Consider the following 57,671-nt stretch of genomic DNA (forward strand, 5'->3'; position numbering starts at 1 on the left):
GCAACTTGCCATTTATGTTGCGACGCAAGATTGCAATCGATTGTATTACAGCGTATCACTGCGCTCGCACTGCAGGCCACATGGCCACTCCCTGGGAGGGGACGATGCAGGCGTCGGCACACCACCATCTGTGAGAGAGAGAATCGCAATGTCCACCTTGCACACCATGCGCCTGCATGCCCTGGCCTGCGCGGTCGTCTCCTGCCTGTGCGCGCCCGCCGCGCTGGCCCAGGACACAGCCGCCGCTGCGCCGGCCACGCCGCCGGCTGCCGACAGCGCCGCGGTCAATCTGGATTCGGTGTTCGTCACCGGCACCTCCACCGCCACCACCAAACTGAAATCCAGCGTCTCGGTCAGTACCGTCGGCGCCGAGGCGATCGAACAATCGGCGCCGCGCAGTACGGCAGAAATCTTCCGCAATATCCCCGGCATCCGCTCAGAATCCAGCGGTGGCGAAGGCAATGCCAATATCGCCGTGCGCGGTTTGCCAGTGGCCTCCGGCGGTGCGAAATTCCTGCAACTGCAGGAAGATGGCCTGCCGGTGATGGAGTTCGGCGATATCGCCTTCGGCAACTCGGACATCTTCCTGCGTTCGGATTTCACCCTGGACCGCATCGAAGCCATCCGCGGCGGTTCGGCGTCCACCTTCACCAGCAACGCGCCCGGCGGCATCATCAACTTCATCAGCAAGACCGGTGACACCGCAGGCGGCAGCGTCGGCGTCAGCCGCGGCCTGGACTACGACAACACCCGCATCGACTTCAATTACGGCGCACCGTTCGCCGAGCAATGGCAGTTCAACATCGGCGGCTTCTTCCGCCAGGGCGATGGCGTGCGCGATGCCGGCTACACCACCGACAAGGGCGGCCAGCTCAAGGCCAACCTCACCCGCCTGTTCGACAACGGCTACGTGCGCCTGTACGGCAAATACCTCAACGACCGCGCCGCCGGCTACCTGCCGGTGCCCACCTCGGTGCGCGGCCGCGATGGCTCGCCAGACCTGGGCGGCTTTCCCGGTTTCGATCCCGGCAACGACACCTTGTACAGCCGCAACTTTCGCACCGACGTGGGCCTGGACGGCAACAACCAGCCGCGCCGCACCGAACTGGGCGACGGCATGCACCCCATCTCGCGCACCATCGGTGCCGAGGCCTGGTTCGACCTGGGCAATGGCTGGAACCTGAGCGAGAAGTTCCGCGTCGCCGACAACAGCGGCCGCTTCGTCAGCCCGTTCCCGGCCGAAGTCACCGACGCCGCGTCGCTGGCCGCTTCCATCGGCGGTGCCGGTGCGCAACTGGTGGAAGCCGGCGGACCCAATGCTGGCCAGGCCTACACCGGCAACGCGATTCGCACCCACCTGTTCAACGTGGCCATCAACGACCTGGGCAACGTCACTAACGACCTCAGCGTCTCGCGCGAGTTCGGCGGCGACGGGCGCACGCTGAACCTGCGCATGGGCTATTACAGCTCACGCCAGACCATCGACATGGACTGGACCTGGAACTCGTACGTGCAGAGCCTGGGCCGCAATTCGCGCTTGCTCAACGTGGTGGACGCGGCCGGCGTCTCACGCTCGCAGAACGGCCTATACGCCTACGGCACGCCGTTCTGGGGCGACTGCTGCGTCACCCGCAGCTACGACGTGCGCTACGACGTCAACGCGCCCTACGTTGCGCTGACCTTCGACAGCGGCAAGTTCAGCGTCGACGGCAGCCTGCGCTACGACATGGGCGATGCGCGCGGCAGCTATAACGGCACTGCCATCGCACAGAACCTGGATGTCAACGGCGATGGCGTGATCCAGCCGGTGGAACAGCGCGTGGCCACGGTGGACACCGCCAATTCGCGCCCGGTGGACTACGACTGGAATTACCTGTCGTACTCGCTGGGCGGCAACTATCTGATCACCGACGACCTGGGCGCGTTTGCGCGCATCAGCCGCGGCGCACGCGCCAACGCAGACCGGTTGTTGTTCGGCGTGGTGCGCGACGACGGTTCGGTGTCTTCCGAGGAAGGCGTCAACGTGGTGCGCCAGGCCGAAGCCGGCCTGAAGTGGCGCCGCGACGGGCTGAGCCTGTTCGCCACCGCGTTCTCTGCACGGACCCAGGAGCAGAATTTCGAAATCACCAGCCAGCGGTTCTTCAATCGCAGCTATGAAGCGCACGGCGTGGAACTGGAAGCCAGCTATCGCTACCAAGGTTTCACCCTCAATGGCGGCCTGACCTGGACCGATGCAGAAATCTCGCGCGATCAGATCACCCCGGAAAACACCGGCAACGTGCCGCGTCGCCAGGCCGATGTGGTGTGGCAGCTCACGCCCAGCTACCGCGGCGACAGCTACCAGTTCGGCGTGAACCTGATCGGCACCACCGACGCCTACACGCAAGACGCCAATCAGTTGAAGATGCCCGGCTATACGCAGGTGAACCTGTTCGGCGACTACCGCGTCACCGACGCGCTCACCGTGGCGCTCAACGTCAACAACCTGTTCAACACCTTTGGCCTGACCGAAGCCGAAGAGGCGACCATTCCGGCCAATGGCATCATCCGCGCGCGCTCGATTGCCGGCCGTACCACCAGCATTAGCCTGCGTTACGACTTTTAAGGACCCCGCGCCGGGCCCTGCCCGGCGGCCTCTGATGAGCACCTCCCCGATCGATTCCACCGCACTGCGCGCGGCCTTCGCCGCGCCGCTGGACCCGCAACGCGCCGACGTGCTGTTGTCGCGCTACGACCAGCACGCGTCGCGTTTGCTGGATGCCTTGCACGCGCTCTACGGCCAGCGTGCCGACTATGCATCGTGGCTGGCGCAGTGGCTGGGCGAGGTAGGCACGATCGCCCGGCAACGCCCGCAAGCCTTGCAAGCGCTCGACAGCACCCGGCACGCCGGTTGGTTCGGCGAACAGCACATGCTCGGCTACAGCGCCTACGCAGACCGCTTTGCCGGCACGCTGCAGGGCGTGGCCGAGCGCGTGCCGTATCTGCAGGAACTGGGCGTGCGCTACCTGCATCTGCTGCCGTTCCTGCGCGCACGCGCTGGCGACAACGACGGCGGCTTTGCGGTCAGCGACTACGGCCAGGTGGAACCCAGCCTGGGCACCAACGACGACTTGATCGCACTCACCACCCGCCTGCGCGAAGCGGGCATCAGCCTGTGCGCGGACTTCGTGCTCAATCACACCGCCGACGATCACGCCTGGGCACAGGCGGCCCGCGCCGGCGATGCACGTTATCTGGATTACTACCACCACTTTGCCGACCGCAGCCTGCCCGACCGGTACGAAGCCACGCTGGGGCAGGTGTTTCCGCACACAGCGCCTGGCAACTTCACCTGGGTGGACGACACCGCGCAGTGGATGTGGACCACATTCTATCCGTATCAATGGGATTTGAACTGGAGCAACCCGGCCGTATTCGGCGACATGGCCCTGGCGATGCTGCGGCTGGCCAACCTGGGCGTGGAAGCATTCCGCCTGGATTCCACGGCCTATCTGTGGAAGCGTATCGGCACCGATTGCATGAACCAGCCCGAAGCGCACACCTTGCTGGTGGCTCTGCGCGCGGTGACCGATATCGTCGCGCCGGCGGTGGTGATGAAGGCCGAAGCCATCGTGCCGATGGCCGAACTGCCTCCCTACTTCGGCAGCGGCACGGACCAGGGCCACGAATGCCATCTGGCCTATCACAGCAGCTTGATGGCAGCCGGCTGGTCGGCACTGGCGTTACAACGCGGCGACATCCTGCACAACGTGATCGCGCACAGCCCACCGCTGCCGCGCCACTGTGCATGGTTGAGTTATGTGCGTTGCCATGACGATATCGGCTGGAATGTGCTGCAGCACGAAGCCAGCGGCAATGCAGCGCAGCCGCCGTTTTCGCTACGCGATGTGGCGCGCTTCTATGCCAACGCGGTGCCTGGCAGTTACGCGCGCGGCGAGAGTTTCCAGAGCAGCGGCGACGGCGTGCATGGAACCAATGGCATGGCTGCTGCACTTACGGGCATCCAGGCCGCGCAGGAGGCAGGCGATGCGGCGGCGTTGGCGGTTGCAGTGGACCGGCTGGTGTTGCTGTATGCCATTGCGCTTGCCATGCCGGGTGTCCCACTGATCTACATGGGCGACGAATTGGCGATGGTCAATGACCCCGGCTATCGCGACGATCCGCTCCGCCAGCATGAAGGCCGTTGGCTGCATCGGCCGGCGATGGATTGGCAGCTTGCCGCGCAGCGTCACGATGCCAACAGCCTGAGTGGCAAGGTGTACCGACGTTTGCGTGGATTGATCCGGCAACGTACCGCACTCACCGCGTTGGCGGCGGATCGGGCACTGGGCAGCATCGCGTTGAACGATGCTCGCGTGTTCGCGTTGACGCGTGGCGAGAGCTTTATCGCCTTGCATAACTTCAGTGACCAGCCGCTCGACGTGGAGCTTGCGGCGGTCGGCGTCGATGGATGGATGCTGCTGGCCATCGACGACGCGGTTGATGCCGCGGCCATGAGCGACGATGTATCGATCGTGCTTCCGCCTTACGGCGTGCGTTGGTTGCAGCGTAAGGGCTGAACATGCACCCGATAAGCGTAAGCGGTGATTGGCCGCGCGTTTAGTGAGCCGCATCTTCGCGTAAGCTCGCTCCGCGCAATCACCTACTAATGCAAGCGCAGCATGGCCCGCGCACCAGGAGCGCGCGGGCCATGCCTTGAGCTCCGACGGGAACGGGGCTTTTTCAAGACCCGTCAATTGCCAGGAATCAGCGCTTTGCCAGCGCCAGCAGCGTTTCTGCGGTTTTCTCCGAAGACGCCGGGTTCTGACCGGTGACCAGGGTGCCGTCGGTGACCACGTACACGCCCCAGTCGGCGCCCTTTTCGTACTTGCCGCCGAGTTCGGTCAGCACGTCTTCGACCAGGAACGGCACGATCTTGGTCAGGCCCACGCCCTCTTCTTCGCTGTTGGTGAAACCTGTGACGCGGCGACCATTGACCAGCGGCTTGCCGTCGCTGCCCCTGACCCGACGCAGCGCGCCTGGTGCGTGGCACACCAGACCATGCGGCTTGTTGGCCTTGGCGAACGTCTCGATCAGCGCGATGGAATCGGCGTCTTCGGCCAGATCCCACAGCGGGCCGTGGCCGCCCGGGTAGAACAGCACATCGAAGTCCTCGGCCTTGATGTCGGCCAGACGGTGCGTGCTAGCAAGGGCCTTCTGCGCATCCTGGTCCTGCTTGAAGCGCTTGGTGGCGTCGGTTTGTGCGTCGGGCTCGTCGCTCTTGGGATCCAGCGGCGGCTGGCCACCCTTGGGCGAGACCAGGGTAATGTCCGCGCCTGCATCCTTGAACACGTAATACGGCGCGGCAAATTCTTCCAGCCAAAACCCGGTCTTCTTGCCGGTGTCACCAAGCTGGTCGTGGGACGTCAGCACCATCAAAACTTTCATCGCATTGCCTCGTGTCATGGCCCAACTGGGCAAGGCGGCCAGTGTGCAGTTCAGCCCGTTGCAGCCTCGTGTAGAGCGCGTGGTGCCCGCTGCATGTGTTCATGAATGTTGCGATCGCGTCCAACAAGCCAATGCAGTTGACAGGCGCGCCGCCGGTGCTCCGGGCGCCGCACGTGTCTTTTTACATGCCGGCTTTTGCGCGCCATTCGCGCCCACCCAACAATGTCTCGCCAGCTGTGTCAGCAACTGTCGGGCGCTGCGATGCGCCGCAACGGCAGCAAACGCCTCGCCTCACACATTCATTGCCGGCGGCTGCAGCTGATCCATGCGGATGCGGTTGGCGAACAACGAAAACGCCAGCATGCCGGCCAGCCCGCTGACACGGCTCACCCACGGCGGCAGCCAGCGTGGCGCGACCAGCACGCCGCTGTCGAACAACGGCGCAAAGCGCGCCACATCGCCCAATGCCATCTTGCCGGCGAACAGGTAACGGCACAGCTGCAGCTGGTCGCGCTGCAAGGAATGGCGGAAGAAGGTGTGCACCGCGACCAAACCACGCAGATACACGGTGTCCTTGGTGAACGCACCGCCGCCACTGGTCGGCACGCCGCGGAACACGCGCTGCGCCGACGAAAAACTTTCTGCAGCGCTCTGCCCGCCTGCGGTGAAATAGCGAAATACCTCGATGAAATCCGCACCCGAGCGTGCCATCGCAATCGCTTCGATGCGCAGGCTGATGCGCTTCATGCGCTCGATATCGATGCTGCCGGTGATCTGCTCGGCAAACGTGGCCAGGCCCTCCTGCGTTGCGGTCGTGCGCGGGGACGAAATGCCCAGGCTGGGCAGATGCACCTGCGCGCGCCCGTTGAGCGCGGTCAGCGAATGCACCAGCGCTTCGTGATGGAACAGCTGCGCGCGGTCGTAATCGCTGAACGTGGCACCGGTGCGCAAGCGGATGCGATGCGCGCCGGCCGCCGCCTTGGCGAGCAGATCCGGATCGAGCGTGACAGTGATGACGCGCCCCTCGAAAAACCCGTCCAGATCGTTCTGCAACTGCATGCGCAAGGCGGTGGCCGAGACCGGCACCTGCTCTTCCGGCGCCATCAGTTCGCGATCCAGCTCTTGGGCGATCTGGATGAAATGCTGCGCCGCTTCGCGTGTGCTCGGCCCGTTGCCCGGCATCGGGTCCTCCGGCACGCCGAACAATTGCGCCGAGTACTCGCTCACCGCCGGGGTGCCCAACGACTCCAGCAAACCTGCTGCAAGACTCCAGCTCTGCGCCGAATCGATGAGGTATTCACCCAGCGGATGATGCGGGTCGGCGTCCTTGGCGATGGCGGCCAATTCGCGCCGGGTGTCGCCGAAATCCAGCGACGGATACTCGACCTGCGGCAATTCCGGCTGCCCGCGCGCCACGCTGTTGAGAAACGGCTCCTGCAGCGAGCGCGGCCAGCTGGCCAGGGCGAGCAGGCGCACACCGCGCACGGCCTTGACCAGCCGCGCATCCAGCGCCGCGTGGTGGACGATGTCCGGCGGCCCCTTGCGCGCTGGCATCAGCGCCGTCCGGGACGATCGACGCTGGCCGGCCGCTTGCCCGAGCCCTTGCCGCGATTGTTCTGCGCAACGCGGGTGGCGAGCTTCTCGGCGGCGCTGGCCACTTCCACCCGCAGCTTCATGTAGTTGGCAACACGCTCCGGGTCCAGCTCGCCTGCGTCGATCGCCGCACGCACCGCACAGCCCGGCTCGGCGATATGCGCGCAATCGTTGAAGCGGCACTGCGCCGCCAGGGCCTCCACGTCCGAAAAACCGCCTTCGGCCAGATCCTCTTCGCCGGTCGGCTTGAGCTCGCGCATGCCAGGCGTGTCGATCAGGCACGCCCCGGACGGCAATGGAATCAACGCGCGATGCGTGGTGGTGTGACGGCCGCGCGAATCGTTCTCGCGCACCGCATTGGTCTTCATCTTCTGCGTGCCGAGCAGCGTATTGGTCAGGGTCGATTTACCCGCACCGGACGAGCCCACCAGCACCGCCGTGCGGCCATCGCCCAGCCACGGCCGCAACGCGGCCACGCTGTCCGGATCCTTGGCATTGACCGCGCGTAACGGAATGTTCTGCGCCTCCAGCTCTTCCAGCACCGCCAACGCATCCTCGGCGTATTCGGTCTGATCGGCCTTGGTCAGCACCACCACCGGCTGCGCACCGCCGCCGCCCACCAGCAACAGATAGCGCTCGATGCGGCGTGGATTGAAGTCCGCATCCAGCCCGCACACGATGAACACCGTATCGATATTGGCCGCGATCACCTGCTGGTGGTAATGCTCGCCGGCCGCCCCCCGCTTGATCGAGGTGCGCCGCGGCAGCAACGCCACGATGCGCTTGCCCTCCATCAACACCCAATCGCCCACCGCCGCCCGCTCATGGCTCGGGAACCGCGGCCGCTGCCACTCCGGCAATGACTCGGCCTTGAGGCTGGCCTCCGGGGTATCGGCCACCACATAGCCGGTACGATGCTGCTCCACCACCCGCGCCGGCAACGCCTGCGGATGCGCAGCAAAGACCGCCTGCCAGGCAGGGTCCTCCGGCGGCCCAGGCCAGGGCCAGCCGATGGATTGGAGGATGGGGTAATCGGGAGGTGCGTGGGTCATGCAGGAATTCTACGCTCCCGTCTCATTGGGCGAGCACCCAGACGGCGGCGGCGCGCTTTCCAGCGCATTCTGCACCTTTAGATTCCATGCGTTGGGTGTCGGCGGTTCGGAGCGGGTATTGGTTGTCTCGGCTTTGCGTTGCCGATACCCACCCCTGCGCGCAACAGATGCTGGAGCTGCATGCCTGTAAACGGCAGGGGTGAACGGAAACGATCCCCCACCCCGACGCATCGGTCACCAAATCATGAGATCCACCTGCCGCACGTGACCGGTGCCATGGAAGGCGCCCACCTCGAAACGATCGGCGATCGCTATGGCGTTGACAAGATTCTGCCCCTCGGACAGCGAACTGGCCATTGCGCTCACGTCGAACGCGGCCAGACTCACCGCAAGCCCTGAACCGAGCGTCCTCGCGGACACGGATTGTTCGCGCCAGGTCTTGGCGAAGGTGGGATTGAGCGCCGTACGCTGGCTGGCGGTCAGCGTGGTCTGGCCTTGCGGAGGCGCCGTCATTCCCGCCATGGCGCTGACCAAGGCCTGGACGTCGGCGGCATGCAGCAGCCTTGCGCCATCGTCGGTGCGGATGCTTTCCACACGGTACTGCTCCCCGAGATACCAATCCTTGACCACCAGCTTGTCCGGCGTTCCGATGACCGATATTTCCAGGTTGTTGCTCCCGGAAGGCCGCTTGAACCAGAGTTGGTCATAGGCAACGCCAGCAACGAACCTGGCGATGTCGGCATTTCCAGCCGTGGCATCGTTCTCGACCACGGTATCGGTTCCATAGCCACGCCCGAACAGATACACATCGTCGCCCGTTCCACCTGTCAGCGTATCCGTGCCGGCCCTGCCGTCCAAGACGTCGTTTCCGCCAAGCGACGATAGCGCGTTGTTGCCACTGTTTCCGACCAGAAGATTGGCTAAGGCATTGCCGGTGCCATTGATCGCCGAGGTCCCGGACAGGCTGAGATTCTCGACGTTGGAACCCAATGTGTAGCTGATGGTGGACAGCACGGTATCCGTGCCTTCGCCAGCGAGTTCGGTGACCGTATCTCCGGTCGCTCCGACCATGTAGTTATCGTCGCCCGCGCCACCCAACATCGTGTCGTTGCCGGCTCCGCCATCGAGTGTGTCGTTGCCCTCGTACCCGGTGAGGGTGTTGGCGCCGCTGTTGCCGGTCAGGACATTGTTACCGCTGTTTCCAAAACCAGCCAAACCGCTGCTGCCGGTCAACGTCAGGTTCTCCACATTGTCGGTTAGCGTATAGCCAATCGAGGACTGGACGGTATCGACACCCTGCGCCTCCCATTCCTCGACGACATCGCCTGCGCTTGCGACCACGTAGGTGTCGTTGCCCTCCCCGCCCCACATGCGATCGGAACCGGCTCCGCCATTCAGCATGTCGTTACCCGACCCACCTTCGATGACGTCATCGCCGTTGTTGCCGAGCAGGGTGTCGTTGCCGTCACCTCCGGTCAGGACGTTGGCGGACGCGTTGCCGGTGATGACGTTATCGAGGGCGTTGCCGTTTCCGTACTCGGCCGATCCCAGCAAGGTCAGCCGCTCCACGTTGGCCGTCAGATCGTAGTCGACATACGCATTCACCAGGTCGTTGCCTTCCGCCGCGAACTCTAAGACCCGATCCCGGTAGGCATCCACCGTATAGACATCGTCGCCGAGTCCGCCGTACATCTCGTCGGCCGATAGCCCTCCATTCAAGGTGTCGTTACCGGCCAGGCCATACATGATGTCTGGCGCATCCGTGCCGACCAGGGCGTCGGCGGCCGAGGTCCCGTCGATCCGGTTCATGACATCGATCGATACCAGCACCTGGGCTGACTGCCCCAGCGGATCGGTCGCGGTGAGCGTCAATGTCGAATTCCACTGCGAAGCGGAATCGGGCGTTCCCGAGAATGTCGCAGTGGCGGAGTCGAACGTCAGCCATCCCGGCAGATCGCTCACCGAATACGCGAGCGGCTGGTCGTCGACGAAGGTAGTAGCGGGCAAGGTATATGCGAACTGCGCGCCGATCACCGCCGAGCTCCAAAGCATGCTGACGTTCACAACCGGAGGCGCATTACGCAACTGCTCGAGCGTCGTGCCTTTGCGAGTTGATTGATCGCCATGGAAAAAAAACGCATCGACCACGCCCGTCGCGACGTCGCCCGCATCGCTCTGTGCCCAATAGTTGCGAACCGTGATCGAATCCGATGCCCCCCCCTGGAATGAGATCACCAGATCGTTCTCATAGCGCGACCAGATCACATCCTGCGAGCGTATTTCGCTGGAAAACATGATGGTGGCGGAACCGCTTTCCGTATTCCCATCCGCCAACCGGATCAGATCGCGCCCGTCGCCGCTCGCGTAGAAGACACTGTCTTTTCCCTGAGCCAGCACTATTTCGTCGTCTCCCCTGCCACCGGACAAGGTAACCAGCCCATAACTCGAGACAAGCAGGTCATCGCCTTCGTCGCCAGATAAAACATCGCTATAGCCGGATAACGAATTCCCGCCTGAACGCAGCTCGTCGTCCCCGGCCCCGCCATAGAGATAGTTCCCCGAGGCGTTCCCGATGAGCACATTCGCTTCACTGCTCCCCCTCAGGATGTTGTTCCCGTAGAGGGCCTCGCCAATCCGGTAGATCTCTACATTCCTCCCTTCCGCAACAGTGAAACTGCGCGACTCCATGCGCATCACGATCGCAGTGTCGACACCGCCCATCGCGTCCTCGACGATCGTGTCGAGATTGTCGATCACATAGACATCATCCCCACCCCCGCCGATCAGCGTGTTGGCTCCATACGCCATTGCACCATCCAGTCGGTTGTTGTCAGTGTTGCCGGTGGCGCTGGTTCCATCCGCGGTCAGCTCGATGTTCTCAATGCTCTGCAGGCCTTCGAGGGAGTAGGAGATGGAGGCACGGACCGTATCGATGGAGTTGTACCCGGGCACGGTGGGCTCGATGATGACGTCACCCAGGCTGTCCACCACATAAATCTCGTTCGCGTCGCTTCCCATCAGCACATCGTCCCCGCCCTTTCCATCCAGCAGATAGGACAGTCCGCGATGGCTATAGATACCGGTCGGAGCGGCGATGCTGATCCTATTGGCCAGATCGTTACCGATCAGATTGCGCGGGATGTACTGTCCGTTCTGTAGATATGCGAACTGGCTGTGTTCGGCCACCAGATTCTCGACGTTGGCCGCGAGCGTGATGTCGTAGAAGATACTGTAGATGGTATCCACGCCGCCGTCGGCCGACTCTTCGACCTGGGAAGTCGGCGCGGAAGGAATCGCCGGCATGTAAGAGAAGTTGTGCCGGAAATAATAGGCATCATCCCCGGCACCGCCGATGAACCTGTCGGCGTATTCATCCACCTCCACGTGGAAGACATCGTTGCCGTCATCTCCATACACGATGTCCAACCCCTTGCCATCGACCAGCGTGTCGTCGCCGGCGTTTCCGTGCAGGATGTCGTCCCCGTCGCCGCCATTGACCTGGTCGTCGCCCATTCCGCCCGATAGCACGTCATTGCCGGCATACCCGACGATCTGATCGGGAGCCGCAGTGCCCTCGTAGACATCGTCGCCTTGCGTTCCCTGCCAGGATTGCCTCTTGAAATTGGCCGCAGTCATAGTGACGGCATCAGAGAACTCCAGCGTGTGCGCGGGGGCCCCCTTGGCCAGGAAGCCCTCGAGCCGCAACATGTTCTCCACGCTTTGCTGGCCGACCATGACGTACAGATCGTCCCCGGCGACAATGAAATTGTTCACCATCGTGCTGGCAATATTGTCCAGCACGATGCGATCGCTACCGGCGCCCTGCACTCCCAGGTTCTTAATGAAATCCGCACCGGAGTACCAGCTGACATGGTAGATGTCATTACCCGCGCCGCCATCGGCTATATCCACCTCGTCGGCGGGACCCTGCGCACCGAAGTAGATGACATCGTTGCCGGCGCCACCCAGCATCACATCGTCGCCGGCCCCATCGGTCAACGTATCGTTGCCGCTGCCGCCATTGAGCAGATCGCCTGCGCTGCCCGCATGCAGTGCGTCGTCCCCGGCCATACCATAGATCCGCCCCGCCTGGCTCGCGCCTTGCAGACTATCGCTTCCAGAACCACCACTTACCAGTCCGCCCTGCATGTAATCCGATGCGAACGAGGATGCGGTGTAGACCTGTCCATCGGCGCTGTAGACGGCCGCCTGGCTGCCCGCAACGAAGAACCCTGCGACCGTGAGGCGGTCCGGCTGACCTACAACCTCGACAAGTAGATCATCCCCGGATCTTGCGAACGTCAGTTGCTCGGATCCCAGCCCACCCTGGAAGAAGATCCGCTCGATCGCGCCCGCAGTCAGCGTGACAACGTCGACCCCAAAACCGCGGTCGAACAGATAGCGGTTGTTGCCGGAGCCGCCGGACAGGATGTCGTCACCCGCACCGCCAACCACGGTGTCATTGCCCGTGCCACCGGAGACAGTGTCGTTACCATCGCCGCCGTCCAGGGCGTCATCGCCACTGTCGCCGTACAGTTGATCGTTCTTTGCTCCACCGGAAACGGTGTCGTTGCCGTCGCCTCCTGACAGAATATCGGCGCCGTCGCCTCCGCTCAGGGTATCGGCGTCGCCACCACCGGAAAGCGTGTCGGCGCCGTTTCCGCCAACGAGCATATCGGCACCGCCATCTCCGGATAGGGTATCGTCGCCATCGCCGCCATCGAGCGTATCGACGCCCAGGCCGCCCCACAGCACGTCGTTGTCAGCTCCGCCATCGAGAACGTCGCTTCCTTCCCCGCCGAACAGTTCATCTGCTCCTGCACCGCCCAGCAAGCGGTCGTCGCCGGTCTCACCAGACAACATGTCGGCCCCGATCCCACCATCGAGCAGGTCGTTGCCACCGCCACCCCAGAGCTTGTCCGCGCCGGCGCCGCCATAGAGCGAGTCGTCACCGTGATACTGCATTGCAATTTCAGAGGCGTTGGCATCGCCGATCAGTTGATCGTCGCCGTCGTCGCCGTAGATGACATCGCTACCTCCCATGCCGGCAGCGATGTCGTTGCCCGCACCGCCCTTGAGGAGGTCGTCAGCGTGCGCCGCAGCGTCGATCGACAGGCTATCGCCGAGCAAGGTGTCTGCGCCGTCTCCTCCCAGCAATGTGTCTCTTCCACCAAATCCTTCAAGCAGATCATCGCCGGCACCGCCGTCTATCAGATCGTCGCCATGATTCGTCAGAGGCACTTTGTCGTTGTCACCAGACACGACGTCATCGCCAAGTCCACCCAGCAGGGTGTCGTTGCCATCACCGCCACTGATCCTGTCATTGCCTTCCCCGCCGTCGATATAGTCGGCGTCTGCATCCTCTCCATCTTTGGTCTCACCGTAAACGAAGCCTTCGAGCTGATCGTTACCGAGGCCACCATATATGACGTCATTGCCACCAGATCCAATGACGATATCGTCGCCCTCGCCCCCATTCAGAACATCGTTACCATTGATATTTGCATGGTTCGAGACCGTGTAGGTAAGAAGCCCCCTAGACCCAGCAACGCCTCGCGGGTCGCCTACGATAATGTCGTTACCATCGCCACCTTCGATGATGTCGTGACCATGCCCGCCATAAAGCATGTCGGCACCCGTGCCGCCGCTGACGATATCGTCACCTTCGCCGGCCAGTACATAATCGTCGCCATCACCCGCATCGATGATATCGTCGCCGCTCGGATGGGCATTCGGGTCCAGGTAGCTCCAGTTCAACCCATTCACGCCGTCCAGCAGCCCTCCCCGCACGACGTACCAGCCCGACCCGCGCGCCATGAGCTGCCCTGCGCCAAGGAACTGACGGATCTCTTCATCCATGTCCGCCCGCTGCCGATCGGTCCATTCGCGCATATTCGCAAGCTCCGACCCGTCGAAAATATGGTCGTTACCTGCGCCGCCATAGAGATGATCGTCACCGGAGCCACCCAGCAGCAGATCCTCACCATCACCGCCATAAATGCGGTCGTCACCGGCGCCTCCTTCGACGCCGTCGTTGCCGGCAAGCCCCTGGACGATGTCGTTGCCGTCGTTAGTCCCGAACTCGCCGAAAGTGTCGTCGCTACCGCTCAGAATCGTCTCTGCTGGCTCGGTCACGGTCGGCACTTCGCCGGACAAGCTGATGCCCAGCTGGCCGTTCTGCCACCGCTCAACATGGATCGTGTCGCCGCTAAGCAGATTGGTGATAATCAATCTATGGACCGGGTCTGCAATCATGGTCAATCGCAAGTTACCGGTGGAATCGACCCACGTCGTCTCCGTCAGGCGGACACCTGCCGTCACTGCTACGTTGTCGACATACACAGCGCCATCGCCGCCGCTGTCGTAAATGCGATCTGTACTGACTAGAAGGGATTCGTTGGTAAGAAAGCGGTACGTGTCGAATCCTGCGCCACCGTACAGGAGATCATCGCCCGATCCACCACTGATATCGTCGTCGCCGTTGCCGCCCAGGACCAGATCGTCGCCGCCACCAACTGCGATGGTGTTGTTGCCGTGTAGAGCCACCACCACGTCCGAGCGCACGTCGAAATCGGAGCCGACATAGTGCATGGCAGCACCATCCTGAACGCCCCAGCGCGCGCGCTCCAGAAGATTCGTATCGAGGGCAAGGTTTTGTGTTCTTGCAGAGACATATTGGCTGAGTGAGTCGACGCCTCGCTTCCGTTCATCGCCAAGAGTCTCCGCATCGAAACCGAGATAGCCGTCAGCGCGGATCAGGACGTCGGCAAGCAGGCGAGTAAATCCTTGCTGCTGCCGCCTGCCATTGGCCTGTTGATAGAGCCCCGCCAACACGACATCGATGAGCGCAGCGGCCAGATTGAGCTGCTTGTCGTCTCCGTTTTCATTGACAAAAAACAAACTATCCGTGCCGCGCAGTTCGGTACCCACGATCTTCGCCACGTCGGCCGCGAGCGTGTCGAGCGCGCCTTCTCCTACGATCTGGCGCTGGACCAGCAATTCAAGCAAAGTACTAGCAGTACGATTTGTCGGCACAACATTTTGATATGCCCCCCGAAATACTCTTGGCAGCAACTCTTTGAAATTCTTGGAGGCCTCAAGAAATATTTCCGAATTCATGAACCCAGCAAGCAGTGTCATCGAATGCAGGTCGACTGCCTTGGCGAAGTCAGCCGCTACGCTTCCGCCCCAGCCAAAGATATCTTCCGCTTCCGGATCGAGCACAAGCGGATTTCCATCATTTATCTTGAACAAATTTTCAGTGCCATAGCTGAGTACCTCGCCCGCCACCACAATCTGTTGCACGTTCGATTTCCGCTCGTTGTAATGGAGCAGATCGTAGTCTTTAAATTCCTGAGGAAGGGTATAGCCTGCGTACTTCAATGGTTCCAGATACAGGTCGTATGTAGACGTTGCCGCCGACTTCTCGAAAGGCGCCTGATCGAAGACAGTCGCTTTTTTATCGAAATAAACCGCCATCAACGAAGCGAGCCCGCCACCTAGCGAATGACCGGTGAAACTAGTCTTCGCTGAGTCCACGACCGGCAAGCTCAGTACATTCAGATAGAACTCTATGGCTTCGAAGACCTGTTGGGAGAACCCGCCTACGCCTGCTGGTACATTTCCCGTGATCCAGTCATCGAGCGCTTGACCTTCTTCTAGCGTCGTCCCTGCATAAGCGACCACTACCTCCCCCGTGGCTGCATTGCGATAGGCCCTAGCCATGAATCCGCTCTGCGAGATCTTCTCGTCGATCTGGCTCCATCCTTCGGGGAGCTGAACAGTATTCAGTTCCGACCTCACACTGGACTTCGATCCATAGACATTCGCGGCCAGCTGCGCATAATCAAGAATTATATTACTGAATTCCATTTCCATTCACCATTTAGTTATTGATTAATTTATTTACAAACCGCATAGCCTTGTCTTTTCTTATAAAACTCGGAAAGAAGTTTTGGAGGCCCTGAGCTAGGTTGCCCTGTCACATAAGCAATGTCATCCCAAGAAAGATAGGTCACAGGTCTGTCCGCATGACGAAAGCCCCAATTCCCCGTTCCCGACAAATTTATACCCATGCGGGTGATGGGTGCTTCATGCTGATTTACCTCCTGCATTTCCCGATTGCGCCAACGATAGACACTCATCAAATAAGTTCCTTTCGGCTTGCCAACACAGAATTCTTCGAGGTCTTCATCAACAACGACCAAGTAGGCGTCACCATCCACGATATCGAAGGAAAGCATTTCCGGAACTCCCTTCACCCCGCTTTTGGCAGACCAGTGAACTCCTAAAGGCGCATAGTTGATTTCCTGATAAATAGGTGGCCCATCGGTCGAGTTGGGAAAGCCACTCTTCAGAGCTACTGAATATCGATCTACATCGATGCGCCGCCCATCGCTGAGCCACACCTGCTCCTTCCAGCGCATTGTGTCTTTGTTGCTGCAACCGCTCAACAAGGCAGCAGACATCAGTCCAGCAACCATCGCCCACCTACACATCTTCATCGCGTCGCACCTCGTTGATTACTTCTTTTTTGAAATTAACCAGCACTCACACCGGTCCAGCGAAAGTGCATTCACGCAATGCCCGCTGCATTGCGTGGATGCACTTCATTGGTTACAGCAGCCTAGCCAAATCACTTCGCCCCTCCTTAATTACAAGATAGGTTTGGTGTTCTAGTATAAAAATCAGAGACCGACCTTGGCGGCTGGTCGTCAAATTGCCCAGTGACTCTCGCAATTTCTTTCCATGACAAGTGTTGCGCCCCCCCCGCCCAGCCATCCTTACGAAGGATCCAGTGCGCATTCCCGGAAAGATTCATCCGCATCTTATCTAGGGGTGCTTCGTGCTGGTCGATCTCTTGCACCTTCCCATTGCGCCAGCGCAAGACATTCAAAAGAAATTCGCCTTGACGTCTTCCCATGCAGAAATTATCGCGACTTTTCCCGGCAGTTGTAACGAGATAAGCATCGCTGCCAGCGATGTAAAAAGACTTTACTTGCGCCGCTCCTTCTTTCTCCCAGAACACTTGCAAAGGGTCGTATCTAAATTCTTGATGGCGGGTGACGATTGACGAAGAATTTGGGAAATCAATTGTCCCTTCTGCCTGACGCTCCACCTCCACAAAGCGGCCCTCCTCCAACCAGACCTGCTCCTCCCATTTCATCTTTTGCTTGCAGCCAGACATACACGTCATGACCAAGGCCAAACCGACGAGCATCAACAGTTTCATAAATTCATCTCTCCCTCAAGGATTCCGAGCCATGCATTCGTAAGGGACTCAACAAGTAATCAATCACCCGCCGCTTCCCCGTTTTTACTTCCGCACTCAAGCTCATCCCGGCACTCATCCGCACCTTGACCCCATCGATCTCCAGCGTGCTGCCGTTCAATTTGATGCGCGCGGGGAATACCAGACCCAGCTTTTCGTCCTGTGCGGCATCGTGGGACACGCTGGCGACCGTGCCGGTCAGATAGCCGTAGCGGGTGTAGGGGAAGCTGTCGACCTTGACGGTGACCGGCTGGCCCGGGCGCATGAAGCCGATGTCCTTGTTGAGGACGGTGACTTCGACCTCCAGTGCTTCTTCGGCCGGCACTACGACCAGTAACGGCTGTGCAGGCGTGACCACACCGCCTACGGTGTGGACGGCCAGCTGCTGGATCGTGCCGTCGACGGGCGCATGCAGGGCCATCAGCTTGTCGCGCTGGCCGGTCTTGGCGACGTCCTGGGTCAGCTGGCCGGCTTGCTCGCTTGCCTGGCGCAAGGCATCCAGTGCCTGCTGGCGTGTGTCGGTGACAAGCACGCGCAACTCCTCTTGCGCCGCGCTGGTCGCCGAGCGGATCTCCTGCAGGCGATTGCGCTGGGTGGCGAGCTGGCTTTCTGCGGCGATGCGTTCCTGTTCGCGCAACAGGTAGTCATGGCGGCCGACGTACTTGCCTTCGACCAGGCGGGCGTAGTCCTCTGCGCGCACTTTGGAGATGCGTGCGGATTCGGCCAGCGGTTCGATCGCGTCCTGGGTGGTCTGCAACTCGGCCTGGCGTTGGGCGATGCTGGCTTGCAGGTTGTGTCGGCGCGCCTGGAATGCGTCGAATTGACTGCTGACCAATTGCTGCTCGTTGGCTACGCGCTCGGCGGGTAGATCCGGAGCCGGATCCAGCTGCGGCGGCTGCCCGGTCGCAATGGCGGTCGCCAGCGCTGCCTGGCGAAGCGCAGCGAGACGTGCGTTGACCAGTGCGTCGCCGGCCTGGGCGAACTCGGCGCCGGTGGCGGTGGCATCGAGTTCGACCAGCAGCTGGCCTTTCTTCACCGCCTGTCCGTCGCGTACCAGGATCCTGCGTACCACCGCGGTTTCTGCGGTCTGCACCACCTTGGTCCGTGAGTCGACCACGGTCTTGCCTGGTGCCACGGCGACGATATCGAGCTTGCCCAGGCACGCCCACAGCAGCGCGACGCAGAAGAAGCCGATGATGATGCGCATCGTCCAGCGCGCGGTGGGCGAGACAGGCGTTTCGGTCAGCTCAAGATGGGCGGGCAGGAACGCGCGCTCGTCGGCGCTGCGCGCGGGCGGGTCGAGCTGGCGGCGCACCGCCCAGGCCGATTTGAAGATGTTGAAATAGCGGAGAAAGAAATCGCGCCATCCCTGGAGCAGGTGCTTCATGGTGTCCCCTGTTGCAGTCTGTACAGATGTGCGTATTGGCCTTCCGGGCGGTCGACCAGCTCGGCATGCGAGCCGCTCTCGACGATGCGTCCCTTCTCCACCACGACAATGCGATTGGCCTGCCGCACGGTGGACAGGCGATGGGCGATGATCAGCACGGTGCGGCCCTTGCAGATGGCGCGCATGTTGCTCATCACTGCGTGCTCCGATTCGTAATCCAGGGCGCTGGTGGCTTCGTCGAGAATCAGAATGCGTGGGTCGCCGATCAGCGCGCGCGCGATTGCAATGCGCTGCCGCTGACCACCAGACAGGCCGGTACCATGCTCGCCGACTTTGGTGTCGTAGCCTTCCGGCAATTCCAGAATGAAGTCGTGGGCACCTGCCAGCTTGGCCGCATGGATCACCCGCTCCAGCGGCATGCCGGGATCGGTCAACGCGATGTTCTCGCGCACGCTGCGGTTGAACAGGAAGTTCTCCTGCAGCACCACACCCAGCTGACGACGCAACCAGGCCGGATCGGCCAGTGCCAGGTCCTGGCCATCGATCAGCACCCGCCCGCGCTCGGGCGTGTAGAGCCGCTGCACCAGCTTGGTCAGCGTGCTCTTGCCGGAGCCGGAACGGCCGACGATGCCGATGATTTCGCCTGGGCGGATATCCAGCTCGATCCCGTTGAGCACCTCGGGCGCATCCGGCCGATAGCGGAACGTGACCCGCTCGAACGTCACCTGCCCGCGAATCGGCGGCAATGCCAGGCGACTGCCCGGCAACTCGGTGCGGGTATTGAGGATGTCGCCCAGCCGCTCGACCGAGATACCGACCTGCTGGAAGTCCTGCCACAACTGAGCCAACCGAATGATCGGCGCGGTGACCTGGCCGGACAACATGTTGAAGGCGATCAGCTGGCCAATCGACAGCTTGCCTTCCATCACCAGCTTTGCGCCCCAGAACAGCACCGCCACGGCGGTGAGCTTCTGCACCAGTTGCACGCCTTGCTGGCCCAGCGTGGCGATGCGGGTGACGTTGAACCCGGCGCTGACATAGCCGGCCAGCTGGTTGTCCCAGGTGCGGGTCACGCGCGGATCCACCGCCATCGCCTTGACCGTGCCGATGCCGCTGACCGTCTCCACCAGGAAGGATTGGTTGTCGGCGCCGCGCGCGAACTTGTCGTTCAGGCGTTTGCGCAGCACCGGGGTGATCAGGCCCGAGATGGTCGCGTACAACGGCAGCGACAGCACCACGATCAAGGTCAGCCAACCGCTGTACCAGAACATCACCGACAGAAAGACCACCGTAAAGAATAGGTCCAGCACCGAGGTCAGCGCCTGTCCGGTCAGGAAGTTGCGGATGTTCTCCAGCTCGCGGACGCGCGCGATGGTGTCGCCGACCCGCCGCGATTCGAAATACGCCAGCGGCAGCGACAGCACATGCCGGAACAGCCGGGCACCCAGCTCCACGTCGATCTTGCTAGTAGTGTGGGCGAAGACGTAGGTGCGTAATCCGGACAGCAGCACGTCGAACACCGCCATCGAGACCAGCCCGATCGCGATCACGTCCAGCGTGGTCAGGCCGTTGTGCACCAGCACCTTGTCCATCACCACTTGATAGAACAGTGGCGTGATCAGCGCGAACAGCTGGATGAAGAACGAGACGATAAAGACCTCGATCATCAACTTGCGGTACTTCACCACCGCAGGAATGAACCAGCTGAAGTCGAACTTGGCCAGGTCGCCGAGCACCGAAGCCCGCGAGGCCACCTGCAACAACCTACCCTGGTAACGCGCCTCGAACTCGGTGGGCGAGATGGAGCGCGGACGTTTCTCAACCAGATCGTGGACCAGGATCTGGTCCGCACCGACCTTGGCGACGATAAAGGCATCGCCATCCGGCACCAGGGCCAGCGCCGGTAACGCCGCCATGCCGATCCGCGCGGCCGGCTGGGCCACGACTTTGGCTTTCAGTCCCAACTGCTTGGCTGCCAGCAGCAGCGTGGTTTCGTCGAACGGCTCGCCGCCTCGTCCGAACCCATGCGCCAGCTGCACCGCGTCCGCGGCAACGCCATGAAATTGCGCCAGCAGGACCAACCCCTGCAGCCCCAGATCCGGCCGGTCTTGCACCGACGAGCCGCCCTCGACTAACGAGAGCGACGCACTTCCCCCTGACATACGCGTTCCTTGCTGTAGAGCCCGAGCCGGGCTCAAGTGATGGAATAGAATCTGGAGATGTTAAGAAGCTGTCAATCAGCCAACCCCTCGCTGACGATCTATTTTCTCAATCAGCCGTCTCCTAGGTTGAGATGCGCCCACTGATGTCCGGCCGTCCAATTCCCAAAGGTCATACCTACCATTAGTGAGTCGAAGGGCGCAGCCGCTTGACATCGTTGCCGATGCAAGCATGTCCGCTTGTCATATTTCCGATACCATGCCAAGCCTCACGCCTACAACCGGCCCGTCGCATGTCCACTGCCCCGCAAAAGCCGCTCGCCATCCGCGAGCGTCTGTCCGAAGTCCGCTACGAAATCCGGGGCGAACTGGCGCGGCGAGCGCGGGAGTTGGAGGCGCAGGGCCGCAAGCTGATCAAGCTCAATATCGGCAACCCCGGTGCGTTCGGATTCCGTGCGCCGGAGCATCTGCAGCGCGCCATTGCCGACGACATGGGCCGCACCGACCCATACACCCATCAGCAAGGCCTGCCGGAGGCGCGCGAGGCCATCGCCACCGCGTATGCGCGGCGTCAGCATCCGGACGCGCATCCGGACCGGATCTTCATCGGCAACGGCGTCAGCGAGCTGATCGATCTGTCGCTGCGGGCGCTGCTCAATCCCGGCGACGAAGTGCTGGTGCCCTCGCCCGACTATCCGCTGTGGTCGGCGGCGACCATCCTCAATGACGGCCGCCCGGTGTATTACCGCTGCGCGCCGGAAAACGGCTTCCAGCCGGACCCGGTGGAGATCGAGACGCTGGTGTCCTCGCGCACCCGCGCCATCGTGCTGATCAATCCGAACAACCCCAGCGGCGCCAGTTATTCGCGCGAGCTGCTGGAGCGCATCGTGGCGATCGCCACCAAGCACAATCTGCTGCTGATGGTCGATGAGATCTACGACCAGGTGCTGTACGACGACGCGGCCTTCGTGCCGGTCGCACCGCTGGCCGGTGCGCACCCGTGCATCACCTTCAGCGGCCTGAGCAAGGTGCATCGCGCCTGCGGTTGGCGCGTGGGCTGGGCGCTGCTGTCGGGCGACCAAGCGCGCATCAACGACCTGCGCAATGCGATGGACCTGCTCGGCGCGCTGCGCCTGTGCGCCAATGTGCCAGGCCAGTACGCCATCGATGCGGCCGTGAACGGGCCGGACACCATCTCGGCGCTGTGCGCGCCGGGCGGCCGCCTGTATGAAACCCGCCGCGCGGTGATCGAGGCCTGTGCGGCCAGCGAGCATCTGCAGCTGGTGGCACCGGCCGGGGCGCTGTATGCGTTCCCGGCGGTGGTGGGCGCAGCGGCGCGCAACTTCGACGATCATGCGTTCGCACTCGATCTGATGAACGAAGAAGGCGTGCTGGTGGTTCCCGGCTCCAGCTTCAACGTGCCGTATCGCCACCATTTCCGCGTGACCCTGATGCCGGAAGCCGGTGTGATGCGCGATGTGTTCGCCCGCATCGACCGTGCATTGGCACGCCGCGCCGAGGCCATTACCAAGGTGGTTCCACTCAAGCCACGCAGCGTGGCCTGATGACTGCGCCTGGCGCGCCGCTGCGCTATCTGGCGCTCGGCGATTCCTACACCATCGGCGAGGGCGTTGCGCCTGCCCAGCGTTGGCCATCGCAACTGGTCGATGGCTTACGTGCATACGGTTGGAACGTGGCGCCGCCGCAGATCATCGCCACCACCGGCTGGACCACCGACGAATTGCAGGCCGGGATCGACGCGGCAGCCCCGCAGGGTCCGTTCGACCTGGTGAGCTTGTTGATTGGCGTCAACAATCAGTATCGCGGGCGCCCGTTGGACGAGTATCGCCAGCAATTCGACGCCCTGCTGCTGCGTGCAATTGCATGCGCGAACGGCCACCCGGCACGCGTGTTCGTGCTGTCGATTCCCGATTGGGGCCTGACCCCGTTTGCGCGCGCGTGCAGTGGCGATGCCGCGTTGATCGGTGCGCAGATCGACGCGTTCAATGCAATCGCTGCCGACCGCTGCAGTGCGCATGCGGTGCGCTTTGTCGACATCACGGCCACCAGCCGCGATGGCGGCGATGCGGTGGACATGCTGGTGGACGACGGCTTGCATCCTTCCGGCGCAATGTATGCGCGTTGGACGGCACTGGCGCTACCGGCAGCGCGCGATGCGTTGGGCGCAACTGGGTCGTTGGACACGATCGTCTAAGCGTAGCTGGGCAACACAGACCGGGCTGCCGCCAGGTGGCTGCGGCCGGCGCCCGGAATCAGGATTCACCAACCGTACGCTGCAGTTCTTGCATGCGGCCCAAGCCCATCTGCTGGCTGCGCGCAACATCTTGGCAAGGCACCAAGTCACAGCGTTTTGCTGCGCTTCTCTGCCGCGGTTGTGCGCGCTTGGGTTTGCACCTGCCTCCACAGCGCGAGATGTCGCACGCGATCACTGCCAGCCCTCTTTACGTCGATGCGGTAGCAACAGGCGTTGCAGCCAGGTCTTTCGATCCGCGCAGGTCGGATACCAGCCACCGATGCATCCGTGGGCACGTATCGCAAACTGCCAACCCGCCCTACCCCAACCAGCCCGGCAGGCCCTAAGCTAGCCGCGCAGCACGCCTGATTGCCAAGGAACGACATTGCACACCACTGCCACCCAACCGATGAGCCGCGCGCAGGCGTTGACGATTGCACGCGCATTTCTGCCGGCGCATCCGCTGGGCAACCGCTACGACTACTACTACACGCAAGCCAAGCTGCGCACCGACCCGCTGTATCCGGGCGTGCTGGCCGAGCTGCGCACGACCACGGCGCCGGTGCTGGATCTGGGCTGCGGGCTCGGCCTGCTGGCCCATGCACTGCGCGCCGATGGCCAGGCCTTGGCCTATCACGGCGTGGATGTGGATGCGTCCAAGATTCGCCGCGCACAGCACATCGCGCAGCGCTCGAACCTGGGCGCTACCAAGTTCGAAGTGGTCGATCTGAGCGTGGCGTGGCCGCAGCATCGGGGCAGCGTCACCATCCTGGATGTGCTGCAGTATCTGCAAGCGGACATGCAGGCCAGTCTGCTGCGCAGCGTGGCGCAGATGCTCACGCCCGGCGCGAAGCTGGTGATTCGGAGCGCGCTGGGCGATGCCAGCAGCCGTGGTCGCACCAGCCGTGTCACCGACGTCCTGGCGCACCTGAGCGGCTGGATGCAGCGGATGCCGCGCAGCTATCCCACGCGCGAGAGCCTGCAGGCGCACCTAGACGCGGCCGGCCTGCGCGCCACGTTTGCGCCGCTGTATGGCAACACGCCCTTCAACAACTGGCTGATCGTTGCAGAGCCACGCTGAGCGCAGCAGGCGACGGGGCACACGTTGCGAGCAATCGTCGACCAGACGTCGAAGGGGGAAAGGAACTGTCATGTCCGGGCGGCGCATGCAGCGCCAACACCGGCAGCGCCCGCCAGGCGGCGACTGCAATTGTTTTGTCCGTCGCGCTTAATCCGGCCGCCGCCCCACCAACCCGCGCGCCTGCATCGCCTCCAGCACGCCGCGCAGGATGGTGAGGTTGTGGCCGTGCGCCGCGCCTTCATGCAGCAGCACGATGGCGCCGGGTCGCAGGTCGCGCACGATGCGGGCGACGGTGGTGTCCGGCTCGCATTGCACGCCGTCGAAGCCGCGCGCGCTCCAGGCCACCCGGGTCAGCCCGTGCGCGCGCAGCGGCGAGGCGACGAAGGGGTTGGTCATGCCGACCACCGAGCGGTACAGCCGTGGCGCCTGGCCGGTAATGCACGCCAGCACGCGCTGCGCCTGGCCGATTTCCTGCGCCATCCGGCGCGGCCCCAGCGCCCAGAACCAGGCTTGCGGATGGGTGTGGCTGTGGTTGCCGATGCCATGCCCGCGCCGCACCATGTCGCGCACCAGCTCGGGCCGCTGCTCGGCACGCGCGCCGACCAGGAAGAACGTTGCCTTGGCGTCGTAGGCATCCAGCAGGTCGAGGATGGCTGGGGTGTCATCGGACGGGCCATCGTCAATGGTCAGCCAGACATGCGGCGCGCGACCGGGTAACCGCGCCAGCACCGGCGCATACAGCCGCGCGCGCGGCAGGAACACCGGCACCACGAACAGCGCGTGCGACAGCAGCAGCGCAGGCAGCCCCCAGGCCCAGCCCAGATGCCACCACAGCAGTGCCACCGCTGCCTGCGAGAGGGCCAACAGGCCCACCCAGCGGTAGGGGCGCGAAGGGGTGCGATACAGCGTTTCCGGCGTGGTCATGCCCAATGATGCCATGCGGCGTAGAATGCCCGGTCTCCACGCTGCCACCCAAGTGCTGCCATGTCTCTCGATCCCGCCCTGCGTTCCCGTATCGATACGCTGCTGCAATCCAGCCGCGTGGTGCTCTTCATGAAAGGCCAGCCCGGCATGCCGCAGTGCGGTTTTTCGGCCAAGGCGGTCGGCGTGCTGGACGGCCTGGGCATCGACTATGCCCACGTCAACGTGCTGGCCGACCAGGAAATCCGCGAGGGCATCAAGGCCTATGGCGACTGGCCGACCATCCCGCAGCTGTACGTGGACGGCGAGCTGATCGGCGGCAGCGACATCATCGTGCAGATGGCCGACAGCGGCGAGCTGAGCAGCATGCTCGGCCTGCAGGCGCCCGACCGCAGCCCGCCCAAGATCACCATCACCCCCGCCGCGGTCGAGATGCTCAAAAGTGCGCTGGCCGATGCGCCGGATGCCTCGCTGACGCTGGCCATCGATGCCAATTTCCAGCCCAATTTCCAGCTGGCGCCGACCAACCCGAACGCCATTGCGGCTGAATCCAACGGGCTGCGCGTGCAGTTCGACCTGGCCAGCGCGCGTCGTGCCGACGGCATCACCATCGACTGGGTCGACGACATCCGCGGCCGTGGCCTGGCCATCGATAACCCCAATGCGCCCAAGCCGGTGCAGGAGCTGTCGGTGCGCGATGCCGACGACCGTCTCAAGGCAGGCAGCCTGACCCTGGTGGACGTGCGCCCGGCCGACGAGCGCGCACTGGCCACGGTGGCCGCACCGTTCCGCACGCTGGATGCGCACGAGCGCGCCGCCATCGAACAGTTGCCCAAGGACACCCCGCTGGCGTTCCTGTGCCACCGCGGCGGCCGCAGCCTGCAGGCCGCCGAACATTTCCGTGGGCTGGGCTTCACCAATGTCTACAACGTCACCGGCGGCATCGATGCGTGGTCGGACGAGGTGGACAACGGCGTGGCGAAATACTGAGCAACACATCGGCGGTCGTCGCACGGTTGCGGCTGCCGCTCGCCGGTCATGCGTCCTGGGTAGACTGCTGCGCTTGCGACAACCGCGTGACCGCGGTTCGCCAAGAGGCAACCTAGGCCGGCGCACCTCAGACCGAAACGGGCGCTCCCTGGAGCGCCCGTTTTTTCATGGATCACCCTGCACAAGGACATCGCTGCAATGCATACCCGCCTGCTCTCTGTCGCCCTGGCCGCGCTGCTGCCGTTGGCCACCCACGCCGCCGAACCGTCGCGCGCGGTGCTACTGGTCCAGACCTACGACAACCAGCCGACCGACGATCCGCTGGAATACATCCCGGTCTGGCTCGGCGAGGGTATCGCCAGGGAATCGACCCTGCCCGAGGCGCTGCTGGGCCAGCCGTTGCGGGTCTTCAACGCAGGCGTTTCCACCGGCAACGTGCGGCTTGCGGCACTGACGGTAGACGACAACAGCATGTGCGGCGGCACCGCGAAGCTGCGCATCAAGGGCAACCCCACGCTGTCCGACTCGCCGCTGCTGTCGACCGTGGATGTGAATCCCGGCAAGCGCTTTGCCGGCCGCGCAGCCACCGCCAGCGAACAGGCCGAGCTGTTTGCACAGGTCAACAACGCCGCGCCGCTGCGCAAGCGCGTCAAGCCGGCAGCCCTGGCGCAGGCGCTGGCCGCGTTCGATGCCGATCGCGCGCAGGATCTGGCGGCGCTGCAGATCGTCACCGATACGCAGCAACCGCAGCGACGCGTGGCGATCCTGACCTCCAACCATCCCATCGAGACCGGCAACCCGGACAACCCCACCGGCGTGCTCGTCGTCCTTGCGATCTTCGAGCATGACGGCAGCCGTTGGCAGTTCCGCAAGGGTCACGCTGCCAGCGGCTGCGACGATTGCGAAGACCTGCCGCTGCGCACGCATCTGCTGCAGTTCGGGGATATCGACGGCAACGGCACGCTCGATTTCGTGCTGGCCGAAAGCGGCTACGAAAGTTACGGGTTTTCTCTGCTGCTCGGCGAAGGCGCCAGCTGGCGGTCGGAAGCATTGCCGGGCGGCTGCTGATCGGTGTTGACTGCTTGCACGCTGCCCGGTGCGGCATGCGCAGGGCGGCATCTTCTGCGTTGCGATGCCCACCTGTGCCCGGCTGCAGCAGCGTCGTTACCCACGCTGCACGGCAGACCTCGATCATCGGCATGCAGATCGCCGATGCAGGTCTTCAACCGGCAAATCCACCCTCATCCAGAAACTGCTGCTCTTCTGCCGTGGTCTCACGTCCCAGCACCGCATTGCGGTGCGGGAACCGGCCAAAGCGCTCAATGATGCGCTGATGCTCCAGCGCCCAGTGGGTGGTCTGTGCATCGCCCAGTGCAGTGATCAGCTGCACCGCGCGCGCCTGCTCATCGGCGTGTTCGGCATGCTCGAAGGGCAGATAGAAAAACAGACGCAGTTGCGCCGACACCTGTTGATCGAAGCCGCTGGCGAGCGCCTGTTTGGCGTACCGCAGTGCCAGGCCATCGGTGGCATAGGCATGCGCACTGCCGCGAAACGCATTGCGTGGAAATTGATCCAGCAGGATCAGCAAGGCCAGTGCATCTTCGGCGCGTGCCATCCACTGCGCGTACTCACCCCGTGCGGCGGCAAAATGCTGCTCGCTGAAGTGTTGGCGAAAATTGGCATCGAAGGCGTCGTTGTGCGTGAACCAGCGCGCCGCGCCGGCAAGCTCCCAGAAAGCCAACACCACATCGGCCTGCTTGTTGCGCTCTGTTTTGGCAATCATCGGCACATCCCCTGACGAATTCGGCATAGCATGCACGGGTGCATGTGATGAGCCCGCCGCTCTCGACCTCCAGCACTTGGCAAGCACGCCGCCGACGACTAGGTTGGCGGCTGACGTTTTCGTGTTACCGGGGAAATCCATGCGTTCCATCCTGTTCGCCGCGCTGGGCGCGGCGGTGCTGTGCGGGCCTGCGTCTGCGGCATCGGCCGCATCGCGCTTCGTGCAAGATCCCTACCCCAGCACCTATCGCGCGCTCGCGTCCGCTCCGGTGCTGATCCAGCACGCCACCGTGCTCACCGGCACCGGCGAGCGGCTGGACGATGCCGACGTGTTGCTGCGCGACGGCAAGGTGGCTGCGGTGGGCAAGGCGCTCCAGGCGCCCGCTGAAGTGCGCCGTATCGACGGCACCGGCAAGTGGGTGACGCCCGGCATCATCGATGTGCACTCGCATCTGGGCGTGTATCCCAGCCCGGGCGTCAGCGCGCATAGCGACGGCAACGAGATGACCGCGCCGGTGACGCCCAACGTGTGGGCCGAGCATTCGATCTGGCCGCAGGATCCCGGCTTCGGCACTGCGCTGGCCGGCGGCATCACCTCGCTGCAGGTGTTGCCGGGCTCGGCCAATCTGATCGGCGGGCGCGGCGTCACGCTCAAGAACGTTGCTTCCACCACCTATCAGGGCATGAAATTCCCCGGTGCACCATGGGGCCTGAAGATGGCCTGCGGCGAAAACCCCAAACGCGTGTACGGCCAGAAAGGTGGCCCCGGCACGCGCATGGGCAACGTGGCCGGTTACCGCGCTGCGTTCATCGACGCGGCCGAGTATCTGCAGAAGAACGCGCCGAAAAAGAAAACCGCCAAAAAGCGCCATTGGTGGAGCCGCGGCGGCGACAACGACAGCAGTGGCGATGCCGGCGGCAAGCGCGATCTCAAGCTCGACACACTGGCCGGTGCCATCAACGGCGACATCCGCGTGCACATCCACTGCTACCGCGCCGATGAGATGGCGACGATGCTGGATCTGTCCAAGGAATTCGGCTTCCACATCGCCGCCTTCCATCACGGCGTGGAGGCCTACAAGCTGGCCGACCGCCTGGCGCAGGACAACGTATGCGGCGCGCTGTGGGCCGACTGGTGGGGCTTCAAGATGGAAGCCTTCGACGGCATCCAGGAAAACATCGCACTGGTCGATCGCCCGGCCAACAGCTGCGCCATCGTGCATTCGGATTCGGAAGAAGGCATCCAACGACTCAACCAGGAGGCCGCCAAGGTGATCGCCAACGCGCGTCGCAGTGGCATGGAGATCCCGCCGGAGCGCGCCATCCGCTGGCTAACCAGCAATGCCGCCAAGGCGCTCGGGATCGAGCAGCAGACCGGCGCACTGGAGCCGGGCAAGATGGGCGATGTGGTGGTCTGGAACGGCAACCCTTTCAGTTCGTATGCGCTGGCCGAGCAGGTGTATATCGACGGCGCGCAGGTCTACGACCGGCACAACCGCGCACTGCAGCCGGTGTCGGACTTCATGCTCGGCCAGGAGGTGGCACGATGAGCCGCGTCACGCACATGCCCCCGCGGTTGCGCGCGATCGCGGCATTGGTGATGGCCACGCTGGCATTGCCGGCCTTCGCGCAGCAGGTGCTGATTCGCGGCGCCACCGTGCACACTGCCACCGCGCAAGGCACCCTGCAGAACACCGACGTGCTGGTGCAGGGCGGCGTGATTCGCGCCATCGGCCGCAACCTGGCAGTACCCAACGACGGCCGCGTGGTCGAAGCAAACGGCCGCCCACTGACGCCGGCATTGTTCGGCGGCATTACCGAAATCGGTATCGAAGAAGTCTCCGGCGAAGAAAGCACCGTGGACAGCGGCGTCAAGCTGGCCGATCAACCGATGCGCCCGGAATTCGACGTCACCCTGGCCTACAACCCCGATTCGGTGCTGGTGCCGGTGGCGCGCGTGGAGGGCATCGGCTTTACCGCGTTGGGGGCGACCACCAGTGGCGCCTTCATCGCTGGCCAGGGCGGCATCGTGCGGCTGGATGGCAGCCCGGATCCGGCCGGCCCGCACGCCTTGTTTCTTCGCATCGGAGCGGCGGCGTCCGATCTCACCGGCAGCTCGCGCGCCGCGCAATGGATGTTGCTGGATCAACTGGTTGCCGAAGCACGCGGGCGTATCCCGGCCGATTCGCCGCATGCATTACTGACCCCGGTTGGACGCGGTGTACTGGCAAACTACCTGGCCGGCCAGGGGCGCATCGTGGTGCAGGTGGAACGCGCAGCCGACATCCGCCAGCTGTTGCGCTGGGCGCAGCGCGAAAAGGTGCGCATTGCCATTGCCGGCGGCGCCGAAGCCTGGAAGCTTGCGCCGCAACTGGCGCAGGCCAAGGTCCCGGTGTTGGTCGACGCGCTGGCGGATCTGCCATCGACCTTCGACCAGATTGGCGCGACGCTGGAAAACGCCGCACGTCTGCGCGCTGCCGGCGTGGAGGTCAGCTTTACCCAAAACGGCGATGCCTCGCACAACGCACGCAAACTGCGCCAGCTCGCCGGCAATGCGGTCGCCAATGGCTTGCCATGGGAAGCCGGCCTGGCCGGCCTGACCCGTGTGCCGGCAGACATCTTCGGCGTGGGCGATCGCATCGGCAGCATTGCGATCGGCAAGCAGGCCGACCTGGTGCTGTGGGAAGGCGACCCGCTGGATGTGGCGCATTATGCCGAGCAGGTCTGGCTGGGCGGCCGCGACATGCCGATGCGATCGCGCCAGAGCGAGCTGCGCGACCGCTACATGCAGCAGGCCGGCCCGCTGCCGCGCGCCTATCTGAAGTAAGCGTGCGGTGGGTTGCTCAAGCGCCACCTGAGCATGGTCTTTCATCGTTGGTGTGCCGGCACAGCGGGTACCGGCGCACCGCTTCACCGCTTCGCTGCTGTGCACAGGTGATGTGCTGTCATGGCGTCCTGCCGCATCTTGCTGGCGGCCTTCGCTGTTGTGATGTTTCCCACTAGGCCTATCGCATGTTTTCGGTTTCGCTCTTGATAGCGCTTGGCCGCCTTGGCGTCTTGCTACGGCATATGCCGCGTGCCCACCTCGCCGTTGCACGACCGTGAGCTCGCTCTTCCACGGTAGCGGCTTGCGTTCGATCGATCGGGCGGTATTGCGCCAGGCACCTGCCAATCTGCAGCGCGGGATGGAAGCGGTGGGCGGGCGTCTGATTCTCACCGCCGATGCGCTGCTGTTTCAGCCGCACGCGTTCAATGTACAGCGCCAGACGCTGAGCCTGCCCTTGCGGCAGATCGTGGCGATTCAGTCCTGCTGGACACGCCTGTTCGGCCTGCTGCCGATCGCGCCGACATCGCTGGCAGTGCGGCTGGAGGACGGAAAGCGATACCGCTTCGTGATCGGCAAGCGCACGCAATGGATGGCGGACATCGCCTCGGCGCGGGATGCCCTGCGCTGAGCCGTGCAAGGACGCCGGTGCGTCGCAGAGGCAGCTGGCAAGGCGACTGCGTCACCGCCAAGCCGGAGGCGGCCGCCGAGCCGTGCGGCATGTCCCGCTCGTGCAGCGCGGTGGCCGTGCGCCGTCCACGACAACCGACAACCGACAAAGGCTCTCGAGGTTTTGGTAGCCTCTCCATGGCCGATGCCGGAACTGCGTATTGCAGTTGCCCACTGCGGCGACAGTCAGCGATGCCCGCAGGTAACCAACGACGCCACCCTTGATCGCTGGAATTTCGAACAGTGCGTACATTCTCTGTCTTCGGTACTGGCCTAGCATCGCGCGCACGCATCGCCACCATGCCTTGCTTCCGACAGCTCACCCGCATGCCTCGCAATCTTCGACATTACTTCGCCTGCGCACTGCTGCTCTATGCCGGCATCAGCGCACCTGCACTGGCCGACTTCGGGATCAGCCGCAGCGGCAACCGCGTGATCGTCGACAGCGGCGCCGAGCTGGTGTTTGCGGTCGATGCCCGAAATGGCGACATCGTGTCGATGCGCTATCGCGACAACGAACTGCAGACCACCGAATCGAAGGGCTCGCACATCGCTTCGGGGTTGGGCAGTGCCAGTGTGGATGCACGCATCGTTGGCGGGACGATCGTGGTGTCGGCCAAGGCCGGCGACTTGGTCCAGTACTACATCGCACGCAAGGGCCGCAATGCGATCTACATGGCCACCGATGCGCCCACCTTGCTGCCAGTGGGCGAATTGCGCTTCGTCGCCCGCTTGAACGTGTCCAAGTTGCCCAATGCGCAGCAGGAGCCCGATTCCAATGTCGGCAGAGCGATCGAAAGTGAGGATGTCTTTCTATTGCCGGATGGGCGCACCAGTTCCAAGTTCTATTCAGCACGTCGAATGATGGACGACCAGGTGCATGGCGTCAGTGGCCCTGGCGTTGCCGTGTTCATGCTGATGGGCAACCGCGAGCACAGCGCGGGCGGCCCGTTTTTCAAGGACATTGCGACGCAAAAAACCAGCCTGACGCATGAGCTCTATAACTACATGTATTCCGATCACACCCAGACCGAAGCCTTTCGCGGCGGCCTGCACGGGGTATACGGGCTGCTGTTCACCGATGGAAGCTTGCCGTCGAGTGCGCAGCTGGACACCGCGTTCGTCGATGCCACGCTGGGCCTGAGCGGTTATTTGCCGGCAAGCGGGCGCGGCACCGTGAGTGGGCACGTCGGCGGCGTGCTGCCGGGCCAGCCGGCCGTCATCGGCCTGCGCAACGCGCAGGCGCAGTACTGGGCCACCGCCGACGGCAGCGGGAACTACCAGGTGACGGGTGTTCGCCCGGACGGCTATCGCATGACGCTCTACCAAAACGAACTGGAGCTCGCACAACGCAACATCGAGGTTTCTGCCGGTGCCACTGCGCACGCCGCACTGCAGGCGGTCGTTTTGCCGGGCACGGTGAAGTGGCAGATCGGCATTCCCGACGGCACGCCGGCGGGGTTCAGCGACGCGGACCTGCTGCCGCGGGCGCACCCTTCCGATGCGCGCATGCACTGGTCTGCGGTGACCTACACCGTGGGATCGAGCAGCGTGAGCAGCTTTCCGGCAGTGCAGTGGCGCGGCATCAACACCCCGAGCCGGATCGACTTCACCCTGCCCGCCAACGAGGTGCGCGGCTATCGCCTGCGTCTTTTCGTGCCGTTGGCACAGGGCGGCGCACGTCCGCAGATCAGCGTGAACGCACGCTGGAACGGCCCGCTGCCTGCCGCGCCCACGCAACCAAAGACACGCGGCATCACGCGCGGCACTGCGCGCGGCAACAATACCCTTTACGAAGTGGACATCCCTGCCTCGGCCTTGCAGGCCGGCAACAACCGCATCGAGATCGGCATTGCCTCCGGCTCCCCGGATAACGGCTACCTCAGCCCGGCAATCGTGTTCGACAGCATCCAGTTGGTGGCGTTATAGCAACGTCCGAACACACGATTCGCGCAGTGGCAGGCGCGCGCGGCTGGTAGGTGGCATCGGCATGCAGCGCTCAGCCGTTCCGATGTTTCGCGCCGGCACCGGCCGCGTAGCGGCGCGTTGTTCGCCGCTCTGGATCTGCGCGCCAGCGCATCCGCGGCCACGCGCGGCGCAGGCGCAGTGATCCATGCACATCGCTCACGTGAGCTCATCCAAGATCCGATGCCGAGGCGACAGGCGCCACACACGGCACGTGACTGTCATGTGCGCAGCGCTGCGCCGCCAGTCGCTCGAACAATGCACAGGCGGCGACTTGTCCAACGTTGAAAAAACCTGCGTGCGTGCCGACCGATACCGCCGACACGCACGATACAGCGGGGCTGCGCTTACTTCGCATCCAAGGTCGCGCTGACCTTGGCCCATCCATTGCCGCGTACCACTTCAAAGCCCGCTTCGGCCGCATGCAGGTACATGCTGTTGCTGTAGCGGCCATCCTTGGCGCGGTTGTTCTGCAGCCAGGTCAGGAACGGCTTGGCATCCACGTTGAGGCTGCCGCTGGTCTTCAGCGTCGGCTGGCCGGCGGTCCCGGTCGGGATGAAGGTGTAGACGTAATAGCCGGCGCCGGAATTGAAGCCTTCCCACAGATCGAAAGTGCGCCCGCCCGCGGTGATGACCTTGGTCGCGGTCACGGTGCCGACCGGCCAGGAATTGTGGTCGCCCCAGATCATCACTTCCAGCTGCGGATTACCCTTGGCGGTGTCCCAGCGAAAGAAGATGTCGTAAGCGAAATCACCGGCCAGATTGGTGCCGCCTGCGCTGTAATTGAATTTGAATGGCAGCGAGCTGATCGAGGAGATCTGCTTGGGGAACAGCGTGTCGGTGGTCGGATTCCAATTGTAATGCCAGCCGCGCACGATCGCCGGATAGCCGTAGAGGTTGTAGTCGGCGAAGTTGAAGGTGACCGTCAGCTCCGGCGTACTGCCGGTGCCGAACGTGCCCTGGATGATGTTGTTGGGATCGTTGAAATTGTTCACCCACGCATAGTGGTTGCCAAAGATCTTGTACGGGCCGGCGAGCGCCGCCGGGGCGAGTGCGACCAGACCGAAAGCAAGCGCCGCGGTCCACCAGCGCGAGGCGCGCCGCCGCGTGGTCGGCGCCTGGGCGCACGTCTGGACAAGGGAGCTGGATGGGCAGTTGTGCATGGTGACTCTCCGTATGATTCAGCGCGGCGGCGCTGGTGCAGCGTCGTCGGGACCTGCCGTGCGGCAGTCGGGTCGGACCGTAGCAGCGGCGCCACGCGGGGAGCTATAACGATTCCGGCGGCGCCACCCAGCCAAGCGCGATAGCGGGCGCCACCTTGCACTTGGAGCGTGCGCTGGCTAGCACTTAGGTCACCGGACACGGGCGTAGCGGCGGGTTTCGCGCCAAAGACGCCCGCGCGTGGGGCGGTAAATGGTGCACAGCCACATACGCATCGCCCGTGTCCGCACGTGCCGGCGGCGTCGCTTGCGCGTGCAATGCCTTTCAACGCAGTGCGGCGTCGCTGCCACCGGCCTGCATCAGTCCGGTCGCCATCCGCGCGATCGGCGCCCGCAACACGCTCCACCTCAGGCCTACGCGGCGGAGCCGTTTTGCGATAGCGTTCGCACTACAGACAACGCAACAGCCGGAGGGGGCGACGATGCGTATCGGAATCGTGGTGGACAGTGCGTGCGATCTGCCGCAGGACTTCATCCAACGTCACAACATCATCGTATTGCCGATCAGCGTGCGTATCGGCGAGGCCGTGCTGGCCGATCATCGCGACGAGGAAGCCACGCTGAGCTTTTTGCAGGCGCATGTGGCCGAGCGCGGGCACGAAGCGGAAACCACGCCGTTTTCGGTCAACCAGATCCGCGATCTGTTCCTGCAACAACTGGTCATCGACTACGACCATGTGTTCTGCCTGACCATTTCCAAACTCCGCAGCCAGATCTTCGACAATGCGATGCAGGCCAGCTTCGCGATCCTCAACGACTACAAGCCGATCCGGCAGGCCGCAGGCCACACCTCGCCGTTCGCGCTACGGGTGATCGACACGCTCAACCTGTTCGCCGGCCAGGGCATCACCGCCGTGGAAGCAGTCCGCCTGCGCGACCAGGGCCAGAGCGTGGCGGCCATCCGTACCCGCCTGGAACAGCTGGCCGAGCACACCTATGGCTACATGATTCCACGCGATCTCTATTACCTGCGCGCACGTGCACGCACCAAGGGCGATCGCAGCGTCGGCCTGATCGGCGCCGCGCTCGGCAGCGCGCTGGACATCAAGCCGGTGCTGCGCGCCTACCGCGGCGTTACCGAGCCAGTGGCCAAGCTCAAGGGTTTCGAACCTTCGGCCGAAAAGCTGTTCGGCTTCACCGTGCGCAAGATTCGCGACGGCCTGATGACGCCAACGGTGTGCGTGGGCTACGGCGGCGAGCTGGCCGAGCTGCATGCCCTGCCCGGCTATGCCGCACTGCAGGGCGCCTGCCAAACCCACGGCGTGGAACTGCTGGAAAGCGTGATGAGCCTGACCGGCATGGTCAACGTCGGCAAGGGCGCCTTGGCAGTCGGATTTGCTGCCGAGCCACACGCGTTTTCGGCCTGAGGCATGGGCGGGGGTGCGATGCGCTCACCAGACACGCCGTCATCCATCACGCGAGTCGATTGCTACGTTGATGCCGCCAACGGTGCCGCAATGCCGAGGCACCGCGCCAGGCAGCGTGCTGATGATTGCCTTGAATGCGGCGCAGTCCAGGACGTGGCTGCCGTCCATGGCGGCAGCCACGCCGCATTGGACACAACGAAGGACCTGCTACAGGTCGTAAGACAACACGTCTTCGAAACCGAATGTGTCGAAATTTTCGATGCGCGAGGGATACAGGCGACCGACCAGATGGTCGTATTCGTGTTGCACCACGCGTGCGTGGAAACCTTCGGCATCGCGCTCGATCGGAGTGCCGTCGGGTGCGAAGCCGCGGTAGCGAATGAAGCGATAGCGTGGAATGACTGCGCGCAGGCCGGGAATCGACAGGCAGCCTTCCCAGCCGTTTTCCATTTCTTCCGAAAGCGGTTCGATCTGCGCGTTAGCCAGGGCCGTGCGCGGCACTGCGGGCGCTTCCGGATAGCGCTCGCTGGCGTCGAAACCGAACACCATCAATTGCAGATCCACCGCGATCTGCGGTGCTGCCAGACCGACGCCACGCGCAGCGTCCATGGTTTCGAACATATCGGCCACCAGCGTGTGCAACTCGGCGCTGCCCAGGTTGCTGACCGGTGGCGCCACACGTAGCAGGCGCTTGTCGCCCATGCGGATAATTTCGCGAATCATGCGGGTGCTCCTGACGATCGTGGCGTGGATTCTAGGGCGGCTGCCGGCCGGTAGCGAACAAGCGCCGGGCGGTGCAATAGTCCGCAGGCGCTGCAGTGTACGAGCGGTCGCTGCCGCGGGTTGTGCATGCCGGCACCGGGCAACGCTCGCGCCAGCGCACGGTGCGTGCAGCCGGCCTGCTGTGCCGCGCTCAGCAGGTGTCGTGCATGCGCAAGTGGACGTGCAGCAGGCTTGTTCATCGCGCTGTGAATAGGCGCACTGCATCTATCGCCAGCGCTGCGGCCAGCGTGATGGCGCAACACCGGCTTGGCGCCGGTTGAACCGGCTCAAACATGTCAGCGGCCAATGCGTTGACCGGCCTCGTCCAGCACGCGTTCGCCGTCTTCCTTGATGAAGCCGTGCGTGGCTGGCGGCAACAGATCGAGCACCAATTCGGAGGGGCGGCACAGGCGTGTTCCGCGCGTGGTCTGGACGAATGGGCGGTTGATCAGGATCGGATGGGCGAGCATTGCGCTCAACAACGCCGCATCGTCCAGGGTGGGATCGTCCAGTCCCAGTTCCAGATAGGGCGTGCCTTTCTGGCGCATGGCCTGGCGGACCGTGATGCCGGCAGCGGCGATGAGCGCCTGCAGCGTCTGGCGGCTTGGCGGATGCTGCAGGTAATCGACAATCTGCGGTTCGATGCCGGTGTGGCGGATCAGGGCAAGGGTATTGCGGGAGGTTCCGCAACCGGGATTGTGGTAGATGACGGCGTGCATGGTGGCCTGGCGCTGGGTTGGCTGGTGGCTGGTGGCTGGCGGCGCCGGCAACGGATGACCGAACGACGCCCAGACCGGCCAGTGTACGAGTGGCGCCCGGGCGTGCCGAGCGCTGGCCACGACGTGCGCAGGCGCCTTGGCGACGATGCCTGGGGTGAACTCCCAGACTGCAACCCTGCCGATAACTTTTTCAGGTTGCCGCTTCGCATTCGACGGCGAATGTGTCAAAAGATTGACACGAATCACGGATTCATGATTCAGTCATGAACAGACTGAAATGGAAGGATTCTCCCGAGCGCCGGTGTCAGCACGGCGTTTTTTCCCCTGTTGGACCCAAGGAAACCCCAACGATGATGAGCTTTCGCAAGCCCGGATGGATGCTGTCCGGTGTGTTGTGTGTCGCATGCCTGCCGGCGATCGCTGCAGCGCAGGAAGCAGCTACCAGCAGTTCCAAGGTCGGTATCGACCCTGCCACCGGCAAATTGCGCCCGCTGACCGACGCCGAGAGCGCGGCACTGGATCAGCAGGCGGCTGCAGCGGCCTCCGCAGCACGCAGCAGCGCCGCACGCAGCTCGGTTCCGCAGACCGAAGCGGCCGCGCGCGCGACCGAGCGGCGCCTGCCCAATGGCACCGTGGCGCGCAAGTTGCCGGCCACCCAAATGAGTTCGCTGACGGCAACCCGCCAGGCCGATGGACGCATCGTCATCGAACACAGCGACGACGCCGACACCACCCAACCCACCCACGCCGAGCACGGAGCGCTGCCGCATGAATAAGCCCTTGTTGCTGTTGTCCCTGGCCGTGGCGGCCGCATTGGCACCGCTGCACGCCCGGGCAGCCAATGTCACGCTGATCAATGGCGATGCCGGCACCGTGGTCGGTTTGAACGACCCGACCGCTGCCGCACCGCTGGGCGGCAACCCGGGCCGCACGATCGGCGAGCAACGCCGCATCGCATACCAGTACGCCATGGACCTGTGGGGCGCGGTGCTGCAGAGCAATGTCGAGATCAAGGTGTATGCCTCGTTCGCACGGCTGACCTGTACCGCCACCGGCGGCACGCTGGGCCAGGCCGGCCCGAACTGGATCGTCAACAACTTCCCCGGCGCCAAGGCCGATACGCTGTATCCGTCCGCGCTGGGCGATGCGATCGCCGGGCAAGACCTGGTGCCGGATCCGGCCGATCCGGCCGACGTGTTCTCGCAGTTCAACGGCGACCTGGGCAAGGACGATTGCCTGGCCGGTTCGGGCTGGTATCTGGGCCTGGACGGCAAGACGCCCGAAGGCCAGATCAACTTCCTCAACGTGGTGATGCATGAGATCGGCCACGGTCTGGGCGCGGCGGGCTTTCTCAACAAGACCACCGGCGTGCTGGGCTCGGGCAGCGGCCTGACCGACGTCTACACCTCGCAGGCCTACGACAACGTCCAGAACAAGCGCTTCGACGACCCGACCATGACCAACGCCCTGCGTGCCGAAGCGATGCGCACGCCCGGCCGTACGGTATGGGCCGGGACGCGCGTGAACCGCGAGGCGGCGCTAATCCTGGATCCGCGCACGCTGCTGCGCGTCACCGCACCGGCCAGCGCTGCGGGCAAGTTCGAAGTGGGCTTTGCCAGCTTCGGTCCGCTGGCCACCGCGGCCAATTTCCCGGCGCGTTCGGTGGTAACGGTCAATGACGGCGTGGCGGCCGCATCGGCCAGCGATGGCTGCGAAACCCCGTTCGTCAATGCGGCCGATGTGGCCGGCAAGGTGGCGCTGATCGACCGCGGCACCTGCGCCTTCGCGATCAAGGTGAAGAATGCGCAGCTCAACGGCGCGGTGGGCGTGATCGTCGCCAACAACGCGGCCGGTGTACAGACGATGGGCAACGCAGCACCGCCGATCACCGACATCACCATCCCCGCCATCATGGTCTCGCAGGCCGACGGCGCGCGCCTGAAGGGCAGCACTGCGGTGGTTGCGTCGCTGTACGAAGATCCGCAACTGCTGCAGGGCACCGACAGCGCAGGCCGCACGCGGCTGTACTCGCCCAGCGTGGTGGCCGGTGGTTCGACGTTCTCGCACTTCGATACCGATCTGCAGCCCAATGCCTTGATGGAACCTTTCGACACGCCGGAAGTGCAGGCGCACGTGAACATCGACCTGACCCCGGCGCTGTTTGCCGACATCGGTTGGACCTTGAACACCGGGCCGGCCAAGTTGGGCACCTGCAACACCCTGGTCCCGACGGTGGAAACCGGCGGCCTGATTCCAGGCGCGAACGTGTCTGCCGAAAGCAGCCTGTGCAAGACGCAGAACGCCGGCAACCGCCTGGGTTACCTGACCTGCATGGACGAACACGCGCGCGAGCTGCAGAGCCAGGGCGTGATCAGCCGCGTGCAACAGGCAGCGGTCTTCGTCTGCGCCACCAAGGTGCGTCCGTAAGCGCCGAACGCGTGATGGGATGCAATGCGAACGGCGCCGGAAGGCGCCGTTCGTTTATCTGCTGCCGCGTTGTGGCGCGCAGGCCAGGCGGTCCCTGCAGCGTGGCGGCGATGCACACCACGTCGCAGGCGAGCATGCGGACCCATGCACGCGCGTCATCCCGTCGCCTGCGTGCATCCGCTGCAGCCCCTGCTGCGCGCCTTCGGAGCGAGGCACCAGGTTTGCCGTCACCTCAATGCTCCGCCGCATACGGCGAGGTCAGCACCTGCGGTGCACGCCCCAGCGCAGCACCCAGGCGATCCATCACGAAACGCAGGTAAAGGTTGCTGCTGAACTGGTTGTAGTCGCGTGCATTGTTGAAGGTCAGCCGCCCGCCCAGAAACAGCTGCGGGGCCACCTGCCATTCGGCCGCGCCACTGAGGTTGTAGGACACGCCGGTGCGGCTTTCGCCCGCATACACCGGGTCGGTGTAGCGATTGACCAGACCGAGCAGCGCGGCCAGCGACGCGGCGTCGTAGGCGGCCTGTTGCAGGGTCGGGTCGGTAGGGAAATACGGCGAGGCCGCGGTGCTGAAATGCTGCACACCGACGCTGGCGTCGACCTTCCAGTTCACCGTCTGCCCGGCCGTGCGCCCGCTCCAGTGCACCGGGAACCCCAGGTCCACATAGTCCTGCGGACTGAAGTAGCCACCGTGCCCGTAAGTGAAGCCGCTGAGATTCTTGTCGTACTGCATGGTGGTCAGATTGACGCCGGCGGTGAGCGATTGATGCTCGGTCTCCAAGGCATGCACGTAGAAGCCCAGGTCGACCTGGCGATGGTCGTTGTCGGCCACGTGGTTGCCCTGCAGGCGGTGCGCGGCAAGGTTGGCGTAGCCGCCGAGCAGGCCGTTGTCGGCAGTGGCCGACAGCGAAAGACCGGTGCTGGTCACACCGCCCCATTCGCGCCCGCTGCGCGCGTCCTGCGCACCGGCAAACGACAGCACGCTATCGGTGACTGCACGCCGCGAGGCATCGGCCGACCAGCTGACGGTGTCACCGAGCTCGCCGCGATAGCCCACGCCACCGATGAGGTTGTGCTCCTGGAACCCGATCGGCGTGCTGCCCACGTCGGCACTGAAACCGCCATTGCGATACCGCACGCCGACGCCCACGCCGGTGTCGTCCTGGCTGAGCCGGCGGCTGCCGTTGCCGCTGGCGGCCATGGCATTGAGCGTGTCGGCCAGGCCGGTCGGCGTCTGCTGCGCGGCGGCCGTGCTGCCGGCCAACGCGCGCAATGCGGCCGCATCGCCTGCACCCAGCTGTTCGCTGAGCGCGGCATTGCCCAGGATGTCGCGTGCCAGCTGCGCAATCGGCGTGGTGGAGGCGTTGATGCTGAGCAGGTAGGCCGGCAGCGGCTCGTTGGCCAACGCCGCCAGCGCAGCGGCATTGCTGTTGTTGTGCTCCACCAGCAGTGCATTGAACAGGCCGGTATTCAAGCTGTACCGGCGCAGGCGTTCGCGCGTGGCGGCGGTATCGCCTTCGGTGGCGAGCAGCTGATACACCGGCGAATCGACCAGCGTGTCGATCGGGCCACGGTTTGCGGCCAGCGCATCGCCGATGGCGCTTTGCGGGCCGGTGCCGAAGCGGCTGGCGGTGGCGTAGTCGGTGCCGAGCGTGCCGGCATCCACCACGGTTGGTGTCAGCGTGACACCGAGCTTGCCCTCGCCGACTGCGAATTCGGCCTGCACCGGCATTTCGATGTCGTCCAGACGGCCCAGGCCGTCTTCGCCGTCGCGTGCGCGATACAGCGCGCCGCCGGCAAGGCCGCCGCTGTTTTCCGCCTGCACGGCGCGCAGTTCGTCGAGCACGCTGTTGCCGCTGCTGCGCGCAGGCAGTGCTTGCGCGAGGTTGCTGCGCGGCTGCAGATCGCTGCCCGACACAGGCGGCAGCGTGCCATGCGAGGAAGCGCGCAAGCGGCTGCCGGGCGCAGGCAACGTGGAAGGCACGGTGCTGGCGCGCACCGGTTGCGGCAACGCGTCGCTCCTGATGTCGGCGGCAGCATTGACGGGTGCGGCAGGCGCGACAGGTACGACGCTGGGCTGCATGGCGAGCGGCGCGATGGATGCGACAGGCGCGGTTGCGACATCGGTGTAGGCGCTGCCGGCGTCCATGCGTTCGGACAGCACCGCCGGCGCACGCGGCATGGCGCCGGTCATGCCGGAGAATGGGTTGAGCGGGCGACCGGATGCGGCGACGGCGGCCAGGCCACGTGCAGACGCCAGGCCATTGTCGAGCTGCCCGGCCTGACGTTGCTGCGCGGCCAGCGCTGCACGGAAATACTGCTCGGCCTTGCGGTTCTTGCCGGCACTGCGATACACGCGGCCGGCGGCCGCGAGCACCTCCGGCGACTCCGGTGCCTGCGCCAATGCGCGTTGCAGATAGCTCTCTGCATTGCGCAGGTCCGATTGCGCGGCGGCGCTGTTGGCCGCTGCGGTGAGCGTGTCCAGATCGCTGGGCTGACGTTGCAGGAGCTGCTGGTAGATCGCCAGCGCCTGGCGGTGCTCGCCGGCGGCCGCGTACAACCGCGCGAGCGCGGCCTGTGCATCGCGGTTGTCCGGCTGCTGGGCCAGTATTGGCGACAACGCGTCGTAGGCGCCTTCCAGATTGCCGAGCTCACGCAATGCATCCACCTGCCGCAGCGTGTAGGCGCTGCGCAGGCCTTGGTAGCGGCGCAGCTGCTCCGGGGTCAGGGTGGTGGCCTGCAGCTGACGCAACACCGCCGAGAGCTCGGCGTCCTGATGCGCGCGCAGCAGCACGCTGGCGTATTGCAGGCGGTCTTCGGTGCGCGGGTTGGCGCCGGTGACCAGCCGCTGGGCCAGCACCAGCGCGCGCTGGGTGTTGCCGGCGTCGGCATGCGCGCCGGCCAGGGCGGCCAGCAGTTGCGGATCGTCGAGCTGATTGCCCAGCGCCGTTTCGGTACGCGCCAGCAACTGCTGCGCCTCGCCCACCCGGCCCTGCGCAACCAGCTGCCGCGCCTGACGCGCCTGCAATTCGATCCAGGCGGTGGCGCGCAGCTGAGCCATCGCCGGCGTGCGTGCCGCAGCTGGAATGCGGTCCAGACTGTCGTAGGCGCCCTGCCAGTCGCCGCTTTCCTGCGCCAGCAGCGCATTGGCGTGCAGCGCCTCGGGTTGGTCGCCATGGACCGCGAGCAGGCCGTCCATCACGCTGCGCGCCTGATCCGGGCGGCCAGCCTGTTGGTACAGGCGCGCCAGGTCGAGACGGATCCAGGCATCGCCGGGGCGTTCGACCATGGCCGCTTCCAGTTCGGTTTGCGCGCTGACCGCATCGCCGCCATCCAGAAACTGACGCGCACGGGCGCGCTGCACGTTGGAGCGCAGCAAGGCTTGGCCACCGGACTTGGCGCGCTCGGCCGCTGGCAGCCGGTCGAACAAGGCGCTGGCTTCCTGCAGACGGCCCTGGCGGCTGTACAGCCCGACCAGGCCCTGCAACGCGCCGGCATTGTCGGCCTCGCGCGACAAGGCTTTGCGATAGCTGGCTTCGGCAGCAACCGGGTCGCCGGCGGCCTGCACGTCACCCAGCGCCACGTGTCCGGCCGGCTCGTTGGGCAGCAGCTGCACCGCCTGCTCTACCAGCTGGCGCGCCTGCGCCAGATCGCCGCGCGCGCGCGCCGCTTCGGCCTGCTGCAGCTGCTGCCAGTAACGGGCACTCTCCAGCGCGCTTTTCCATTTGCCGTTGCTGGCCGCGGCCGGTCGCAGCAGTTCCTGCGCCTCGGCAAAACGCTGCTGACGCAGACGTACCGAGCCCAGGCCGCCGAGCGCTTCGGGGTCGCGCGCACGTGCACGCAAGACCTGGGTAAAGCGTTGTTCGGCGGCGCTCAGATTGTTGGCGCTCAACGCGCGAAAGCCTTCGCCCAGCAGCACGCCGTTGGGATCGGCCGGCGTGGCCGCGGCAGTGCGTTGCGCGCGCAGCTGGCCGAGTTTGGCGGCCACTTCGGCATCGTTCGGGGTACCGGCAAGAAACGCTTGGTACAGCGGCGCATCGGCCATGCCGGCGTTGAGCCACAGCAGCGCCTGGCGCCAGCTGCTGCGTGCCGGCCCACCCACGTCCGCGCGCTGAGCAAGCGTGCGCAATTGCGCAATGCCGTCGCGGCGGGTGGGTTCGCGGTAACTGAGGACCTGCGCCAGCGCCAGCTGCACGGACGGATTGCCCGGGTCGCTGGATTGCAAGCGTCGCAGGCCGTCGCGGGCGCGCTCCCAACCGGTGGGGGTGCCGGCCAGCGATTGGTAGTACTCCAGCGCCAGGTTCGGCGGCGGCGACTTGCCGGCGAAGGCGGCTTCGTAACTGCGCGCCGCTTCCACATAGCGCCCGGCAGAGGCGGCACGACGTGCATTGCGCAGATTGGAATCTTCGCCCGCGTTGCTGCTACCGCGCGCGCCGATCGCCACGCGCAGGCGCTGCGCCTGCGGCGATTGCGGATGCGCGCCTTCGAGTTGCTGCAGCCGCTTGCGCGCTTCGGATTGGCGCCCCTGCGCCAGATCGATCTGGGCCAGGCCGAGCAATGCGTCGGGTTGGTCCGGGTCGATGCCGAGCAGCTTCTTCCAGGTGTCGGCGGCCAGATCGTCGCGACCCTGGTCGTGCCAGTAATTGCCCTGCTCCACCAGCTGCTGGGCGGCGCTGGTCTGCGCGTGCGCTGCCGGTGCGGCGAGCAGGCACAGCGCGAGCATGCCGGCGAGGTAGAACGGCTTCAGGTCGTTGCGGCACATGCAGGGGTTCTCCAGGCGGGCAACAGGCGCCCGTCTGCGGCGAAGCGGTAGCGGTTCTCAAGCCATCCCTGTCCGAACAGGGCCAGCGTGCGTTCGAAATACGGCAATGCAGCGGCGGCCGGTTGCGTGGCGGCGGGCACCCGCTGCGCCTGCGCCTTGAGCAGCGCGGGCTTGCCCAGTGCGCTCAGGTACGGCAGCAACGCCGCAGAAAATCCCACCGGCAGGGCGCCGGTGCCCACACCGCGCGCGGTGTCGATCTTTTCGGCCGGCGTCTGCTGCGCGGCGAGCAGGTCGGCCGGTCCGGACAGGTCCTTCAGCAATCGCGCGCGCAGCGGCTCGCCAGCGTCCAGCATGCCGGCCCACAGGTACACGCGGATGGCGTCGTAACTGCCGACATTGCCGCGCTTGGGATCGGCATTGAAGGTCTTGCCGTCCCACACCGTCCAATCCGGGGCAAACCCCACCGGCGCGCTGTCACGCAGCAGGCGCGCGCTGTTGGCGGCAATGGCAGCCCATGGGCCCTTGGGGTCGGCATTGGCGCAACGACGCAGCACCTGGATCGGCAGATAGCTGGGATTGAGCGTCCAGCGCCCGTTGTCGACGAAACCGGTGCGGCCCGGCAGCAGCATCGGGCCCAGCCCGGGCAGCGTGCCCACTTCCTGGGTGCGGATCAGCTGCAGCATCTGCTGGCCGGCCTTGAGGTAGCCCGGGCGGCTCCACAACCGTCCGGCTTCCAGCAGCGCATAGGCAATCCACAACTCGCCATCGCTGGCAGTGTTGGCGTCCAGCACGCGCCAGGCGCCGCTGCCATCGCGGCCCCACAGCCATGCCGGCAGGTTGAGATCCGGGCGGCCGCCGCACAGGTTGTGGCGGGTCCAGCTCAGCACCTTGTCGAACAGCACCTGGTCGTTGTTGACCAATGCGAAGAACAGCGCATACGACTGCCCTTCGGAGGTGGAGCGTTGATCGGGATTGAGAAAATCCACCACCCGCCCATCGGGCTGGATGTGCTTGTCGACAAAGGCGCTCCACAGCGGCCACGGCCCGCACTGGCTGGGCGCCGCCAGCGCGGCTGCCGGCAGCAGCGCGGCCACGCCGGCCAATGCGCCTGCATGCAGCAGGCGACGGCGCGTCATGCCACCGGTATGTGCGTGCGCGCTCATGCACCGCCACCGTCGTTGAGGCGCTCGGCGGTGTGCCTGCGCAGCAGCACGCGTGCGGCCAGGGCCAGCAACAACGCCAGCAGCACCACGGTAAGGGCCAGCCACACCGGGTGGTGCGAGAAATACCAGCGCAGCCAGGTCGGCAGCGGCAGATGCCCCACGTAATAGGCCTGGTTGCCGACCAGACTGGTGACTTTGTTCTGCTGCAGCACCACCACGCTGCCCTGGAAATCCTTGAGCAGGGTCGGGTCGAACCAGGCATCGAACAGGCGGCTCATGTTGGCCGGGTCCTCGGTCTGGAAGGCGACCACGCTGCGGCCGGCTGCCAGTGGCGACTCGAAGCCCATCAGCAGGACGTCGTCCGGCTGCGGCTGCAGGGCGATCTCGGCGGTGGTGGGCAGGTCGGTGCGGCGCGCATCGAAGGAGAGAAAGCGCGGCAATCGTTCGAACAGCCAGTCGGTCAGCGCAAAGCGGGTCGCCCGCCCGTCCTGGCCGATCGGCAGATGCGCGCGCCACTGCTTGAACAACGGTTGCGATTCGGCGCTACCGAGCAGCAACAGATCGCGGCCTGCATGCTGCTGCACTGCGCCGGCGCCGATGATCTGCGCATGCAGCGCCGGGTAACCGGTGGAAGCCCCGAAATGCCCGAGCAGGGTCAGCACATTGCTCAGGTCCTGATCGCCGGGATTGTTGGGCAGCACGATGGTGGATTCGGACAAGTCCGCCAGGCGCGTGAACGGGTAGCCGGCATTGGCGAACGCCGCCAGGTTCGGCATCGCCATGTAGTGGTGGAAGCCGCTCAGGTCGATGGTGGAATCGGCATCGATGGCACCGGACACATCCGGGAAGGTGTTCTTGCACGCTTCGCCCTGCGGGCGATCGAAGAAGAAATGGAAGCGCAGTTGGCTGTTGGCCGAAAACGCACCCACCGGCAGTGTCAGGTCCTGATGCACCGGCATGCTGCCGCGCGTCCCCAGGCTGTTCCACCAGCGCATCGGCGTGGATTGAGCGAATGGGCGACCGGTCAGCGGCAGCGTGGTCACGAACGATTCGTTGATGCTGACATTGAGCGCGGATTTGTTGTCCTGCTCCGGCAGCGTGTAGCGGTAGTTCAACGCAACCGGGATGCCGTCGCGTTCCCACACGAACAGGTCCGGCGGCAGTTGCAGGCCGACCCGGATCAGGTCGGGGTGATAGCCGGTGACGTTGAGCTGGCTGGGCTGGGTGACCAGATCGCCGAAGCGTACCGGACTCTCGCTCGACACCCAGTTGGGCGCGTCGTAGGGCCGCCGCGGCGCAGGCGCGCTGATGTCGCCGATGCGGGCCACCGCACCGGTCAACGGTGCGCGCAAGGCCAGCGCGGTGGCGGCACGCTGCAGGTCTTCGCTGTTGCGGCCGAGCACCAGCAGCAGCTTGCCGTTGCGATCGTTCGGGTTGGCCAGCACGGCCACGGTGGGGCCGCGGATGTCGGCCACGCCGCTGTCGGCGGTCGCAAATTGCGCGGGCAAGGTGCCGGGCGTGGCGAAGACGACCGCGTTCCCGGACGCCGGCAAGGCCTCGGTGGAGGCCGGGAACACCGCGCCACGGTAGCCGGCCAGGCTACCGAACCACGAGGCCACCGTGCCGGCCGCCTGCAACGTGGCCGTGTCCGGGCGCTGCGGGAAATAAAACGGCAATTCCAGCCGGCGCGTGTCGCGTACATCGAAGAACGGCACCGGCAGCAACGCCAGATTGTTGGCCAAGGCCAGCGGCGTGGTGGTCAGCGACAGGCTGGTGGCCGCATCCACATTCGCCCACAGGCTGCTGTGGTCGGGATCTTCGCAATCGCGCGTGTAGTGGCCGATCAACTGCAGGTTGAGCTGGTTGTAATCGGTGACCAGGCGCGGGTCGATCGGCAGATCGGCCGAGAGCAACTTGCCGGCGTTGGCCTTGTCGGTGGGCAGCGTGGCCACGGTGACGCCGTTGATGGTGACCTTGAGGTGCGACAGGTCGGGCAACAGCGAGGGCGAGTAGCTGTATTTGAGATTCAACGTGGCCGCGGTGACGATCTCATCGCTGCGCACGCTGAAGGGCACGCCGGCGCTGCCCTGCACCCCGCGCAAGGTGATTTCGTAATCGATGCCCAGCTCGCGCAGTGTTGCCGCACGCGTGCTGCCGCCTGGCAACGGTGCCGCTGCGAAGGCGACGGGCACCTGCGCTGGGGTGACTGCCTGCATCTGGCTGCCTGCCTGCGCAGATGGCGTTGCAGGCATGGGCTGCGCCTGCGCCAGGCCTGCCAGCAAGGTCAACGCACAGCTCAACACAGCCGGGAACATCCGCATCAGCGGCATCTTGGTAAAGGAAAGGGAAACACCACGCATCACACTCACGACTCCAGATCCACCGGGCGCCTCGGACGAAAGCCCTGCCGCGCGCTGTCCACGATATGCCCGCCCAGTCGCCCGAATCCGCGTGCACTGGCTTCCAACACCTGGCCCATCGAGCGCCAGAACGCATCGCGGTCGTGCTGGCCCCACTGCGACAGCCAGATGTCGGCGCGCGCGAAGGTCGACGCCACCAGCCAGCGCTCCTGTTCCATCGACATCTGCGTAAACTGGATGCTGACCTGTCCATCGCGATCCTGGCGCACCACCGCCGGCAAGGTCTGCTCCACGCCACGGTGGCTCAGGCCGATCTGCACCGGCAGACCCGGCTCGATCGGCTGTGGCTGCGCGAGCGTGATCGCCATGCCGCCCGTGGAAAAATTCACCGAGCGACTCGGCAGCACACCGCCGTCGGGCAGATACAGGGTGACCGGCACATCCAGCGGCACACGGTGTGCGCTGCGCACCTGGCGCGTTTCGCTGGCGGTGGCAATCGTGGCGCCCAGCAGCACCATGTTGTAGAGCGTCCAGGCCAGGTTGAACCAGATGGTCTGCTGCTCGCCGCTGCCACCCACATAGATCAACCGCAGCACCCCAGCCACCACGCCCACCACGTTGAGCAACAACAGGAACAGATACGGCTTGGCGATCTGCGCGTCGAAATAGCTGCGCGACACCAGCCCACCCTTGGGAGTGACGTTGAACTTGCCGAGTTTGGGATTGAGCAGGGCCACCAGCGTGGGACGGAAGATGTACCAGGCCAGCGTGGTTTCGTAGACCTCGTTCCACAGCAAATGGCGGAAGCGGCTCTGCACGCGCAGGTTGGTCAGGTTGGCCTGCAGGATGTGCGGCAAGGCGTAGGCCAGGATCATCAACGCAGAGGCCTGGATCACATGCGCGCCGAAGAACAGATAGGCCAGCGGCGCAGTCAGATAGATGATGCGCGGCAAACCATAGAAGAAGTGCAGCATCGCGTTGAGGTAGCACAGCCGCTGCGACAGTTTGAGCCCGCGCCCCAGCAAGGGGTTGTCGATGCGCGCGATCTGCGCCATGCCGCGCGCCCAGCGGATGCGCTGCGCCACGTGGCCGGACAGGCTTTCGGTGGCCAGACCCGCAGCCTGCGGCACGGCCAGGTAGGCGGTGCGGTAACCGCGGCGCTGCAGTTTGAGCGCGGTGTGCGCATCTTCGGTGACCGTTTCCACCGCCACGCCGCCCACTTCTTCCAGCGCGGTGCGCTTGATCACCGCACACGAGCCACAGAAGAACGTGGCATTCCACTGGTCGTTGCCATCCTGCAGCAGGCCGTAGAACAACTCGCCTTCGTTGGGCACCTTGCCATGCGTGTCCAGGTTGCGTTCGAACGGGTCCGGCGAAAAGAAATAGTGCGGCATCTGCACCAGTGCCAGCTTGGTGTCGTGCAGGAACCAGCCCATCGCCACCTGCAGAAAACTGCGGGTGGGAATGTGGTCGCAATCGAAGATGGCCACATAATCGCCACTGCACTTCTTCAACGCGGCATTGATGTTGCCGGCCTTGGCATGCGCGTTGTTGGTGCGGGTGACGTAATTGATGCCGACCTCGGCGCAGAACGCGCGAAACTCGTCGCGACGGCCGTCGTCCAGCAAATGGATGGTGATCTTGCCGGCCGGCCAATCGATCACGCTGGCCGCCAGCACGGTGGTGCGCACCACCGACAGCGGCTCGTTGTAGGTCGGGATGAACACGTCCACGCTGGGCCACAGGCGCTGGTCGGCCGGCAGCGGCACCGGCTTGCGGTTGAGCGGCCACAGCACCTGGAAATAGCCCAGCACCAGGATCACGAAGGCATACAGCTCGGCGCCAAGCAGGCCCAGGCCGAGGATGAAATCCACCGCGCTGCCCACGCCCATGGTCTGGGTCATGCGCCACCAGATGTAGCGGCACGACACCGCCAGCGACATCCCCATCATCATCAGGATGACCACCCGCCCGCCGCGGTTGCGCACCGCCAGCGCCACCGCGAACAACACGCCGGAAAACACCAGCTGCTGCGTCACATCCATCGGCACGGCCACCACGAACACCAGCAGCAACGCACCCAGCAACCACAGCGCCCAGGTCGCCAGCGTCGGCAGCGGTGATGCGCAATGGCGGTTGGCAGCGGTCATCAATCGTCCTTCAGGCATGGCGGCGTGCGGCACAACAAGCGACAAGCGCACCGGCGCCTGCAGCGGGAAACAACGGGCAACAGCTCAACGCGAGCGCAGGCGCTTGAGCGGGCTTTGCGCGCAGCTGCGCGCATCGGCCTGCAACAGGCGCTGGAACAAGCGCTCCAACGGCGTCTGCGCCGGCCGATCGGCCGGCTGCACGCCGCGCGGCGCAGGTTCGTCGAGCTGACGCAATTTGCGCAGCGGGGCGAGCGCATCCGGCACCGGGTCTGCTGCCGTCACGACGGGTTGCAGCGAGCGCTCTGGCGCCGGTACGGCGGCCGGCATGCCCAAGTTTGGCGTCGGCGCGGCAACCGCCACCGGCGGCTGCACGGCATCGGGCGCAACGGTGACCGGTTCGACCGCTACAGGCGCACCGGCCTGCGGCAGGCTGCAGGTGCGCGGCGACAGCTGGGTGTAGGCGAAATCGTGGTACCCCTGGCTGGCCGGCGTCCCCAAACGCGCGAACAGGCCCGACACATCGTCATGTTGGGGTGCGTCCTTGCCCTTCCTTGCTGTCATCACACTCTCCTTGCCCGATCAGACATGCTCATGCCGTGCGCGCCAACACCAGGCGGCGCAGATCGACGGTGTCGCTCGGCACGCTCTGCACCGCCAGACCCGCCAGCATCCCCAGTTGCTGAAACCACCCCTCGTAGACACCCTGCAAAAACCCATCGCTCCACGCGGCGCCATTCAGCGCGACGCTCAACGGCGCCCCCGCGTGCCGGATCTGCACATGGTCGGTGTATTCCTCCAACACGCACTGGCCCCAATCGCAGCGGTCCCAGACCGCATTGGCCGCGAGCTGCGCGTCGTCCAGCGTGGCGCACGGCGCAAGCCGCTGTTCGCGTGCGAAGCGCTGGCCGATTCGCGCCATCAACAGGGCCAGATCGTCCTCGGGCAACTCGGCGCCGAACTCCTCGGCCATCGCGCGCACAAACCCCAGCCATTGCCGGGAGCAACTGCGCGTACGGTATAGCGGCAGCGGGTCGAGTGCGCTCATTCAACAGACTTCGCAAGGAAAAAAGGGCCGTCACATGCGACGCATGCACCCGATGTGATGCATGCGTGATGACATGTTAGCGGCCGCCATCCTCGAATCGAGATCTGCGTCTCACTTTTCTCGGGCATTCCCCGACAGCGTGTAGGGAATTTCTGTAGCGGGTGGCGACGCGCGCCAGTCAGTCCCCGCCGGCATCGCCCCGAACAATCATCCCTCTGCCATCGGCGGCAGTCCGAACACGTCGCGCAGATAGCGCAGATACCCGATGTCCTCGCACATGCTCTTGCCGGGCGAGTCGCTGAGCTTGGCCACCGGCTGGCCATTGCAGCGGACCATCTTGATCACGATCTGCAGCGGCGTCGGCCCCAGATCGTTGGTCAGGCTGGTGCCTACCCCGAAGGCCAGCCGGCAGCGCGTGTGGAAGTGCTGGTACAGCCGCATCACCTTGTCGATATTGAGCCCGTCGCTGAACACCAGCACCTTGGTCCGGGGATCGACGCGGTGCGCTTCCAGATGCGCGATGACGCGCTCGCCCCATTCGAACGGGTCACCCGAATCATGGCGCATGCCATCGAACAACTTGCAGAAATACAGATCGAAATCGCGCAGGAACGCATCCAGCCCAACCACGTCCGACAACGCGATACCCAGATCGCCACGGTATTCGCGCGCCCACGATTCCAGCGCCGCCACCTGCGAATCGCGCAGCCGCGGCCCCAACGCCTGGAACGCCTGCAGATACTCGTGCGCCATCGTGCCCAGCGGGGTCAGCCCGTACTGCTTGGCGAAATACACGTTACTGGTGCCGACGAACTGTTCGCCCAGGCCATCGCGCAGCAGCGGCAGCAACTCGCCATGCCATTGCCGCGAGTAGCGCCGCCGGGTGCCGTAGTCGGCGATCTTGCAGCCGGCCGGCATGCTGCGCAGGCTCGCCACCTTCTCGCGCAGGCGGCTGCGGCCCTCTTCGAAATCCGGCTCGGAGGTATTGCGAAACCACACCTCGTTGATGATCGCCAACAGCGGCACCTCGAACAGGATGGTGTGCAGCCAGGGGCCACGGATGGTCAGCTCGATCTCGCCCGGATGGGTGGCCGATGCGGTCAGGCTCAGATACTTGCGATCCAGATGGAACAGCGCCAGGAAGTCGGCGAAGTCCGGCTTGATGAAGCGCAGGCTGCGCAGGTAATCCACTTCGTCCTCGCGCAGCCGCAACCGGCACAGCGCGTCGATCTCGCGCGAGATCTCATCGACGAACTGCGCCAGATCCACGCCGGGGGTGCGGCACTTGAAGCGGTAATCCACCTGCGCTGCCGGGTGCTGGTGCAGCACTGCCTGCATCATGGTGAATTTGTACAGGTCGGTGTCGAGCAGCGAATGGATGATCATGCCGCCGGATTATGCCCTTGGCGGCGATGACAGCGCGTGCAGTGCGCAAGCCGCGTGAGAACGCAGCGCACCGCACCGGCGGGTCCTTGGCAAGGTTGGCCAGCGCGTTTCAACCCGTTCTGCGCAGCGCAGCCGCTGGCGGAAGGAGCACGTCGGAAGGCATGCAACGTGACGCCAGCACGTGCAGCTGCGCCCGTCTGACGCACAGCACAGGCGCACGCCATGCACGTGCAGCGCGATCTAGCGCGACCGGCAACCAGAGCGAGCCCGCATCACGTGACGTGGCCGGCGTCAGAAGCCCAAGCGTGCGAGCGGGTTCTGGCGATCCCGGGCACTGGCCGCGCCCCGACGCTGCGGCGAACGCAGCTGTTCGCCAGTCGCCCTCAGCGCGCCAGCACCTGCTGCGCCGGCTTGCCCTGCACGGTGAAATCGCTGTCGCCCGGGCCGCCGGCCTTGGGGTCGGTATACCAGCACCACAGCGCAATGCCTTCCACGCCATGCGCCTGCAGTACCTTGCGCCACTGCTGCAACACCTGCAGCTGCAGGCGCGTATCGACGGCGGCCGTGCGCTGCTCCGGGCTTTCCCACGGCGCCGCCAGACTACCGCGCGCCGAACGCAACCCCAGCTCGGCCACCCACACCGGCTTGCCCACGCGCTGACCCAACTGCTGCAGGCGTTGCGCCGCGGCGGTCATTTCAGCGCTGCGTGCGTCGGCAGCTTCGGACAGGCGCGGATACAGGCTGGTGCCCACCGCATCGAACAACGACCAGTAACGGAAGCTCTCGGCATGCTCCATGCCGTCGGCCACGTACAACAGTTTTCCGTGGTAGACCTTGCGCACTGCCGCGACCAACGCCGGCCATTGCGGCGCGTCCTGCAACTTGCGCAACTCGGTGCCGATCACCAACGCTTCGGCGTGTTCGTCCTGGGCCAACCTGGCCAATGGCAGCAATGCCTGCTGATAGGCCGCAAACCACGCCGCCGGGTCGGTGGGCGCGGCATCGCCGGCCCAGTGTCCCGGAATCCAGACATGCACCTTGAGCGTCGGCTGCAATCCAGCCTGCAGGCTTTGCCGCAACGCAGCGCGCATGGCGTCCACACTGCTGTCGCTGCCCAGCACCGGGTCGTTGGACTGCGGGTTGGCCTGCCACACGAACGCGACCAGCAACGCCTTGCTGGCCCCCGTCTTGGCCAGTGCGTCCAGCGACTGCGCTGCAGCCTGACTTTCCCACGGGGCGTTGGCGGACACCTTGACGTTGGCGCCCATCCAGGTCGGCGCGGCGGCATTGCAGCCGTTTGCCAGCAGACACACGCCGATCAACGTTGCGACGCTTAGAACGCGCTTGAACATGCAGCAGACACCTCGGCATTCGGCGGCGCCGCGTGCCGGGAGCACGCCGTCGCACGCAAGGATGCACTGTTCTTGTCCTGCGGCACCGCCGTGACCGCTGCCGGGTTGGCCGGCTCGGCAGTGTCGGCAGATGCCGTTGCAGCCGGGGCCACCGCAGCGCTCTGGGCCATCGCCGGCTGCATCACCCCAGCCTCCTGCGTAGCGGGAGCGGCCGCCGCACGCACCGGCAACGATACCGGCGTCGTCATGACAACGGCCTCGCCCTGCATCAGGGCCTGTTCGTCGGGCGCTGCGGCACGCATCCAGCTACCCCAACCCTGCGGTTGTGCCCAGATCGCACCCACCAGGCCCAACACCAGCAATCCGGCCGCCTGGCCGCGCTGGTCGGCGTGCAGCGCACGCAGCAACAACGCCGCCGGCACCCACAACAGCAGCAGGGCATCGAAGCCAGCCCAGCCGAACGCGAACGACAACGCAGCCGCGCAGATCACGGTGCCGGCACTGGCCACCACGCCACGCGCCAACGCACCGCTGCGCGCACGCGCCACCAGCGCAAGCACCGGGAAGCACGCCACGGCCGCCACACCCCAGCGGACCGCCGGCAACCAGCCGTCGGCATGGCCGGCCAGTGGCAACGGCAACGGATGCGACGCCTGGGCAATGCTGGACAGCGTCGGCCACGGCGCATTGAACACGACCAGATTCACGTAGGCCCACATGCCGACCAGGAATGCGAACGGCAGATAGCACACCAGATAGAACGAGCCTGGTGCCTTGCGCAGCATCTGCGGCGGCATGACCAGCAGCAGCCACGGCGCGACCATTGTCGACAGCGCCAGCGTCTGCAGATCCAGGCACAGCAAAATGCACAACCAGCCCGCAATGCGCAGATAGGTGAAGGCTTCCACTGGCGCCTGCAAGCGGCGCAAGGTGCGGCACAAACCATAGAAGGCCAGCAACCCCACTGCCTGGCTGCCGCCGGCAGCGATCGGCAGCAGGAACAGCGGGTTGCAGCCCACCAGCAGCGTCAGCGCACTGGCCCAGCCGCGCCCGAACACGCCAGCCAGATCGCGCCACAGCAGCGACAGGAACAGCGCGTTCGCAGCCACCGCGACACATGGCCAGACCTGGAACGGCAGATTCCAGCGATGCAAGGTGAGATCGACCGCCCACGCCAGCAACCCGGTCGCCGGCACGCCGATGTCCGGCGCAAGCGCGGGCGTCGTGGCCACCGACTGCACCAGCAGCGGCTGGCTCAGCAGCGACAGCGCCACCACGGCGATGAGAAACGCCGGCAGCCCGCTCTCGCGACGCTGCGCAACCGGCTCACTCTTCGAGTGCGGCGCGGCGCTCGTTTTCCGAATGCTTGCTGATGCCATGCGTGGTCTTCTCCCAATAGAACGGATTGTGGATCAGCTGCCAGAGACCCTTGTAGGCGGCGATCGACTGCAACGCCCAGTAGAACGGCACCGTCAGTGCGTACGGCGCCAGCTTGAAGTAGTCGCGCTTGAACGCTGCAACCAGCGTGATGTAGATGAAGAACGCATTGGCCAGCAGCAGATTGACCAGCGAGACCCCCGCCAGCCACGGCGGGAAGAAGCGTTCGAACATCGTGGTGCCGGTCAGCGCCCACGCCGCGTACAACGCCCAGAGCACCGGCACGCCCAATGCGGTGAAAAAACCGCCGCCGATGAAGAACTGGAACCCCCAAAATCCCTTGAAGCCGGTGCTGCGATACAGATGCACCGGGTCGCGCATGTGCACCAGCCAGGTCTGCATATAGCCCTTGAGCCAGCGCGACCGCTGCCGGATCCAGTTGGGAATGCTGACGTTGGCTTCTTCGAAGGTGGTGGAATTGACCACATTGACGCGGTATCCGTTCTGGATCAGCCGCACGCCCAGATCGGCGTCTTCGGTGACGTTGTACGGATCCCACGCGCGCACCTGGCGCAATACGTCCAGACGGAAGTGATTGGAGGTGCCACCCAACGGAATCGGAATGCGCAGGTATTCCAGCGCCGGCAGGTAGAAGTCGAACCAGAGCGTGTACTCCAGCGTGAACATCCGCGTCAGCCAGTTTTCGTCGGCGTTGTAGTAGTTCAGCCGCGCCTGGATGCACACCACATCCTTTTCGGCCTTGCGGAATGCCGCCACCACGCGCTTGAGCTGGTCCGGCTCGGGCTTGTCTTCGGCGTCGTAGATGGTAAGCAGCTGCCCACGCGCAAAATGCAGTGCGTAGTTGCAGGCCTTGGGCTTGGTCTTGGGCTGCGACGGCGGCACCCGGATGATTTCGAAGAACGCTTCCAGGCCGAGTTTCTTGGCCGCTTCGATGGTGTCCAGGTCGTCCGCTTCCAGCACCAGCTTGACGTCCAGCTTGCTGATCGGGTAATCCAGCTTGCGCAGCGCGTTGGCCAGGATCGGCAGGACTTCCGGCTCCTTGTACATCGGCACCAGCACGGTATAGACCGGCAGGTCGTCGTCGCGCAGCGCGGCCACCTCGTCTTCGGTGACCTTGATGTCGATGCGATGGCGCGAGCCGAACCACACCAGCAGCAACTTCAACCCGAAGGTGGCCAGAAAGCCCAGCGCCACCAGCACGTTGACGGCAATCAGGGCCGGCACCGGGAACAGCACCAACGTCGCCAGCATCACCGCCGCCAACGCCCACAACGCGAACTTCTGCCCGCGCGTGATGACCTGGCGTGCCGAATACGTCGGCGCATGCGCCGCAAGCAGGTTCAGCGCGTTGTCGGTGAGCTGCTCGTCGGCATAGCGCTGCAGGCTCCAGATGATGTCGAACTTGGCGGTACCGACAAAGCGCACGTCTTCGCCGTAATGGGCACGTGCCCAGGCGAACAAGGCCGGATCCGGATCGGCTACCGCCAGCACCAGCACACCGTCCTCGCGCCGCCACGGCAACACCAGGCGCTGCGCGTAGCTATCCAGGTCGCCGGGGGTGAGCAGCGCAGGATTCGGCGGCTGCTGCACCAGATCGATGAATTGCAGCCCGAAGTGTGCGGCAACGATGGCGTAGAACCGCTGCGCCGGCACGCCGCGCTGGGCCAGGATCACATCGCCAAGGCGCGAATTCCAGCGTTGCTGCAAGGCCAGCGCCGAGCGCAGCTGTTCATCGGTGATGACGCCTGCAGACACCAGCGCACGACCCAGCAGACCGCGTTCGCGGCCGATGTCCGGTGCTCGTCCCAGCGCGTCCGTTTCGCAAGTGACCGTCATGTGCGGCCCCTCAGAAACGCCACCAGGCGGCCACGAATGGCCCGCCCGCGGCACCGGTGTTGCGCCCCATCACCGGCTGCTGATACCCCACCTGCCATTGGCTGCCACCCGGCGCCGTGTACAGCGTGGACAACTGCAACTTGGTGAGATCGTAGTTGGTGCCGGTGGCGACGAAGCCCACGCCGCCACCGCTACCGGCAACATCGAAGTTGCCACGCCCGTTGCCCAACCCCTGGATCACATTGAGTTCGCCCAACAGCAGCCAACTCGGGGTCAGACTCAGACCTGTGGACGCGTCTACCCGCAGTTCGTCGGACGCCGCGCTTCCGCGCAGGCGGACCGCACCCCC

At 64.7% G+C, this 57,671-nt stretch carries 38 protein-coding genes (1 of these 38 cut by a window edge); 14 read left to right on the forward strand and 24 right to left on the reverse strand.

Translation table 11 applies throughout. From position 1 onward, the window contains the following. Window positions 1-148 precede the first annotated feature (148 nt). Together ACCQ07_RS16995 and ACCQ07_RS17000 are read left to right on the forward strand one after the other, a co-directional pair. Entirely contained in the window at window positions 149-2,605 is a 2,457-nt protein-coding gene (locus tag ACCQ07_RS16995) for a TonB-dependent receptor (RefSeq protein WP_372164327.1), read from the forward strand. Between the two features lie 34 nt (window positions 2,606-2,639). Further along, window positions 2,640-4,559, forward strand: a complete 1,920-nt coding sequence (locus ACCQ07_RS17000) for an alpha-amylase family protein (protein ID WP_372164329.1) — start codon at window positions 2,640-2,642, stop codon at window positions 4,557-4,559. Between the two features lie 187 nt (window positions 4,560-4,746). Here the strand turns inward: ACCQ07_RS17000 and ACCQ07_RS17005 are convergent, their stop codons facing one another. The 8 genes from ACCQ07_RS17005 to ACCQ07_RS17040 all read right to left on the reverse strand — a co-directional run bounded on the left by ACCQ07_RS17005 (window position 4,747) and on the right by ACCQ07_RS17040 (window position 20,892). Next, window positions 4,747-5,427 carry a type 1 glutamine amidotransferase domain-containing protein gene (locus ACCQ07_RS17005; RefSeq protein WP_008573636.1) on the reverse strand — a complete coding sequence of 227 codons (681 nt, stop codon included), beginning with the start codon at window positions 5,425-5,427 and terminating at the stop codon, window positions 4,747-4,749. Between the two features lie 291 nt (window positions 5,428-5,718). Further along, window positions 5,719-6,981, reverse strand: a complete 1,263-nt coding sequence (locus tag ACCQ07_RS17010) for a flavohemoglobin expression-modulating QEGLA motif protein (RefSeq protein WP_071117494.1) — start codon at window positions 6,979-6,981, stop codon at window positions 5,719-5,721. Next, window positions 6,981-8,072 carry a ribosome small subunit-dependent GTPase A gene (rsgA, locus tag ACCQ07_RS17015; protein WP_372164332.1) on the reverse strand — a complete coding sequence of 364 codons (1,092 nt, stop codon included), beginning with the start codon at window positions 8,070-8,072 and terminating at the stop codon, window positions 6,981-6,983. Before rsgA ends, ACCQ07_RS17010 begins: the two co-directional genes overlap by 1 nt. A 234-nt stretch (window positions 8,073-8,306) precedes the next feature. Next, window positions 8,307-15,944, reverse strand: a complete 7,638-nt coding sequence (locus ACCQ07_RS17020) for a Tle-like phospholipase domain-containing protein (protein ID WP_372363480.1) — start codon at window positions 15,942-15,944, stop codon at window positions 8,307-8,309. Window positions 15,945-15,973: 29 nt separating this feature from the next. Next, the gene (locus ACCQ07_RS17025; RefSeq protein WP_228735481.1) at window positions 15,974-16,540 is read right to left on the reverse strand and encodes a hypothetical protein; all 567 of its coding nucleotides are present in this window, start codon (window positions 16,538-16,540) and stop codon (window positions 15,974-15,976) included. 182 nt (window positions 16,541-16,722) lie between these two features. Further along, complete coding sequence (locus ACCQ07_RS17030; protein ID WP_244149574.1) at window positions 16,723-17,304, reverse strand: Rossmann-fold NAD(P)-binding domain-containing protein; 582 nt, start codon at window positions 17,302-17,304, stop codon at window positions 16,723-16,725. A 4-nt stretch (window positions 17,305-17,308) separates the two neighbouring features. Beyond that, entirely contained in the window at window positions 17,309-18,730 is a 1,422-nt protein-coding gene (locus tag ACCQ07_RS17035) for an HlyD family type I secretion periplasmic adaptor subunit (protein WP_372363481.1), read from the reverse strand. Next, complete coding sequence (locus ACCQ07_RS17040; protein WP_372363482.1) at window positions 18,727-20,892, reverse strand: type I secretion system permease/ATPase; 2,166 nt, start codon at window positions 20,890-20,892, stop codon at window positions 18,727-18,729. Before ACCQ07_RS17040 ends, ACCQ07_RS17035 begins: the two co-directional genes overlap by 4 nt. A gap of 290 nt (window positions 20,893-21,182) precedes the next feature. On the opposite strand from ACCQ07_RS17040, the gene ACCQ07_RS17045 reads away from it, so the two are divergent. The 3 genes from ACCQ07_RS17045 to ACCQ07_RS17055 all read left to right on the forward strand — a co-directional run bounded on the left by ACCQ07_RS17045 (window position 21,183) and on the right by ACCQ07_RS17055 (window position 24,224). Next, on the forward strand, window positions 21,183-22,454 hold the full coding sequence (locus ACCQ07_RS17045) for a pyridoxal phosphate-dependent aminotransferase (protein ID WP_218498782.1): 1,272 nt from the start codon (window positions 21,183-21,185) through the stop codon (window positions 22,452-22,454). Next, window positions 22,454-23,104 (forward strand): SGNH/GDSL hydrolase family protein, encoded by a 651-nt coding sequence (locus tag ACCQ07_RS17050; RefSeq protein ID WP_136733919.1) that lies wholly within the window; start codon window positions 22,454-22,456, stop codon window positions 23,102-23,104. Before ACCQ07_RS17045 ends, ACCQ07_RS17050 begins: the two co-directional genes overlap by 1 nt. Window positions 23,105-23,552: 448 nt before the next feature. Next, the gene (locus tag ACCQ07_RS17055) at window positions 23,553-24,224 is read left to right on the forward strand and encodes a methyltransferase (RefSeq protein WP_008573627.1); all 672 of its coding nucleotides are present in this window, start codon (window positions 23,553-23,555) and stop codon (window positions 24,222-24,224) included. A 147-nt stretch (window positions 24,225-24,371) separates the two neighbouring features. Here ACCQ07_RS17055 and ACCQ07_RS17060 read toward each other — a convergent pair whose 3' ends face one another. Next, window positions 24,372-25,163, reverse strand: a complete 792-nt coding sequence (locus ACCQ07_RS17060; RefSeq protein WP_014091033.1) for a polysaccharide deacetylase family protein — start codon at window positions 25,161-25,163, stop codon at window positions 24,372-24,374. Between the two features lie 45 nt (window positions 25,164-25,208). Between ACCQ07_RS17060 and grxD the strand changes: the two genes are divergently transcribed. After that, window positions 25,209-26,135, forward strand: a complete 927-nt coding sequence (gene grxD, locus ACCQ07_RS17065) for a Grx4 family monothiol glutaredoxin (protein ID WP_008573624.1) — start codon at window positions 25,209-25,211, stop codon at window positions 26,133-26,135. A gap of 198 nt (window positions 26,136-26,333) precedes the next feature. Next, the gene (locus tag ACCQ07_RS17070) at window positions 26,334-27,203 is read left to right on the forward strand and encodes a hypothetical protein (protein ID WP_218489752.1); all 870 of its coding nucleotides are present in this window, start codon (window positions 26,334-26,336) and stop codon (window positions 27,201-27,203) included. 154 nt (window positions 27,204-27,357) lie between these two features. Here ACCQ07_RS17070 and ACCQ07_RS17075 read toward each other — a convergent pair whose 3' ends face one another. Then, complete coding sequence (locus ACCQ07_RS17075; protein WP_029820243.1) at window positions 27,358-27,924, reverse strand: DUF924 family protein; 567 nt, start codon at window positions 27,922-27,924, stop codon at window positions 27,358-27,360. Window positions 27,925-28,057: 133 nt separating this feature from the next. Between ACCQ07_RS17075 and ACCQ07_RS17080 the strand changes: the two genes are divergently transcribed. From ACCQ07_RS17080 to ACCQ07_RS17095, 4 genes are all read left to right on the forward strand, one after another. Continuing rightward, on the forward strand, window positions 28,058-29,467 hold the full coding sequence (locus ACCQ07_RS17080; protein WP_014091036.1) for an amidohydrolase: 1,410 nt from the start codon (window positions 28,058-28,060) through the stop codon (window positions 29,465-29,467). Then, the gene (locus ACCQ07_RS17085; protein WP_031424307.1) at window positions 29,464-30,744 is read left to right on the forward strand and encodes an amidohydrolase family protein; all 1,281 of its coding nucleotides are present in this window, start codon (window positions 29,464-29,466) and stop codon (window positions 30,742-30,744) included. The genes ACCQ07_RS17080 and ACCQ07_RS17085 overlap by 4 nt, the downstream gene beginning before the upstream one ends. Window positions 30,745-31,045: 301 nt before the next feature. Then, complete coding sequence (locus ACCQ07_RS17090; protein WP_046932196.1) at window positions 31,046-31,372, forward strand: hypothetical protein; 327 nt, start codon at window positions 31,046-31,048, stop codon at window positions 31,370-31,372. A gap of 365 nt (window positions 31,373-31,737) precedes the next feature. Continuing rightward, complete coding sequence (locus tag ACCQ07_RS17095; RefSeq protein WP_372164343.1) at window positions 31,738-33,339, forward strand: rhamnogalacturonan lyase B N-terminal domain-containing protein; 1,602 nt, start codon at window positions 31,738-31,740, stop codon at window positions 33,337-33,339. A 383-nt stretch (window positions 33,340-33,722) separates the two neighbouring features. Here ACCQ07_RS17095 and ACCQ07_RS17100 read toward each other — a convergent pair whose 3' ends face one another. Further along, entirely contained in the window at window positions 33,723-34,538 is an 816-nt protein-coding gene (locus ACCQ07_RS17100; protein ID WP_005920703.1) for a GH12 family glycosyl hydrolase domain-containing protein, read from the reverse strand. Window positions 34,539-35,017: 479 nt separating this feature from the next. On the opposite strand from ACCQ07_RS17100, the gene ACCQ07_RS17105 reads away from it, so the two are divergent. Further along, on the forward strand, window positions 35,018-35,962 hold the full coding sequence (locus ACCQ07_RS17105) for a DegV family protein (RefSeq protein ID WP_011348559.1): 945 nt from the start codon (window positions 35,018-35,020) through the stop codon (window positions 35,960-35,962). 207 nt (window positions 35,963-36,169) lie between these two features. On the opposite strand, the gene def is transcribed toward ACCQ07_RS17105, so the two are convergent. Further along, window positions 36,170-36,685, reverse strand: coding sequence for a peptide deformylase (gene def, locus ACCQ07_RS17110; RefSeq protein ID WP_008573775.1), 516 nt, complete (start codon window positions 36,683-36,685; stop codon window positions 36,170-36,172). A 335-nt stretch (window positions 36,686-37,020) separates the two neighbouring features. Further along, the gene (gene arsC, locus ACCQ07_RS17115) at window positions 37,021-37,443 is read right to left on the reverse strand and encodes an arsenate reductase (glutaredoxin) (RefSeq protein WP_011348560.1); all 423 of its coding nucleotides are present in this window, start codon (window positions 37,441-37,443) and stop codon (window positions 37,021-37,023) included. A gap of 350 nt (window positions 37,444-37,793) precedes the next feature. On the opposite strand from arsC, the gene ACCQ07_RS17120 reads away from it, so the two are divergent. Further along, window positions 37,794-38,219 carry a post-PEP-CTERM-1 domain-containing protein gene (locus ACCQ07_RS17120; protein ID WP_014091040.1) on the forward strand — a complete coding sequence of 142 codons (426 nt, stop codon included), beginning with the start codon at window positions 37,794-37,796 and terminating at the stop codon, window positions 38,217-38,219. Next, entirely contained in the window at window positions 38,212-39,870 is a 1,659-nt protein-coding gene (locus ACCQ07_RS17125) for a PA domain-containing protein (RefSeq protein WP_109290714.1), read from the forward strand. Before ACCQ07_RS17120 ends, ACCQ07_RS17125 begins: the two co-directional genes overlap by 8 nt. A 232-nt stretch (window positions 39,871-40,102) precedes the next feature. On the opposite strand, the gene ACCQ07_RS17130 is transcribed toward ACCQ07_RS17125, so the two are convergent. The 11 genes from ACCQ07_RS17130 to ACCQ07_RS17180 form a co-directional block, all read right to left on the reverse strand. Then, on the reverse strand, window positions 40,103-44,632 hold the full coding sequence (locus ACCQ07_RS17130; protein ID WP_372363484.1) for a cellulose biosynthesis protein BcsC: 4,530 nt from the start codon (window positions 44,630-44,632) through the stop codon (window positions 40,103-40,105). Next, a complete protein-coding gene (gene bcsZ / locus ACCQ07_RS17135; RefSeq protein ID WP_109290712.1) occupies window positions 44,614-45,795 on the reverse strand; it encodes a cellulose synthase complex periplasmic endoglucanase BcsZ in 1,182 nt (393 codons plus the stop codon). The genes ACCQ07_RS17130 and bcsZ overlap by 19 nt, the downstream gene beginning before the upstream one ends. Further along, entirely contained in the window at window positions 45,792-48,116 is a 2,325-nt protein-coding gene (gene bcsB, locus ACCQ07_RS17140) for a cellulose biosynthesis cyclic di-GMP-binding regulatory protein BcsB (protein ID WP_057682122.1), read from the reverse strand. The genes bcsZ and bcsB overlap by 4 nt, the downstream gene beginning before the upstream one ends. Window positions 48,117-48,160: 44 nt before the next feature. Continuing rightward, entirely contained in the window at window positions 48,161-50,305 is a 2,145-nt protein-coding gene (bcsA, locus tag ACCQ07_RS17145; RefSeq protein WP_055026843.1) for a UDP-forming cellulose synthase catalytic subunit, read from the reverse strand. An 84-nt stretch (window positions 50,306-50,389) separates the two neighbouring features. After that, window positions 50,390-50,866, reverse strand: coding sequence for a hypothetical protein (locus ACCQ07_RS17150; protein ID WP_011348568.1), 477 nt, complete (start codon window positions 50,864-50,866; stop codon window positions 50,390-50,392). 28 nt (window positions 50,867-50,894) lie between these two features. Continuing rightward, window positions 50,895-51,350, reverse strand: a complete 456-nt coding sequence (gene bcsD, locus ACCQ07_RS17155; RefSeq protein ID WP_008573758.1) for a cellulose biosynthesis protein BcsD — start codon at window positions 51,348-51,350, stop codon at window positions 50,895-50,897. 207 nt (window positions 51,351-51,557) lie between these two features. After that, window positions 51,558-52,736, reverse strand: a complete 1,179-nt coding sequence (gene pncB / locus ACCQ07_RS17160) for a nicotinate phosphoribosyltransferase (RefSeq protein ID WP_008573756.1) — start codon at window positions 52,734-52,736, stop codon at window positions 51,558-51,560. 383 nt (window positions 52,737-53,119) lie between these two features. After that, window positions 53,120-54,088 (reverse strand): glycoside hydrolase family 113, encoded by a 969-nt coding sequence (locus ACCQ07_RS17165; RefSeq protein WP_008573755.1) that lies wholly within the window; start codon window positions 54,086-54,088, stop codon window positions 53,120-53,122. After that, on the reverse strand, window positions 54,070-55,365 hold the full coding sequence (locus ACCQ07_RS17170) for a hypothetical protein (RefSeq protein WP_008573754.1): 1,296 nt from the start codon (window positions 55,363-55,365) through the stop codon (window positions 54,070-54,072). The genes ACCQ07_RS17165 and ACCQ07_RS17170 overlap by 19 nt, the downstream gene beginning before the upstream one ends. A gap of 49 nt (window positions 55,366-55,414) precedes the next feature. Then, window positions 55,415-57,322, reverse strand: coding sequence for a glycosyltransferase family 2 protein (locus ACCQ07_RS17175; protein ID WP_372363485.1), 1,908 nt, complete (start codon window positions 57,320-57,322; stop codon window positions 55,415-55,417). A gap of 10 nt (window positions 57,323-57,332) precedes the next feature. Next, window positions 57,333-57,671 carry the end of a hypothetical protein gene (locus tag ACCQ07_RS17180; protein ID WP_209261399.1) on the reverse strand. The gene runs 696 nt beyond the window's last position, so only the last 339 of its 1,035 coding nucleotides appear in the window; its start codon lies beyond the right edge, outside the window; it ends in the stop codon at window positions 57,333-57,335.

This window comes from Xanthomonas sp. NCPPB 3583 (assembly GCF_041475715.2).
Taxonomy (GTDB): Bacteria; Pseudomonadota; Gammaproteobacteria; order Xanthomonadales; family Xanthomonadaceae; genus Xanthomonas; species Xanthomonas euvesicatoria.

Bases quoted from the DNA above. Each gene is read 5' to 3' on its own strand.
- ACCQ07_RS16995 (WP_372164327.1), top strand. From the start codon at position 149: ATGTCCACCTTGCACACCATGCGCCTGCATGCCCTGGCCTGCGCGGTC.
- ACCQ07_RS17000 (WP_372164329.1), top strand. From the start codon at position 2,640: ATGAGCACCTCCCCGATCGATTCCACCGCACTGCGCGCGGCCTTCGCC.
- ACCQ07_RS17005 (WP_008573636.1), bottom strand. From the start codon at position 5,427: ATGAAAGTTTTGATGGTGCTGACGTCCCACGACCAGCTTGGTGACACC.
- ACCQ07_RS17010 (WP_071117494.1), bottom strand. From the start codon at position 6,981: ATGCCAGCGCGCAAGGGGCCGCCGGACATCGTCCACCACGCGGCGCTG.
- rsgA (WP_372164332.1), bottom strand. From the start codon at position 8,072: ATGACCCACGCACCTCCCGATTACCCCATCCTCCAATCCATCGGCTGG.
- ACCQ07_RS17020 (WP_372363480.1), bottom strand. From the start codon at position 15,944: ATGGAATTCAGTAATATAATTCTTGATTATGCGCAGCTGGCCGCGAAT.
- ACCQ07_RS17025 (WP_228735481.1), bottom strand. From the start codon at position 16,540: ATGTCTGCTGCCTTGTTGAGCGGTTGCAGCAACAAAGACACAATGCGC.
- ACCQ07_RS17030 (WP_244149574.1), bottom strand. From the start codon at position 17,304: ATGAAACTGTTGATGCTCGTCGGTTTGGCCTTGGTCATGACGTGTATG.
- ACCQ07_RS17035 (WP_372363481.1), bottom strand. From the start codon at position 18,730: ATGAAGCACCTGCTCCAGGGATGGCGCGATTTCTTTCTCCGCTATTTC.
- ACCQ07_RS17040 (WP_372363482.1), bottom strand. From the start codon at position 20,892: ATGTCAGGGGGAAGTGCGTCGCTCTCGTTAGTCGAGGGCGGCTCGTCG.
- ACCQ07_RS17045 (WP_218498782.1), top strand. From the start codon at position 21,183: ATGTCCACTGCCCCGCAAAAGCCGCTCGCCATCCGCGAGCGTCTGTCC.
- ACCQ07_RS17050 (WP_136733919.1), top strand. From the start codon at position 22,454: ATGACTGCGCCTGGCGCGCCGCTGCGCTATCTGGCGCTCGGCGATTCC.
- ACCQ07_RS17055 (WP_008573627.1), top strand. From the start codon at position 23,553: ATGAGCCGCGCGCAGGCGTTGACGATTGCACGCGCATTTCTGCCGGCG.
- ACCQ07_RS17060 (WP_014091033.1), bottom strand. From the start codon at position 25,163: ATGGCATCATTGGGCATGACCACGCCGGAAACGCTGTATCGCACCCCT.
- grxD (WP_008573624.1), top strand. From the start codon at position 25,209: ATGTCTCTCGATCCCGCCCTGCGTTCCCGTATCGATACGCTGCTGCAA.
- ACCQ07_RS17070 (WP_218489752.1), top strand. From the start codon at position 26,334: ATGCATACCCGCCTGCTCTCTGTCGCCCTGGCCGCGCTGCTGCCGTTG.
- ACCQ07_RS17080 (WP_014091036.1), top strand. From the start codon at position 28,058: ATGCGTTCCATCCTGTTCGCCGCGCTGGGCGCGGCGGTGCTGTGCGGG.
- ACCQ07_RS17085 (WP_031424307.1), top strand. From the start codon at position 29,464: ATGAGCCGCGTCACGCACATGCCCCCGCGGTTGCGCGCGATCGCGGCA.
- ACCQ07_RS17095 (WP_372164343.1), top strand. From the start codon at position 31,738: ATGCCTCGCAATCTTCGACATTACTTCGCCTGCGCACTGCTGCTCTAT.
- ACCQ07_RS17100 (WP_005920703.1), bottom strand. From the start codon at position 34,538: ATGCACAACTGCCCATCCAGCTCCCTTGTCCAGACGTGCGCCCAGGCG.
- ACCQ07_RS17105 (WP_011348559.1), top strand. From the start codon at position 35,018: ATGCGTATCGGAATCGTGGTGGACAGTGCGTGCGATCTGCCGCAGGAC.
- def (WP_008573775.1), bottom strand. From the start codon at position 36,685: ATGATTCGCGAAATTATCCGCATGGGCGACAAGCGCCTGCTACGTGTG.
- arsC (WP_011348560.1), bottom strand. From the start codon at position 37,443: ATGCACGCCGTCATCTACCACAATCCCGGTTGCGGAACCTCCCGCAAT.
- ACCQ07_RS17120 (WP_014091040.1), top strand. From the start codon at position 37,794: ATGATGAGCTTTCGCAAGCCCGGATGGATGCTGTCCGGTGTGTTGTGT.
- ACCQ07_RS17125 (WP_109290714.1), top strand. From the start codon at position 38,212: ATGAATAAGCCCTTGTTGCTGTTGTCCCTGGCCGTGGCGGCCGCATTG.
- ACCQ07_RS17130 (WP_372363484.1), bottom strand. From the start codon at position 44,632: ATGTGCCGCAACGACCTGAAGCCGTTCTACCTCGCCGGCATGCTCGCG.
- bcsZ (WP_109290712.1), bottom strand. From the start codon at position 45,795: ATGAGCGCGCACGCACATACCGGTGGCATGACGCGCCGTCGCCTGCTG.
- bcsB (WP_057682122.1), bottom strand. From the start codon at position 48,116: ATGCGGATGTTCCCGGCTGTGTTGAGCTGTGCGTTGACCTTGCTGGCA.
- bcsA (WP_055026843.1), bottom strand. From the start codon at position 50,305: ATGACCGCTGCCAACCGCCATTGCGCATCACCGCTGCCGACGCTGGCG.
- ACCQ07_RS17150 (WP_011348568.1), bottom strand. From the start codon at position 50,866: ATGACAGCAAGGAAGGGCAAGGACGCACCCCAACATGACGATGTGTCG.
- bcsD (WP_008573758.1), bottom strand. From the start codon at position 51,350: ATGAGCGCACTCGACCCGCTGCCGCTATACCGTACGCGCAGTTGCTCC.
- pncB (WP_008573756.1), bottom strand. From the start codon at position 52,736: ATGATCATCCATTCGCTGCTCGACACCGACCTGTACAAATTCACCATG.
- ACCQ07_RS17165 (WP_008573755.1), bottom strand. From the start codon at position 54,088: ATGTTCAAGCGCGTTCTAAGCGTCGCAACGTTGATCGGCGTGTGTCTG.
- ACCQ07_RS17175 (WP_372363485.1), bottom strand. From the start codon at position 57,322: ATGACGGTCACTTGCGAAACGGACGCGCTGGGACGAGCACCGGACATC.